The following is a 57,671-nucleotide window of genomic DNA, read 5'->3' as shown; positions in this document are numbered from 1 at the left end:
GGCCTTCGCCGACCGTGAGAAGAAGGCGAACGCGCAGGGCACGCCCGTGGACCTGATGGAATGGGACATGCCCTACCTGCCCGTGGACCCGAAGGATCTCGGCCGGTCCTACGAGGCGATCATCCGCGTCAACTCCCAGTCCGGCAAGGGCGGAGTGACCTACCTGCTCAAGAGCGAGTACGGCCTCGATCTGCCGCGCCGCATGCAGGTCGAATTCTCCCGCGCCGTGCAACAGCATACTGAGGGCGGCGGTGAGGTCACCTCCGAGGAGATCCGCCGCATCTTCAACTACGAATACCTGCCCAGCGAGGACGCGGACAAGGCCTGGGGCCGGTTCCAGATCGTCGGTCTGCGCACGGAGTCCGGTTCCGTCGACGGCTCCGCTCCGTCCGAACGCGTCGAGGTCGACCTCATCGTCGACGGTCAGGAGCGCAGCTACGAAGGCCACGGCAAGGGCCCGATCGATGCGCTCGTGAAGATTCTCATCGACAACTTCGACGTCGATGTCCGCCTCCAGGACTACACCGAGCACGCCATCGGCTCGGGTGCCGACACCATGGCCGCCGCCTATGTCGAACTCGCGGTCGAGGACCGTGTCGTCTGGGGAGCGGGGCTGCACCCGAACATCACGAAGGCCTCGCTCAAAGCCGTGGTCTCGGCCGTCAACCGGGCGGCCCGGGATCGCGAGCAGCAGCGCCAGGCCTGAGCCGGCAGGGCTGATCTCACAGCAGTAGGAGAGCGCGGCGGGGATGATTCCCCGCCGCGCTTGAGCGATAATGGACGGGTGCACAACTATCGTGATGAAGGCATCGTGCTCTCGGGGCACAAGCTCGGCGAAGCCGACCGCATCGTCACCGTGCTCACGCGCAGCCACGGGCTCATCCGTGCGGTCGCCAAGGGGGTGCGCCGGACGAAATCGCGCTTCGGCTCCCGTCTCGAACCGTTCATGCTCGTCGACCTGCAGTGCCATGTCGGCCGCAGCCTCGACATCGTCACCCAGGTCGAACTCGTCGAGCCCTTCGCCCGCGGGATCGCCACGGACTACGATGTCTATTCGGCCGCCTCGGTGATGGCCGAGACCGCGGCCCGCATCACCGAGGTCGAACCGACCTCGCGCACCCAATTCCTCCTCCTCGTCTCCGCCATCCGGTCCCTGTGCAGACGAGAACACCCGCCGAGGCTGGCCCTCGACGCCTACCTGCTGCGGGCGATGTCCGTGGCCGGATGGGCCCCGAGTCTGCTCGACTGCGCGCAGTGCGGACGGCCCGGCCCGCACCGCGCCTTCTCAGCCGCGCTCGGCGGAGCAGTGTGCACCCAATGCCGGCCCTCCGGCGCGGCGCTGCCGGACACTGATGCACTCGAGCACATGGCCGCGCTTCTGTCAGGGGACTGGGAGAGTGCCGAAGCCTCGGACCTGCACGATCAGATGGACGGTTCGAAGCTCGTCTCGGACTGGGTGTCCTGGCACCTCGAACGCAATATCCGATCACTGAGAGTTCTGGAGAGCACATGAGCTATCCCGCACCACCGGCCCATCCGAGCGGAGCGAGGCCTCCGCGCATCGATGCGAAGTTCGTGCCTCGGCACGTCGCGATCGTCATGGACGGCAACGGTCGGTGGGCGAACCAGCGGGGGCTGCCGCGCACCGAGGGACACCGGGCCGGGGAGTCCTCTCTGCTCGACGTCATCCATGGCGCGATCGAAGTCGGCGTGGACTACCTGTCCGCCTATGCGTTCTCGACGGAGAACTGGAAGCGCTCACCCGAAGAGGTGCGCTTCCTCATGGGCTTCAACCGCGACGTCATCCGCCGTCGCCGCGACGAGCTCAACGCACTCGGTGTGCGCATCGTGTGGTCCGGTCGGCGCGGGCGTCTGTGGCGTTCCGTCATCGACGAACTCGAGACCGCGGCCGAGATGACGAAGCACAACACCGGCCTCGTCCTCCAATTCTGCGTCAACTACGGAGGCCGCTCCGAGATCATCGACGCGGTCAACGAGATCACCGCCGAGGTGGCCGCGGGCAGGCTCAGGGCCGGGAAGGTGAGCGAGAAGACACTGCGGTCGCGGCTCTACGCGCCCGGGGTGCCCGACGTCGACCTGTTCATGCGCTCGTCGGGGGAGCAGCGCACCTCGAACTTCCTGCTCTGGCAGTCCGCCTACGCCGAGATGGTGTTCCAGGACGTGCTGTGGCCCGATGTCGACCGGCGCACATTGTGGGCGGCAGTCGAGGAGTACGCTCGCCGCGACCGTCGCTTCGGCGGAGCCGTCGACACCCCTTCCGCCTGACGCGGCGGCAGGGATCACAGCCAGTGCCCACTATGCTGCGTTCCTTCCGAACCACATTTCGTACGTCACATCTGTCTGCGGACTGATGCCGGGGACGCGAAGTGATCGGCGGGTGCACCTTTTGTGGCTGACCGTGTACGAAATGTGAGTGCGCGGAGCGTTGGCGTTCTCCAGCGTGGGTGTCGGAGAGCAGCAGCCGCAAGACAGACTTACGACAAGGGCCCCGCAGCATCTCGCTGCGGGGCCCTCATCTGATTGTTCGCCTGATCGGTGTCACACCGTCCGCAAGGGGCCGGGGAAATCACGGCCGTGGCGCGGTCGGTTCAGTAGCGGTCGCGGGAGCGGTTTCCGCCGACCTTCTTCCCGCCTCGGCGGTCCGAGCGGAAGTTGCGGCCGTCACCGGGCTGCTTGTCGAAGTTGCGCTTCTTGAACGGGCGTCCGGGACGACCGGAATCCGGGCGGATGTCGATGGGGCGTCCCTGGATCTCGGTGTGGGAGAGCTTGCGCAGCACCGCCGGGTCGAGGTCCTTCGGCAGATCGACCAGCGTGTGGTTCGAGCGGATGTCGATGTGCCCGATCTGCTTCGATGTGATGCCGCCCTCGTTCGCGATCGCCCCGACCACTGCGCCCGGCTGCAGACGCTCATTGCGTCCCACGGCCAGACGGTAGGTCGTCATGTTCTCATCACGAGCACGTCCGCCGCGGCCCGGACGGCCGCCGTCACGGCCGCCGTCACGGCCGCCGTCGCGGTCACGGTCTCGTCCCTGACGACGTGCCGGTTCGGGCATCGGTTCGGCCTTGAGCGTGTTCGACTCGAGCACGAGGGAGGCCAGTGCCGCGGCGATGTTCGAGGCCGGCACATCACGGGAGAGCGAGTACTGCTCGATGACGTCGGTGAGTTCGGACAGTTCGGTCTGCGCGAGCACATCGTCGATGCGCTTCGTGAACTTGTCGACGCGAGTGTTCGTCAGCTCTTCGACGCTGGGCAGAGTCAGCGGTTCGACCTTCTGCTTCGTGGCGCGCTCGATCGAGCCGAGCATGCGCTGCTCGCGCGGAGTGACGAAGAGGATCGCCTCACCGGAGCGACCGGCACGACCGGTGCGGCCGATGCGGTGGACGTAGGACTCGGTGTCGTGTGGGATGTCGTAGTTGACGACGAGCGTGATGCGCTCGACGTCGAGACCGCGGGCGGCCACATCGGTGGCGACGAGGATGTCGATCTTCGCCTCACGCAGCATGTCGATCGTGCGCTCACGTGCCTGCTGCGGGATGTCGCCGTTGATCGCAGCGGTCTTGAACCCGCGGGCACGCAGCTTCTCGGCCAGCTCCTCGGTGGCCTGCTTGGTGCGCACGAACATGATGATGCCTTCGTACTCCTCGACCTCGAGGATGCGGGTCAGCGCATCGAGCTTGTGCGAGTGCTGAACCATGAAGTAGCGCTGGCGGATGTTCGCACCGGTCTGCGACTTCGCAGCGATCCGGACTTCCTTCGGGTCGTCCAGGTACTTGCCGGTGATCCGGTGGATCGAGGACGGCATGGTGGCCGAGAACAGTGCCACCTGACGGTCGGGACCGACCTGGCTGAAGATCTCCTCGATGTCTTCGGCGAAGCCCATCTTGAGCATCTCGTCGGCCTCATCGAGGATGAGGTGCTTGAGGCTGCCGAGCTTGAGCGATCCCTTCTTGAGGTGATCGATGACGCGACCGGGGGTGCCGACGACGACCTGCGCACCACGGCGCAGACCGGCCAGCTGCGGGCCGTAGGCCTGACCGCCGTAGATCGGGAGCACGGAGAAGTCGGACAGCTCCGTGGCGTAGGAGGTGAACGCCTCGGCGACCTGGATCGCGAGTTCGCGAGTCGGGGTGAGTACGAGAGCGAACGGGCCGTCGTCGGCGCGCCCCGCCTCGGCGAGGTCGGACAGAGCCGGCAGGGCGAAAGCCGCGGTCTTGCCGGTTCCGGTCTGGGCGAGACCGATGACGTCTCGGCCCGACAGAAGGGTCGGGATCGTCTCGGCCTGGATGGGGGTGGGGATCTCGTAGCCCTGCGCCTCTACGGCCTTGAGCACGAGCGGGTGGAGTCCCAGTTCGGAGAATCTCGGAGTGGTTTCGTCGGTTGCGGACACATCGGTCATGAGTGATCTCTCTCACGTCGGCACACACTTGATCGCAGATGACTGTAGTGGCGATCTACCCTGCGGCCGCTTGTGCAATCATCGTGAGCAATCCGGGCCGAAACCGCAGCTGTCCAAGAACTCGCTTGGAAGGACGCGAACACGTCCGTACGGAGAAAGGTTTGGGTGTAGTCCAAGTCTACACGCCGCACCCGCACCGAGGCGGCCTCGGAGGGGGAGTGCGGGTGTGAGATCAGTCGCCTCCGCGCCGAAGCTGCCGCGGCGTGCCCGGCCGGTGCTGAACGGTCCCGCGTAACCGATAGGCTGGTACCCGCGAGCCACGGCAGCCGGCCGTCGGCGAACTACCCCAAGGAGAGAACATCGTGGCACAGTCCAAGTTGGATGCCGTCATCGCCCTGGCCAAGCGCAGAGGATTCGTCTTCCAAGCCGGAGAGATCTACGGCGGTTCCCGCTCGGCATGGGACTATGGGCCGTTGGGCGTCGAGCTCAAGGACAACATCAAGGCCCAGTGGTGGCAGACCTTCGTGCGCGGACGCGAAGACGTCGTCGGACTCGACTCCTCGATCATCCTGCCCAAGCGCGTCTGGGAGGCCTCGGGCCACGTCGAGACCTTCGTCGATCCCCTCGTCGAATGCCTCAACTGCCACAAGCGCCACCGTGAGGACCACCTCCTCGAGGCCTATGAGGCCAAGCATTCGAAGGCCCCTGCCAATGGCATGGCCGACATCGTCTGCCCCGACTGCGGAACGCGTGGGCAGTGGACCGAGCCGCAGGAGTTCTCCGGTCTCGTCAAGACGTTCCTCGGCCCCGTCGACTCCGAGACGGGACTGCATTACCTGCGTCCGGAGACCGCGCAGGGCATCTTCGTGAACTTCAACAATGTGCTCACCGCTTCCCGCAAGAAGCCGCCGTTCGGCATCGGACAGATCGGCAAGGCCTTCCGCAACGAGATCACCCCCGGCAACTTCATCTTCCGCACCCGCGAGTTCGAGCAGATGGAGATCGAGTACTTCGTCAGCCCCGACGAGGCAGACGGACACTACCGGCAGTGGGTCGAGGACTGCTGGAACTGGTTCCTCGACCTCGGCATCTCCGAGGACAACGTCCGCCGCCTTGACGTGCCCGCCGAGGACCGCGCCCACTACTCCTCGGGAACCATCGACATCGAGTACCGATTCGGCTTCCAGGGCTCGGAATGGGGCGAGCTCATGGGCGTGGCCAACCGCACCGACTACGATCTCGGAACCCACACGGAGGTCTCGGGGGCGAAGCTGCAGTACTTCGACCAGGCCAGCGGAGAGCGCTACACACCGTACGTCATCGAGCCCTCCTTCGGCCTGACCCGTTCGATGATGGCGTTCCTCGTCGAGGCCTACACCGAGGACGAGGCTCCGAACACGAAGGGCGGCACCGACAAGCGCGTCCTGCTCAAGCTCGATCCGCGGCTGGCCCCGGTCAAGGCCGCCGTGCTGCCGCTGAGCCGCAACGAGAAGCTGTCCCCGCAGGCCAAGGAGCTCGCGGCGACGCTGCGCAAGCGCTGGAACATCGACTTCGACGACGCCGGCGCCATCGGCCGCCGCTACCGCCGTCAGGACGAGATCGGCACCCCGCTGTGCATCACCGTCGACTTCGACACGCTCGATGATCGGGCGGTCACGATCCGCAAGCGCGATGACATGAGCCAGGAGCGCGTGAGCATCGACCAGGTCGAGAACTACCTGGCCGAGCATCTCGCCGGAGCCTGAGTCACCGGGCCCGGGCAGCGGGGGCCACTCCACCGTCCGGGCCCTTCTCATCGGCCGGTTCAGCCGCGCGAAGGTCCGCTCGGGCCGAAACGCGAATGCCCGCCTGCCGAACCGTGCGTGTCCGGCTCGCAAACCGAAGGCGACCCTGACTCCTCGTGAGGAATCAGGGCCGCCTTCAGTCGGTTCGAGGAAGGATCAGAGCTTCGTCCAGGCCTCGGTGAGGACGCCGCGGATGATCTGCTCCATCTCGTCGAACTCGCTCTGCCCCACGGTCAGGGGAGGCGAGAGCTGGATGACCGGGTCTCCACGATCATCGGCACGACAGTACAGACCGTTCTCGTACATCTTCGCGGACACGAAGTTCTTGAGGATCCGCTCGGACTCCTCTTCGGTGAACGACTCCTTGGTGTCCTTGTCCTTGACGAGTTCGATCCCGTAGAAGAATCCCTCGCCACGGACGTCGCCGACGATCGGCAGGTCCTTGAGCTTCTCGAGGGTGAACTTGAACGCGGCGGCGTTCTCGTGCACGTGATCGTTGAGCTTCTCGGACTCGAAGACGTCGAAGTTCGCCATCGCCGCGGCACAGGAGACGGGATGCCCGCCGAAGGTGTAGCCGTGGTAGAACGTCTCGTCCCCGCCGGAGCCGAAGGGCTCGAAGAGGCGATCCGAGGCGATCATCGCACCCAGCGGAGCATACCCGGAGGTGATGCCCTTGGCCGAGGTGATGATGTCGGGCACATAGCCGAAATCGTTGCAGGCGAACATATCCCCGACGCGGCCGTAGGCGCAGATGGTCTCGTCCGAGACCAGCAGCACATCGTACTCGTCGCAGATCTCGCGGACCCGGTCGAAGTACCCGGGAGGCGGCGGGAAGCAGCCGCCGGAGTTCTGCACGGGCTCGAGGAAGACGGCGGCAACGGAGTCGGCGCCTTCGAACTCGATGGCCTCGCCGATGCGGTCGGCGGCCCAGCGGCCGAAGGCCTTCTCGTCGTGGGCGTAGGGCTCCGGTGCCCGGTAGAAGTTCGTGTTCGGCACCTTGTGGGCGCCGGGAACCAGCGGGGCGAACTGTTCGCGCAGACCCGGCAGGGAGGTCACCGACAGGGCACCGTGAGGCGTGCCGTGGTAGGCGGTGGCACGCGATATGATCTTGTGCTTGCCCGGCTTGCCGACGAGCTTGAAGTAGTTCTTCGCCAGCTTCATCGCCGACTCGACGGAGTCACCGCCGCCGGAAGTGAGGAAGACCCGGTTGAGATCGCCCGGCGCATAGTTGGCCAGACGCTCTGAGAGCTCGATCGCCTGCGGATGGGTGTACGACCACAGCGGCATGAACGGAAGCTGCAGGGTCTGGTCGTACATCGCCTTCGCGATCTCCTCGCGACCGTGTCCCACCTGAACGGTGAACAGACCGGCGAGGCCGTCGATGTACTTCTTGCCCTTGTCGTCGAAGATGTGGTGACCCTCACCGCGGACGATGACCGGCGCCTCACCACCGTTGAACAGTGACTGGTGTGGTGACATGTGCATCCACACGTTGTTGCGGATGGCATCCTGATAAGGAGTGCCAGCCCTGGTGACATTTTCTGTCATCGCGTCCCCCAATTGTATTTCTGCTTTTCCAGTGAGAGGTACATGAAGAGCTCCGTATCCACGACGGCATCGATCGACCGGAGCTCCTCATTGACGAACTCGATCAGATGCCGGTCCGATTCGCAGACGATCTCGACCAGCAGGTCGAACGAACCAGCAGTGACGACGAGGTAATCGATCTCGTCGTAGTCGTGGAGCCGTTCGGCCACCTCGGAGATGTCCCCGCGAACCTTCAGCCCCACCATCGCCTGTCGGGCGAAGCCCAAGCTCAAGGGGTCGGTTACGGCGACGATCTCCATCACGCCGGAATCGATGAGCCTCGAGACTCGCTGACGCACAGCGGCCTCGGACAGACCTACGGACTTGCCGATGGCCGAATACGATTTCCGCCCGTCGTGCTGCAGCTCGACGATGATCGCTTTGGACTTCTCGTCGAGGTTGCCCAGGCGGGAGCCGTTGCCGTCCGGCAGGAACCGGTCCATTCTTCACCTCCGTGATGTGCGTCTCAGGCCAATCTACCATCGATTCTATCGATTTGCGCAGTCCCTCTTGCGGAATCAGTCGAAAGTCGAAAAAGTTCATTCTGGATTCGTCAGAAACGGTCGAGATGGCAGGCGGGGTGAAGTGCGCGCCCCTGTGCGAGCCGACGGCGAGCGGAGATGGGTGCCCGCAACGTGGGGGACCGCAGCCACGGACATCCGCTTCGCCGCCATGCGCTGAGCCGCTCCCGCAGTCATATGCAGAGCCCCTTCAGAGGCGATGCGGAGAGCCCCTCCGACAGCCGCTCGGATCGGCGAGCTGATGGGCGACAACACGCGTGTCGTCAGTGATTGACAGCATGTGAGGAGGCTCACGACACTGTAGTCATGAATGAGGGCGAGCTTTTCTATTCCGGCGAAGACAACAGGCCGGATGTGCATGGGATGCGACCCGGCGCAGAGCAGGGTCGTGCGAGCCAGGAGGTCAGAGCTCGTCCGCAGCCGATTCCCGGTGAGGTCGACACGATCGGCGCCAGGGACCTGTCGTTCGGCCCCGAGGAGTACCTGGGTCGGATCGCCTCGGTGCGCAACCGCATGGTCGACCAGGGCCTCGCCGCTCTCATCGTCACCGACCCGGCCAACATCTACTATCTCACCGGCTACAATGCCTGGTCCTTCTACACCCCGCAGCTGCTCTTCGTCCCGTCTTCGGGTCCGATGACGCTGTTCATGCGCGATATGGACGCTCGCGGGGCCTCCCACACTTCCTGGCTGCCCCCGGAGGACATCGTCGGCTATCCCGAGCGCTATGTGCAGCGTCCGCACATCCATCCCTTCGACTGGGTCGCCTTCGCGCTGCGCCAGCGCTGGGAGGTCGCCCGGGCCTCGTCCTCGCCGGTCGGGGTCGAGATGGACTCGCACTTCTTCTCTCCGCGCGCCTTCCGCGCCCTGGTCAACGGCGTGCCCGAGTGGCGACTGGTCGACTCCTTCGAGCTGGTCAACTGGATTCGTGCGGTCAAGTCCCCGGCCGAGATCGCACTCATGCGTCAGGCTGCCGAGGTGACGACCGCGGCCATGGACGCGGCCCTGGGCACCATCGGGGTGGGCGTGGGCCAGCCCGAGGTGGCCGCTGCGATCTCAGAAGCCCAGATCCGCGGTGGCAACGGAGTCTGGGGCGACTACCCGGCGATCGTGCCGATGATGCCGACGGGGGAGAGTGCGGACACTCCGCATCTGACCTGGACCGATCGGAAGTTCGTCACCGATGAGTCGGTGAGCATCGAGCTCGCCGGCGTCCACCGCCGCTATCACGTTCCCCTGGCCCGGACCGCGGTCACGGGCAAGCCGAGACAGGAGCTCGTCCGCCTCGAAGGCGTCGTCGCCGAGGCTCTGTCCGCGGTCCTCGACGTCGCCGAGCCCGAGGTGCCCACGGCCGAACTCGCGCGAACCTGGAACCGGGTGCTGGCGCTGTCCGGGCTGGAGAAGCCGAGCCGGCTGGGCTATTCGATCGGAATCGGCTACCCGCCGGACTGGGGTGAGCGCACGATCTCGATCCGCACCGAGGACGACCAGATCCTCGAATCCGGGATGACGTTTCACCTCATCGGCGGCATGTGGATGAACGGCTACGGAATCGAGCTCTCCGAATCGATCCTCATCACCGACACCGGCTGTGACACCTTCACGGACTTCCCCCGCGAGATCATCCGAGTCTGAGCGGCATCCCATACGTCCCCGAGGGGTCGAGACCCAGGAGACGGTGGGTCCGTCGAGAAGACGAATCTCGGGGCAGGTCGGCCGGTCGGTGCGCCTCGGGGTCACACGAAGAATTGGATCCACAGTCCCATGACGAGGGCGTTGATCCCGGACACCGTCAGCGCCCGGCCCTGCACCCAGGCGATGTCCCGCGCCGAGGCGGGAGCTCGGGCATCGGCCATCTGCACGGCCATGGCCACTCGCGGCGGTGCGGCCAGGGCGGCCAGCGATCCGGCCGCGTTGCCGGCCGCGACGACTGGGAGCGCGGCCACGTGCGAAGAGGACGCGACTGCGGTCAGGGTGCCTGTGAACATCGAGTTCGCGCCGGTGTTCGAGCCGGTCAGGACGGCTCCGACGGCATTGAGCCAGGGGGTGAGGAGGACGAGGCCGGCCGGCAGCATTGCGCCGATCGCCTCGCTCATTCCGGTCGTCGTCATGATCCAGCCCATGAGCATGAACGCGGCTGTGCCCACACCGATGGGGACCCAGGACCTCGCCGCCGCGAAGGACACCCTGCGTCGGTCATCGACGGTGACCGCGGCGATGAGGCAGGCGGCCGCGAGCCAGAACGGGGGAGAGGCGATGATCTCAGTCAGCAGCGAGGGCAGCGCCGAATGCAGGGCCCTGGCCAGCAGCAGTCCGATGGTCAGCGCGCCATAGGGCAGAATCGCGGTTCCCAGTCGCGCGGTGAACCCGGTGCTGCGTTTGCGGACGATGAACAGTCCGCCGACGACGAGGATGACGATGAGCGAGCCGATGATCCCCGCCGGAGCCATCCCGATGACGCAGCTGGCAGCGAGGATCCCCGACCACATCAGTCCGGCGGAGCCGATCGTGCCCAGCGCCGAGGTGAACCCCGGGCGCATGATCGCAATGACGGCGATGGTGACGATGACGACCGGGATCGCGTTGAGCCAGGCGGTGGACAGGCCGAGTTCGTCGACGTCGAACCCGGCCAGAGCCGCCGCCACCGTGGTGCCCGGGCCCAGAGCTCCCCACGGCACAGCGATGAGGCCGAGGAGGCCGAGGATCGCCGACTGCCGAAGGGTGCATCCGAGGTGGCGCAGGATCGGCACCCCGATGGTCACGCCGATGCCGAAGCCCGTGACGGATTCCGCGAACGGCACGATGCCGAACACGACGAGAGCGACTCCGAGCGGCCGGCTCGGGGACAGGGACTCGACCCAGGCGGAGATCTCGGACATGGAGCCGGCGGATTCGAGCAGTCTGGCGAGCACCATGCCGAAGAGCAGGATGAGTGCGACCTCGAGGATGAGGGGGAAGTAGTCGACGCCGGATTCCACCAGCACCGAGGTGGGGGTGGGGAAGGCGAGGGCAACGACGGCGGCAGCGACGACGGCGCCGACCAGGGCCGCGATCCATGAGCTCTGTTTGAGCAGGAGCAAGACAATGGCGATGAGGATCGGGGTGAGAGCCAGCACGGCCGCCATATCCAATGAATTCCTTTGAGAGATCTGATTCTACTATTCAAGAATAGACTATGATGCGAGAATGGCGAAGGAAGAAGACCTCGGGGCCCGCGTCTTCGGAGCCCGCATCCGGGCGCGGCGGAAGTTCAACGACCTCACCCTCAACGAGCTCGCCGTCCGGGCGGGCCTGTCGCGTGCCGCGCTGTCGAAGATCGAACGCGGCGAGCAGGACACCTCGGTCTCGAACGCCATGGGACTCTCACGTGCCCTCGGCGTCGACGTCGGCGAGCTGCTCGCCGCCCCCGAGGTGACGATCACCCGCACCGAGGCGATCCCGACGTCGACGAACTTCGGCGAGGGGGTGTCCCGTCGCGACCTGCCCTCGGCGATCGAGAACATGGACGTCGTCCACTACCGACTCGATCCGCACAGCGAGACCTCCGCCTTCGCCGCACATCGCAGCGGATCCCGAGAGAGCTTCTTCGTCCTGTCCGGAAGCATCGAGATCGTCACGATCGACCGGCGCACGACGCTGCATGCCGGCGACTGCGCACAAGCGCCCGGAGACGTGCCGCATCAGCTGTCCAATCCCCATGACGAACCGGCCGAACTCATGCTCATCATCGTCTGAGGTCCGGTTCGGGAGTCCGGCTGTTGACTCTCGGGGCCGGCTCGGCCATTCTTGGTATGTTCCATTCCCGACGAAGGACGACTCAGCAGTGAAGTGAATCCTCATGCCGTGATTTGCGGGTGCCACGGGCCCGCAGCGCTTCTGCGTACACGAAATGAGGACTCTCATGCCTACAGCAATCACTGTGTCCGGATTGAACTGCCGCCTCGGCGACGATACCGAGATCTTCTCCGGGCTGAACGCCACGATCCCCGCCGAGCTCGTCGGCCTCGTCGGCGACAACGGGATCGGCAAATCGACTTTTGCGAAACTCCTCGCCGGCCGCGTGCCCGCCGCTGCCGGCGCGATCACCGGCGCGGACGGTGCCGTCTACATCGATCAGCTGCCGCCGCATTCGGTCCAGAGCGTTGAGGAGGCCCTCGGGATCGCCGATGTCCGGTCGGCGCTGCATCGGGCGCTGAACGGCGAAGCCGCAGAATCCGACTTCGCGTGCATCGGCGACGATTGGGACATCGAAGAGCAGGCTCTGGCGGCCACCGCCGAGCTCGGTCTCAGCCTCACAGCAGGCGACCTCGATCGCAGCCTCAGCAGCTTCTCCGGCGGGCAGGCCACCCGCATCGGCTTGGCGCGGGCGGCCCTGGCCGCGGACAATTGGCTCATCCTCGACGAGCCGAGCAACAACCTCGATGCTCACGGTCGGCAGCTCCTGAGCTCTCTGCTCACCGCTCGTCGCGGTCCCACGCTCGTCATCTCCCACGATCGCACCCTGCTCGAGCACGTGGACTCGATCCTCGAGATGACCGACCGGCTGCGGCTCTACGGCGGCGGCTTCGACGACTATGAGCAGATGGTCGAGGCAGAGGAGGAGGCGAAGCAGCAGAGAGTCATCGATGCGAAGAAAGCCCACTCGAGAGAAAAGCGTCAGCGCATCGAACTCGAGACGAAACTCGCACGGGCCGACCGGAAGGCGACGAAGGACAAGGAGAACAAGCGCCGACCGAAGATCGTGATGAACGGACTGACGAACTTCGCCGAGAACTCCGCGGCGAAGAGGCGCGGTGACAAGGCCGCCGACGAAGCCACGGCGCTGCAGTCTCTGGAAGCGGCAAAGGATGCGCTGCGACGGTCCTCGAGCGTGCGCCTCGACCTGCCGGACACGACCGTCCACGCTTCGAAGCGGGTGCTCGAGATCAGCTCGGTGGACCTGGACCGACCGGTCGGGCTCGTCGGACCGGAGCGGGTCCGCCTGACCGGCCCGAACGGAGCGGGAAAGTCCACGCTGCTGGCGGCGATGATGGAGGCCGCGAGCAGGTCACCGGAGGCCGCGGGCCGGTCCGCGGAAGCTGCGGGCGCGCGCAGGTACGACGCTCACGCGTCCGATGCCGAGTCCGGTTCGCCGATCGTGGAGCCCGGCTCACAGATCGCTGCGCCGGCTCCGCCGATCGCCGAGCTCTTCGGCGAGCTGTCGGTCACGGTCTCGGTTCCCGTCGCCCACCTCGACCAGCAGTACCGGCTCCCGCCCGATCTCACCGTCATGGAAGCGGTGCGCTCAGGCAACCCGCGCCTGACCCCGCACCGTGCGTACGAAGTGCTCGCAGCTATGGGTCTGCGCGCCGGTCGCACCGGCCAGATCTGTTCGACCCTGTCCGGCGGCGAGCGCTTCCGGGTCGCACTGGCCTCCGGGCTGCTCCAGGACCCCGCTCCGCAGCTGCTCATCCTCGACGAACCCGGCAACAATCTCGATCTGTCCTCACTCGAGGCCCTCGTCACCGCGCTCGACGGATTCGGTGGGGCGATGGTCGTCGTCACCCATGACGACCGGCTCGCCGCTGACCTGAACGTGGACGCCGAATGGGACGTGCGGGAATTTCTCCGCGCCGAAGCGGTTGGACACAGTACGTGAGCGGGCAGGAGCGAGTGCGTGAAGGCGGCGGAGTAGGGGTGCGAATGTGCGATTTTGACTGCTTTGGGATAATGAACTCGTGAGTGTCATCAGCCCCAGCCCAGAAACCGTGTCCCCGGCCGTCGGTGCGCCCCTGCGCATCGGCCCCATCGAGCTGTCCTCCCCGGTCGTGCTCGCCCCCATGGCCGGGATCACGAACACCGCATTCCGCCGACTGTGCCGCGAATACGGTGCTGGCCTCTACGTCACCGAGATGGTCACCACGCGGGCCCTCGTCGAGCGCAGTCCCAAGACCATGCGCATCATCCACCATGAGCCCTACGAGACCCCGCGCTCCGTCCAGCTCTATGGTGTCGACCCGGTCACCATGGGCCAGGCAGTGCGGATGCTCGTCGAGGAGGACCGGGCCGACCACATCGACCTCAACTTCGGCTGCCCCGTGCCCAAGATCACGCGCAAGGGCGGAGGCTCGGCCCTGCCGTGGAAGCAGGACCTGTTCGAAGCCATCGTCACCACCGCCGTGACCGAGGCATCCCGCGGCGGGATCCCCGTGACGGTGAAGATGCGCAAGGGCATCGACGCCGACCACACGACCTTCCTCGACGCCGCCGAGACCGCACGTGACGCCGGCGTCTCCGCCGTCGCCCTGCACGGGCGCACGGCCGCCGACCTCTACTCGGGAAAGGCCGACTGGGACGCGATCGCCCGACTCAAGGACCACCTCGGCGACACTGTGCCCGTGTTGGGCAACGGCGACATCTTCGCCGCCGAGGACGCCCTGGAGATGATGCGCACAACAGGCTGCGACGGAGTCGTCATCGGTCGCGGCTGTCAGGGCAGGCCCTGGCTGTTCGGCGATCTCGCGAATGCTCTGGGCGGCAGCGAGGAACGCCACCGACCAGGACTCGCCGAAGTGGGGCGGGCCGTGTACAAACACGGTGAGTACCTCGTCGACCACTTCGAAGACGAGTTCTATGGCGTTCGTGACCTGCGCAAACACATCGCCTGGTATTTCAAGGGCTATCCGGTCGGGGGAGAGCTGCGCAGCCAGCTGGCCATGGTCTCCTCACTCGAGGAGCTCGCCGGGCTGCTCTCCCAGCTCGACCAGGACGCCCCCTATCCCGGTGAGGCCGCCGAAGGCTCCCGCGGACGCACGACCAGGCCGAAGCGGCCGCACCTGCCCGAGGGCTGGTTGGATTCTCGCGTCTTCGACCCCAGCGGGAAATCGCTGCTGTCGGAGGCCGAGCTGGACATCTCTGGAGGATGAGAATGCCCTTCGACACTCACCCGCGCATCTCGGTGCGGACGGGGACCGTGGCGACCTACTCGGCATGGGACGAAGAGCGGTGGGTGAGCGAACCGGCGAAGAATCCGCGGCGCTCGGCCTTCCAGCGCGACCGTGCCCGCGTCCTCCACTCCTCGGGGCTGCGCCGCCTCGGTGCGAAGACCCAGGTGGTGTCTCCGGGAACGGATGACTTCGTCCGCACCCGCCTGACCCATTCCCTCGAGGTCGCTCAGGTCGGTCGCGAACTGGCCCGCTACCTCGGGTGCGATCCCGACATCGTCGACACCGCCTGCCTCAGCCACGACCTCGGCCACCCGCCGTTCGGCCACCACGGCGAGACGATCCTCGATGCCCTGTGCAAGGACATCGGCGGGTTCGAAGGCAATGCGCAGACCCTGCGCCTGGTCACCCGGATCGAACCGAAGGTCATCGCCGCCGACGGTCGTCCGGCCGGGCTCAACCTGTCGCGAGCCAGCCTCGACGCGCTGACGAAGTACCCGTGGCCGCGCAGCGAGGCCACGGCCGGCCGGCGTGACTCGGGGGTGCGGAAATTCGGCGTCTACGACGACGACACCGCGGTCTTCGACTTCTACCGCGACGGCATCGACAACGGCAAGAAATGCATCGAAGCCCAGGTGATGGACCTGGCCGACGACATCTCCTACTCCGTTCACGATGTCGAGGACGCCATCGTCGCCGGGCACCTCGACCTCGCCGACTTCACCTCCGATGCCCGGCGGGCCGAGCTCTTCGAGATCACCCGTCAGTGGTACCTTCCGAACACAGCAGACGCGGAGATGGACAAGGCCCTGAGCCGACTCCAAGCGGCCGCCTACTGGCCCAGCGAGACCTTCGACGGCTCCCGCCGAGCCCAAGCGAGCCTCAAGCACATGACCAGCCAGCTCATCGGGCGGTTCGTCGGTGCTGCGGAATCGGCCACTCGTGAGGAATTCGGCTGGGAACCGCTGGCTCGCTACACGGCCTCCCTCGTCGTCCCCGAGACGAGCACCGTCGAGATCGCCGTGCTCAAGGGCATGGCGACGCTGACGGTGATGGTCGCCGAGGACCGGCTGCGACTGCACGACATCCAGGCCGCGGTCATCAGCGAACTCGTCGCCTGGTACTCCGAGGCGCCCGAGAAGCTCGACCCGATGTTTCGCGCCGACCATGCCGAGGCGGCCGATGACGCCGCTCGACTGCGCGTCATCGTCGACCAGATCGCCTCCCTGACCGACCACTCCGCCTGGGCTCTCTACCACCGTCTCAGCGCAGGGGCGGAGGATCGGCTCTAGACCATGGCCGGACTCATCAAGCGCGAGGACATCGACGAACTGCGCAGCCGCACCCGCATCGACGAGGTGATCGGAGAGTTCGTCACTCTCAAGACCGCAGGCATCGGCTCGCTCAAGGGACTGTGCCCCTTCCACGACGAGAAGACCCCGTCGTTCACCGTGCGCCCACAGGTCGGGATGTACCACTGCTTCGGCTGCGGAGAGTCCGGGGATGTGTTCACCTTCCTGCAGAAGGTCGAACAGCTCAGCTTCGTCGAAGCGGTCGAGACCTTGGCCGGCAAGGCCGGCATGCACCTGCGCTACGAGGACGGCAAGGGGCCGGATCGGGAGCAGGCGAGCAGACGTCAGCGCCTCCTCGAGATGCACGAGGTGGCTCAGCGCTTCTTCACCCAGGCGCTCGAGTCCGAGGCCGGCCGGATCGGCCGCGACTTCCTCGTCGGACGGGGCTTTCCCGCAGAGTCCGGCCGTGAGTTCGGCATCGGCTTCGCTCCGAAGTCCTGGGACGCGCTGACCTCTCACCTCAAACGTGCGGGCTTTGCTGAGGAGGAGATCCTCGCCGGAGGCCTGGCCAGCGAGGGCGGGCGGGGGATCTACGACCGCTTCCGGGGCCGGGTGATCTGGCCGATCAAGGACATGACGGCGCGGACCATCGGCTTCGGCGCGCGGAGGCTGTTCGACGACGACAAGGGCCCGAAGTACCTCAACACCCCTGAGACAGCTCTCTACCACAAGAACCAGGTCCTCTACGGTCTCGATCTGGCGAAGAAGTCGATCGCGAAGAGCAAGCGCGTCGTGGTCGTCGAAGGCTATACCGATGTCATGGCAGCTCACCTGGCCGGAGTCGACCAGGCCGTGGCCACCTGCGGCACGGCATTCGGTGCCGAACATGTCAAGATCATCCGCCGGCTCCTCGGCGACGATCCCACCGGCCAGGTGATCTTCACCTTCGACGGCGACGCCGCCGGACAGAAAGCGGCGCTCAAGGCCTTCGAATTCGAGAACCTCTTCACCGCTCAGACCTACGTCGCCGTCGAACCCGACGGCCTCGACCCCTGCGATCTGCGGATGCAGAAGGGCGATGCGGCCCTGCGCGAGCTCATCGACGAGTGCAGACCGCTGTTCGAGTTCGTCATCACCACGGCCATCGCCCGGTTCGATCTGGATACGGTCGAAGGCCGCATCTCCGCGGTCAAGGCCGCCGCCGAGGTGCTCACCGACATCCGCGACCAGGGCAGCCTCTCGCACTACTATCGTTTCGTCGCCGGTCGCATCGGCGTCGATATCGACGAGGTGGAATCCGCGGCCCGCACGGCCAAACGTCGGCCCAAGCCGAATCGGCAGACGGCCGACGCACCGGCCAGGCAGCCGTCGTTCCGGGGCGGCCCTCCGGCGGGACCGCCGCAGGCGGCCCCGAGCGCACCGCAGGGGGGAGGCCGCTCCGGCCGAGGACGGGGCGCAGCCATCTCCGGTGATGCTGTGCAGGACTCCGGTCCGGCCTCGGCGGGCGAGATCGGAGACGAACGCGGCATCGAATACGTCTATGACGAACGCCCCGACGTCTCCGATCTCTCGGCCCCGATCAGCCCGGCACGGCTGAAGACGGAGAAGGGGGCGCTCATGGTCGCCCTGCAGCACCCCGAGATGGTCAACGCCAAGCTCTTCGACTCGCTCTCGGCCAAAGCCTTCGAACATCCCGGCTACCGCCGGATCCAGGGAGCGGTCAGACAGGCCGGGGGACTGAGCTCTGCCGGCGCCGACCAGTCGAAATGGGCGGATCGGGTCCTCGACGCCAGCGATGAGGACCTCAAGCCCTATGTCGCGCAGCTGCTCGTGACGCCGTTGCCGGTGGTCGAAGGCACAGGCATCGACCGCTTCGCCCGCGGCATCGTCGCTCGGCTCTTCGACTACGACCTCGCGCGCATCGCCAAGGAGCTGCACTCGCGTCTGCAGCGACAGGACACGAGCGACGGCGCCGGGCAGGCAGCCCTGCTCGGCCAGCTGCAGACCCTCGAACAGCACCGGGCCAGGCTGAAGATGCTCATGTGAGGCCGCGGTCCGGAAAACGCGGCCGAAGAATCGTGCACGGAGTGAAATAGTGCACAATTGCAGATTTGCAGTTGGTGAAAACTTGCATGAAGTGCAAAAATGGACTCATGCCAGTTGAAGAATCCCTGCGCTCGAAGAAGGCCCGGCTGACCCGCAGCGCCCTCCACGAGGCCGCGATCACCCGAGTCCTCGAGGACGGACTCGCCTGTGCCACCGTGGCGACCATCGCCGCCGACGCAGGCGTGTCCACGCGCACCTTCTTCAACTACTTCGAGACGAAAGAGGATGCGATCGTCGGCCTGGGCACCGAGGCCAGCGTCGATGAAGGACTCGCCGAGGACTACGTCAATTCGACGGCCGGTCTCGACACCCTGGCCGAGGACACCGCTCGCTTCGTTCGCGAGGCGCTGCTCATCGGCTCCGTCGATCCGGAGCTGCCGGCCCGACGCCGACGACTCTTCGCCCTCTATCCCGAACTCGTGAGCAAGAGCTTCGACCGCGCTGAGGCGCTCGAGGAGATCGTCGCCGGACACGTGCTCGCCAGACTGCGCCACCTCGGACAGGAATTCTCCTCGGAGGAGTCCGCGCAGCGCAGCGCGCGCATGCTCACCCAACTCTGCCGCGTCCCCCTCAGCCATGCGGGACAGACGATCAAGAAGGCCCCTGAGACGGTTGCGTCCAAAGGGGGCACGAAGGAAGTCTTCGAAGACTCCTTGGGGCTCTTCCTCAAGGTATTGGACCGACTGCGATGACGAAAGCCGTGATGAGAAGCAACAGAGCACTGAACGATGAGGATATGACCTTGAGCACCCGGACCACACCACCGCCGACGGCGAAGCCCGATGACGAGGCGGCGGCGATGACCACCTCGGCGATCATCCTGCTCTTCGTGGGCCTGATGATCGCGATGTTCATGTTCTCGCTCAACCAGACGGTGCTCGCCACCGCGCTGCCGACGATCGTCGGCGAACTCGATGGCGTCGACCAGATGCTGTGGGTCTCGACCGCGTTCATGCTCGCTTCGACGATCATGATGCCCGTCTACGGCAAGGTCGGGGATCTGTTCGGACGCAAACCGCTGTTCATGTTCGCGATCTGCTGCTTCCTCGCCGGTTCGGTCTTCGCCCTCGTCGCCAACGAGATGTCGACGCTCATCCTCGGCCGCGTCCTCCAGGGCATCGGCGGCGGTGGGATGATGATCCTCTCCCAGTCGATCATCGCCTCCGTCGTGCCTGCCCGCGAGCGCGGCAAGTACATGGGCATCATGGGCTCGGCCTTCGCCGTGTCATCGGTGGCCGGACCGCTCATCGGCGGCTGGCTGACCGAAGGGCCCGGGTGGCGCTGGGCGTTTGCCATCAACTTCCCGCTGGGCATCATCGCCCTCATCGCCGCCGCGATCTTCCTCAAAGTTCCCAAGCATGCCAGGGGGACGGGACCGCGGCCGAAGATCGACGTATTCGGCATGGCGCTGATCTCGATCGTCACTTCCTGCATCGTGCTCGTCTCCGCCTGGGGAGGCCATGACTTCGAATGGGGATCCTGGCAGATCAACGGCCTGATCATCACCGGCGTCCTCGCCGCAGCAGCCTTCGTCTTCGTCGAACTCAAGGTCAGCGAACCGGTCATCCCGATGAGCCTGTTCGCCAACCGCGACTTCCTGCTGTGCACGATCGCGGGCCTCTTCGTCGGCATCGGCATGTTCGGAGTGCTGTCGTACATGCCGACCTACCTGCAGATGGTCCACGGCATCGATGCGACTGTGGCCGGTCTGATGATGGTTCCGATGATGGGAACCATGCTCGTGTCCTCGACCCTCGTCGGGTTCATCGTCTCCCGCACCGGCAGGTACAAGAAGTACCCGCTGGTCGGCATCCTGCTCATGGCCGCCTCGCTGGTGCTGCTCTCGATGCTCAAGGCCGACAGCTCGGCGTGGGAGACCATCGGCTGCCTGGCACTGCTCGGACTCGGCCTCGGACTGAGCATGCAGACCCTTGTCCTCGTCGTCCAGAACGCCTTCCCGGTGTCCATGGTCGGCACCGCGACAGCGTCGAACAACTACTTCCGGCAGGTCGGCGCCACGCTCGGCATGGCGTTCATCGGATCGGTGTTCACACAGCGGCTCATGGACAACATCAAGGCCGGGATCACCGAGATCGCGAAGTCCGCACCGAACACCCCGCTGCCGAAGGTCTCCTCGACGGGACTGACCCCGGAGATCGTCGCCCAGCTGCCGGAGCCCCTGCACTCGCTCATCATCAACTCCTACAACGACGCGCTCGTGCCGCTGTTCCTCTGGGTGGCACCGCTGGCCGTGCTCGGCTTCGTCTTCCTCTGCTTCCTGCCCAACACGCCGCTGGCGCAGACGCTGAAGGGCGAACCCGCACAGCGGGAGAGCCTCGATGTCGGCCAAGCGCCAGCGGACGCCGCAGGTGCGATGTCTTCGGCCACCGGTGCTGCTCCATCGGATAGTCTGGCAGAAAGCCCACTGCCGGAGGAGACCTGGAATGACGGTACTGACCATACTCAACTCACCCGGGACCGAGATTCCCGACCTGCTCACTGACCTCGGCGACAGGGACGGGATCGAGCTGCGGGTCGCCGAAGCCGATACCCTGGGCCAGGCACTGCCCGGCACCGATGTGCTCCTGATGTGGGACTTCTTCTCCACTGCGCTCAAAGACGCCTTCGGCAGCGCTGACCGACTCGCCTGGGTGCACGCCGCGGCAGCCGGAGTCGACTCCCTCCTCTTCGACGAACTCGTCGATTCGCCGGTGACGGTGACGAATGCTCGCGGGACCTTCGACCGACCGATCGCGGAGTTCGTTCTGAACTTCATCCTCATGCAGGCCAAGAATTCGATCGGCTCGCTGGCCGACCAGCGCCAGGAGAAGTGGAACCGGCGCTCCACGCGCGATGTGGCGGGGTCGAAGGCGATGATCGTGGGCACCGGATCCATCGGCCGTGAGATCGCACGGGTACTCAAGGCCGTCGACATCGAAGTCACCGGTGCCGGTTCCCATGCCCGCAGCGGAGACAACGACTTCGGTGACGTCATCGATTCGGCCACTCTGAGCGAGCACGTCGGCGGATTCGACTGGGTCATCGACATCGCCCCCCTGACCGAGCAGACCGAGAAGCTCATCGGCACCGAGGTCTTCGCCGCCATGGATGACACCGCCGTGTTCATCAATGTCGGACGCGGCGACACCGTCGACACCGATGCCCTCGTCGCCGCCCTGCGCTCCGGAGAGATCGCCGGGGCCGGGCTCGATGTGTTCGAGCAGGAGCCGCTTCCCGCCGGCCATCCGCTGTGGGGGCTCGACGATGTCATCATCACCCCGCATATGAGCGGTGACACGGACGGATGGCGGATGCGCCTGGCCGAACAGTTCCACAGCCTGTTCGAGCAGCACCTGGCCGGTGAGGAGTTCACTCACACCGTCGACAAGAAGCTCGGGTACGTGCGTTGAGCGAGGCCGAGGATGCGGCGGCCCGACGAGCCTTCCTGGCCCGGGTGGTCGCCGAACTCATCGCCGTGCGCCGCGCCCGCCTGCTCAGCATGCTGGTGCTGGCCATGGCGATGCTCGTCACCGGGCTCGGGGCGGCGGTGCAGGCCCAGGGCGATCACATCGACGCCGTGCTCCTGTTCTCCGCCTTCGGCCTCATCATGATCGGCATCGTCTGCGCCCTCGGCGCGATCGTGGCATGGACGCGGCTCAACCGCGACCCCCTCGATTCGGTCGCGGAGGCCCGACCGGCACGAGCCAGGGCGCCACGGACCCGCAATGCCGGGATGGCCGTGGCCCTCGGCTTCGTCGTCCTCGGGATCGTGTTCGCGGCGCTGCTGTGGTCGCAGACGCCGATCCTCGCCGGAGCGGTGGTCATAGCCTGCGCGCTGCTGGCCTGCCTGGGTCCGATCTGGGCGGGGGAGCTCTCGGCTGCCGATGACCGTCTGGCGGTCATCCTCGACAGCGAGGACGAGCTCGCCGCACGCTTCTCGACCTTCACTCCGCTGTGGCTGTACGAGGCGATGAACCCCGCAGCCGACGGAAACGGCCCATCTGAGGCTGAGTAGCCCAGTTCCGAAACCGGGCTGCTCAGCCTCAGATGGGCCGAATCGCTTATACCTCGACTGCTGCGTCAGGGGAAGGCGGGGACGTCCACCTCGGCCATCTTCGCCACACAGCGGATGACCTGGCAGCTGTAGCCGAACTCGTTGTCGTACCAGACGTAGACGACGACACGGTCCTCGTCGACGATCGTGGCCAGTCCGTCGACGACACCGGCGCGCTTGGAGCCGACGAGGTCGGAGGAGACGAGCTCGGGGGAGGTGACGTAGTCGACCTGGTTGCGCAGCGGGGAATGCATCGACACCTCCCGCAGGAAGGTGTTGAGCTCCTCAACGCTCGTGGACTTCTCGAGGTTGAGGTTGAGGATCGCCATCGACACGTTCGGGGTCGGGACGCGGATCGCATTGCCCGAGAGCTTCTCGGCCAGTTCCGGCAGAGCCTTGGCCACAGCCTTGGCGGCACCGGTCTCGGTGAGAACCATGTTCAGTCCGGCCGCGCGACCGCGACGGGACCCCTTGTGGAAGTTGTCGATGAGGTTCTGATCGTTGGTGAACGAGTGCACCGTCTCGACATGGCCGTTGCGGACGCCGAACCGGTCGTTGATCGCCTTGAGCACAGGAGTGATCGCATTCGTTGTGCACGAGGCGGCCGAGACGACCTTGTCCGAGTCGAGGATCGCGTCGTCGTTGACCCCGAAGACGATGTTCTTGACGTCTCCCTTGCCGGGGGCCGTGAGCAGGACCTTCGAGGCGCCGGGGCAGGCGAGGTGCTTGGACAGGCCTTCCTCGTCGCGCCACTTGCCGGTGTTGTCGACGATGATCGCATCGTCGATGCCGTAGGCGGTGTAGTCGACTTCGGACGGGTCATCGGAGTAGATGACCTGGATGAGGGTGCCGTTGGCCTGGATGGTGTCGGCCTCTTCATCGACGACGATGCTGCCGTCGAAGGCTCCGTGGACCGAGTCGCGGCGCAGCAGGGACGCGCGCTTGACGATGTCGTTCTCCCCATTGCGGCGGACGACGACTGCGCGCAGACGCATCCCGGTCCCGCCTGCACGATCGATGAGGATGCGTGCGAGCAGGCGTCCGATGCGGCCGAATCCGTAGAGGACGACGTCGCGGACCTCACCCTTGCCGGCCTGGGAATCGATGACCTCGGCCAGCTCCGCCGCGAGGAATTCCTCGACGTCGCCGTTCGGCTCCTCGAGCTTCTCGACGAGGCGGCCCAGATCGATCCGAGCCGGGGCCAGGTCGAGTCCGGCCAGGGCGCTGACGATCCGGTGGGTGATCTCGATGTCGAGCTCTTCGCCGAGGAAGTGGCGGGCATAGCGGTGCGCTTTGATCATGCCGGTCACGGACTTGTTCAGCAGCGAGCGTCCGAACAGTGTCAGCAGCACGTCGTTCTCGCGGTACAGGCGTCCGACAAGCGGAATGAGTTCTTCGGCGGCGGTCTGCTTCTTCGCCCAGTCGTCCAGACGAGCCGTCGTTGCGTCAGTCAAAGGTCGTATCCCCTCGGTCAGTTGTAACGGATGCGCACCCAGTCTAGCGCTTCGACAACTCGCGATCGGACTGGCGCTCCTCGAAGCGTCGGAAGCCGAGCAGGGTGAGTGCGACGATGCCGGCTCCGGCGAGCAGAGCACCGAGGCTCTGGGCCTGCACCTTGGGTTCGACGAACCTGTACTCCGGCGTCTCCTCCTGTGGTTTGGGCGGATTCGCGGTGCCGATCCAGGCGGCGATGAAGAGGACGATTCTGACGAAGACGTTGAGCGTGAGCATGATCGCGATGATCGAACCGAACACGCCGGCGGCCTTGTTGCCGGAGAACAGGTTGACGAGCACGGTGGCGAAGTTGATGAGGATGAGGAATGCGACCGCACCGATGAGTGAGCCGCGGATCTTCGCCCGCTTGTCCACCGGCTTCTCGGGGAGCATGGTGAACAGGAACATGAAGATCAGCCATGCAGCGGCCAAAGTGATGATGAAGGGGACGACGAAGAGCATGCTCCGCGCGAACCCGGAGAGGCCGAGCGTGTCGGCGATCACCGAACGCAGTCCGGTGCCGACCACCGTGAGCGCGACGGTGAGGAGGAGCCCGATGATGAGTCCGACGAGGGTGACGACGTTGCTCAAGACCTTCTTCACGAAGGACTTCTCGATGACGTCGTCGAAGTCCTCGTGCAGTTGGGCGCGGACGGCGGCGCCGAGGTTGCCGATGAAGCCCTGTCCCGTGTAGAGACCGGTGAGGATACCGATGATCCCCACGGCCTGCCAGTCGAGGAGGTAGCTCTCGAGCTGCGACGTCAGTGTGGAGTTGCCGGCGGTGAATGTCCCGATCTGCTCGGTGACCATGGGCAGGAGGTCCGGACGCGCGACGTCGAGGACGAAGCCCAGGCATGCGAGGCTGACCATCGCGATGGGCATGACCGCGAGCACGAGGAAATAGGTGATGGCCGCACCGAACTGATTGCCGAGCCGCTGGCCGAATCGCTGCACCGCGCGCATGAGGTGCGCGGGCCCCGGCTGACTGATGGCGTTGTGGCCGGCTTCGGCGACCGTGTTCCGCGAGGCCAGTACTTTGGCTGGTGCCACGTGTTTGCTCCTTCGATGTCGACCCGGAGGTGCTGTCGTTTCCCACCCTGAGGTGTCCGTTTCCACATTAGCCGCTGTGAGCCCACTGGGAGCGGCAGGCCGCGCCCTTATCTACACTTTTGACCATGCCGACTACCCTTCCGACCGGTTCCGCTGCCGAGTTCTCGCTGGCTGCGGGCGGCGGTGCCGCAGAGAACCTCAGCGGTTTCTCCGCCTGGACCGTGACCGTCATGGAGACCCTGGGGCCGATCGGCGTCGGGTTCATGGTGTTCCTCGACAACATCTTCCCGCCGATTCCCAGCGAATTGGTCCTGCCCCTGGCCGGGTTCACCTCGAGCCAGGGGCAGATGAACATCGTATGGGCGATCGTCTTCGCGACAGTCGGCTCGCTCGTCGGCGCCGTCCTGCTGTGGGCGCTGGGCAGATGGATAGGCATCGAACGCATCGCTCGCATCGCGGTGAAGATGCCGCTGGTCGACGTCGACGACGTGCACAGGACCGTGGACTGGTTCGACAAGCACGGCGACAAGGCAGTGTTCTTCGGCCGGATGATCCCAATCTTCCGATCGCTCATCTCCATTCCGGCGGGAATGCGGAGCATGCGACTTCCCAAGTTCGTGCTCCTGACGACCGCAGGCAGCGCGATCTGGAACACGGTCCTCGTCGTCGCCGGCTTCTTCCTCGGCGAGAACTGGTCGATCGTCGAGACCTATGCGGGGTATTTCCAGAAGCTCGTCATCGTCGCCGTCGCCGCCTGCGTCGTCGTGTGGATCGTGCTCAAGGTCCGCAAGCATCGGCGGAGGCGGGCCGCAGGTCTCGACGATTCGAGTCCGGAAGTCATCGAGCCGGGGGAGTTCGACACCTGAGCCCGGAAAGAGCCCGGCCCTGACAGCAGAGTCAGGGCCGGGCTGTCTCGGAGGGCATCATAGGCAGATCAATTCGCCCATGCGGCCGCCGTATGAGCGGTCGGGACCTCCTCGCCCGGCTTGACCGGACCGGGGGCGGTGCCGTCGCCGAAGGGGGAGCCGCCGAATGTCCTGTCTCGGCCGTGATCGCTGAGCCATCCGGACAGATCCGGTCCCTTGGGCACGATCTGGGTCGGGTTCACATCGCGGTGGACGATGTAGTAATGCTGTTTGATCTGCACGAAGTCGACCGTGTCGCCGAATCCGGGCGTCTGATAGAGGTCCCGAGCGTAGCCCCAGAGATTCTCGAAAGCCGTGAGCGGCTGCCGGTTGCATTTGAAATGCCCGAAGTACACGGGGTCGAAACGCACCAGGGTCGTGAAGAGGCGCACGTCCGCCTCGGTGATGGACTCGCCCATGAGGAAGCGTGAGCGGCTCAGCCGGTCCTCGATGGTGTCGAGAGCGGTGAACAGACGGTCGAAGGCCGCCTCGTAGGCGTCCTGGGAACCGGCGAAGCCGCAGCGGTAGACGCCGTTGTTGATCTCCGTGTAGATCAGCCGCATCACCTTCTCCATCTCCTCCCGCGACTCCTCGGGCCAGAGATTCGGGGCTCCCTCACGATGGAACTCCGTCCATTGGGTGGAGAAGTCCTCGGTGATCTGCGGGAAGTCGTTGGTCACGACGGCACCGGTGGGGACGTCGACGACGGCGGGAACGGTGATTCCGCGAGGATAGTCGGGGTAACGCGCGAAGAACGCCTCCTGCAGGCGCTCGATCCCGAGCACCGGATCGACGCCGCCGGGGTCGAGATCGAAGGTCCACGACCGCGCATCGTGTGTGGGGCCCGGCATGCCGATGGAGATGACGTCCTCCAGGCCGAGCAGGCGGCGGACGATGATCGTGCGGTTCGCCCACGGGCAGGCACGCGCGGCGATGAGGCGGTACCGGCCGGGCTCGACCGGCCACTCGGCGTCGGGAGTGTTGAGGATGCGATCGTCGATGTAGTTCGTGTCCCGGGTGAATTCCTTCCCCGTGTTCACGTAGCTGGGCGTGTGATCGGTGTCGTCGGCCATGGTGCATGCCTCCAGTGGGCTCGGTGGGAAACGGCTTGCTCCCTCAGCTTACGACGAGGCCCGGGCGCCCGGCGACAGACTTCGTCGAAGCAGGCCGCTCGGCGGCACGGCGCCCTGCGACAGACTTCGGCCCGGGCACGGACTCGTGATGAATCCGCGCCCGGGCCGGGTCGTGGGAGGAGGCCGAATCTCGTGCGGCGGACGTCTCAGCTCGCGTAGAGTGCGTCGATCTCGGCGGCGAAGTCCTTGTTGACGATGTGGCGCTTGACCGACTGCTTGGCCGAGAGGTAGCCGTTGGCCTCGGTGAGTTCGACGGGCAGGATCGTGAATTTCTTGATCCCTTCGGCGCGCGAAACGGTCTTGTTCACGCGTGCGACTGCTTTGTCGATCTCGGCCCGGATGGCTTCGTCGGCGGCTGCCTCGGCGAGATCCATCGCCGGCAGATCGTGATTCTTCAGCCAGGTCGGGAGCATCTCCGAGTCGAGGAAGATGAGTGCGGAGACGAACTTCCGGTTCTCCCCGACGACGACGGGCTGGCCGATGATCGGGTGGCGGCGGAGCGCGTCCTCGAGCGGGGCCGGGGCGATGTTCTTGCCGCTGGAGGTCACGATGATCTCCTTCTTGCGGCCATTGATCGTCAGGTACCCGTCCTCGTCGAGGGACCCGAGGTCGCCGGTGCCGAACCAGCCGTCGTGGAACTCCTTGGCCGTGGCCTCGGCATTGTTCCAGTACTCCCGGAAGATCGGTACGCCCTTGGCGAGGATCTCACCATCGGGCGCGATGGCCACCGACACTCCCGGCAACGGCACTCCGACCGTGCCGATCTTCGACTTCGCGGGCACATTGACCGTGATCGGCGCCGTGGTCTCGGTGAGACCGTAGCCTTCGATCACGATGATCCCGAGGCCGCGGAAGAAATGGCCGAGATGCTCGCCGAGCGGTCCGCCGCCGGAGACGGCGTGCGAGACATTGTTGCCCATGACTGCCCTCAGCTTCGAGTAGACGAGGCGGTCGAACACTGCGTGCTGCAGCTTGAGGCCCATCGGCACTTTGCCGGTGTCGAGGGCTCGCGAATAGGCGACGGCGACCTGTTCGGCGCGGCGGAAGATCTTCTCCTTGCCTCCGGACTGGGCGTTGGCCAGGGCCGAGTTGAAGACCTTCTCGAAGACGCGGGGGACGCCGAGGATGAATGAGGGTCGGAAGCTGCCCATCGCATCGGTGAGCTTGCTCAGGTCCGACTGGTGGGCCAGAACTGCTCCGGAGCTGATCGCCAGGACCTCGATGAAGCGTGCGAACACATGGGCCTGGGGAAGGAACAGCAGGCACCGCATGCCCTCGGTGAAGACCTCGGGGATCTGCATCTGTGCGGACTGCACCGTCTGCACGAAGTTGCCGTGGGTGAGCACGCACCCCTTGGACTTGCCCGTGGTGCCCGAGGTGTAGATGATCGTGGCCACCGAATCGCCGGTCGCCTGGGACCGGGCGTTCTCGAGCTGCTCATCGCTGATGTCGCGTCCGGCCTCGGCGAGCGCGGCGAACGCCTCTTCCTCCCAGACCCGCAGCCTCGGCTCGGGCAGACCGGCGGCGGCCGCCGCGGCGGTGAAGCTGTCGGCGTGCTCACGGGTGGAGACGAGGCCGCGGGCGACCTTCGCGTCCTTGATCATCCAGGCCAGCTGTTCCTCGGACGAGGTGTCGTAGAACGGCACGGAGATGCCGCCGGCGTACCACACGGCGTAGTCGCTGAGCGTCCACTCATACGACGTGGGGCCGAAGATCGCGATCCTGTCGCCGACTTCGACCCCGAGAGCGATGAGACCCTTGGCCGCGGCACGAACCTCCTCGAGGAACTGCCCGGCCGTGATCTCCGACCAGCCGTCGCCCTCGGGCTTGGCCACCAGGGGGCGATTCGGATCCGCGGCTACCGTGGCGCGGAAGACATCGGTCGTCGACGAGACGGTATCGACGTCGAATCCGACGACGGGGGTCGTCGACTGCGGCATTGTCGTTGGGCTCATGGGTCTCCTTCGCGGACGTAAGTTACTGCCCGGTTATCCTACCGTTCGGTCGGGGCGCAGTGAAATCGATCACGTTTGCCGAGATATCCCGGCTGTCGCCGTCCTGTGAGCAGTCTAACCAAGTCGAATCAGGGGATGTTCAGAGTACGATGGTCAGAACCCGCTCACGTCTGTCCAGCGAAGGAAGGTAATGACGACGAATCCTGAGGAGACCGGTTTCCGCTATGACGCGGCGCTGGCCGAGAAGATCGAGAAGTCGTGGCAGCGCACATGGGAGAAGTCGGGAACGTTCCACACCCCGAACCCCACCGGAGACCTCGGCGAGCTCGCCTCCCAGGAGACACCGTCGCCCTACAGTCCTCCCGCCGACCTCAGTGAGCGCGAGTCCCTCTACATCATGGACATGTTTCCGTACCCCTCAGGCGCGGGCCTGCACGTCGGCCACCCGCTCGGCTACCTCGGCACCGATGTCTACGGCCGCTACCAGCGGATGCGCGGGCACAATGTCATGCATGCCCTGTCCTACGATGCCTTCGGTCTGCCCGCGGATCTCTACGCAGTCCAGACCGGCCAGCATCCGCGCATCACCACGGATGCGAACATCGCGAACATGACCGAGCAGCTGCGCCGTCTGGGCCTGGCCCACGACGTGAGGCGGCGGTTCGCCACGACCGACGACGAGTTCGTCAAGTGGACGCAGTGGATCTTCCTGCAGATCTTCAATTCCTGGTACGACCCCGAGGCGACCACCCCTGACGGTGAGGCCAAGGGAGCGGCGCGGCCGATCGAGACGCTCATCGAGCAGTTCGCCAGCGGTGACCGCCCCACCCCGGACGGCCGGGCCTGGTCCGAGCTGAGTCCGGCCGAGCGCGAAGACGTTCTGCAGGGCTTCCGTCTGGCCTACGTCTCCGAGTCACCGGTCAACTGGTGTCCGGGGCTGGGCACTGTGCTGGCGAATGAGGAAGTCACCGCTGACGGTCTGTCCGAGCGCGGCAACTTCCCGGTCTTCACCCGCCGCCTGCGCCAGTGGAACATGCGCATCACCGCCTATGCCGACCGTCTCATCGACGACCTCGACGTCCTCGACTGGCCGCACGCGATCCACGCGATGCAGGTCAACTGGATCGGTCGGTCGAAGGGTGCGCTGCTGCGCCTGCCCGTGGCCGGGGATGAGAAGACCGAGATCGAGGTCTACACGACCCGCCCGGACACTCTGTTCGGAGCCACCTACCTCGTGCTCAGTCCCGAGCACCCGCAGGTCGCCGCGCTGACCGCCGAAGCCTGGGACGAGGCCACACCCGAGTCCTGGCGTGGGGGAGAGGCCACCCCCGCCGAGGCGATCGCCGCCTACCAGCGCACCGCCGCGGCCAAGACCGATGCCGACCGGCAGCAGAGCCGGGAGAAGACCGGCATCTTCACCGGCTCCTATGCCCTCAACCCGGCCACCGGCGACCAGGTGCCGATCTTCATCGCCGACTACGTCCTCATGGGCTACGGCACCGGCGCGATCATGGCCGTGCCCGCCGAAGACGCCCGCGACTGGGAGTTCGCGAAGGCCTTCGATCTGCCCTATATCCGCACGGTCCAGCCGCCGTCGGACCACGATGAGGACAGCCCTTACACCGGCACCGGTGTGATGATCAATTCGGCGAACGCCGAGATCGACATCAACGGCCTCGAGATCGACGCTGCGAAGGCCCGAGTCACCGAATGGCTGTCGGGCAAGGGCTTGGCCACCGAGTCCACCCAGTACCGTCTGCGTGACTGGCTGTTTTCCCGTCAGCGGTACTGGGGCGAACCCTTCCCGATCGTCTACGACGAGAACGGCACTCCGATCGCCCTGCCCGATGAGATGCTGCCCGTGCAGCTGCCCGAAGTCGACGACTTCGCTCCGCGCACCTATGCCCCCGACGATGCCGACAGCCGGCCCGAACCGGCTCTGAGCCGCAACCAGGAATGGGCCGAAGTCGTTCTCGACCTCGGCGACGGACCGAAGACCTACCATCGTGAGACGAACACGATGCCCAACTGGGCCGGCTCCTCCTGGTACCAGCTGCGCTACGCCGATCCGCACAACGACGAACGCCTCGTCGACCCGGAGAATGAGAAGTACTGGCTGGGCCCGCGGAAGTCGAAGCCGCGCGGCGGCGCTGACCTCTACGTCGGCGGACAGGAGCACGCCGTGCTCCACCTGCTCTACGCACGGTTCTGGCACAAGGTGCTCTTCGACCTCGGTCACATCTCCTCCTCGGAGCCGTTCCACCGGCTGGTCAACCAGGGCTACATCCAGGCCTATGCCTATACCGACGCCCGCGGCGTGTACGTCCCCGCCGCCGAGGTGGAGGAGAAGACAGGCAGCAACGGTGAGCTGACGTTCTGGCACGACGGCGAGCAGGTCAACCGGGAGTACGGAAAGATCGGCAAGTCGCTGAAGAACTCCGTGATGCCCGACGAGATGTACGACGCCTATGGTGCCGACACCTTCCGCGTCTACGAGATGTCGATGGGGCCGTTGGAGCAGGACCGTCCGTGGGAGACCCGCGCCGTGGTCGGCGCCCACCGGTTCCTGCAGCGCGTCTGGCGACTGTTCGTCGATGAGACCGACGGTCGCTCCGCGGTCCGTGAGGGCGAGACGGACGCCGAATCGCTCAAGGTCCTCCACCAGGTCATCGACGGCGTGCGCGAGGACATGGACCATCTGAGGTTCAACACCGCGATCTCCAAGCTCATCGTGCTCACCAACCATGCGACCAAGCAGGGCGGGGCGACCAAGGAGCTGCTCGAGCCGCTGACCATCATGCTCGCTCCCTTCGCTCCGCATCTGGCCGAGGAGCTGTGGCAGCGCCTCGGGCATGATGCGACGGTCACTTACGCCTCCTTCCCCGAGGCGGATCCGCGCCATCTCGTGGCCGACACCGTCACGTGCGTGGTCCAGGTCAAGGGCAAGGTGCGCGCCCGCCTCGAGGTCGCTCCCGACATCTCCGAAGAGGATCTGGAGACGCTCGCCCGCGAGTCGCCGAATGCCGTCAAGGCCCTCGGCGGCGCCGGTATCCGCAAGGTGATCGTGCGCGCGCCCAAACTGGTCAATATCGTCCCCGATGCCTGAGCAGGGCACGGGCAATCGCAGGATCGAGAGTCAATGAGAGCAGAAGCCGTCCAGGACGAGATCCGTTCGCAGCTCGGGGTGCGGCCGACGATCGACCCGGCCACCGAGATCGCACGCCGGGTCGAATTCCTCGTCGACTACGTGCTGACCACCGGTGCCAAGGGACTGGTGCTGGGCATCAGCGGGGGCCAGGACTCCACTCTGGCCGGCCGGCTGAGCCAGCTGGCCGTGGAGGGTCTGCGCCGCCGCGGTGCCGAGGCCGAGTTCTGGGCCGTCCGTCTGCCGCACCATGTGCAGACCGATGAGCAGGACGCGCAGGACGCGCTGTCCTTCATCGGCGCCGATCACGAGATCACCATCAACATCGGTGCGGCCACCGATGCCGCCGCCGACGAGTACGAGAAGGCGACGGGCGAGCCGATCAGCGATTTCGGCAAGGGAAACGTCAAGGCACGGATGCGGATGACCGCGCAGTTCGAACTGGCAGGTGAGAAGCGTCTCCTCGTCGTCGGCACGGATCACGCCGCCGAGGCGGTCACCGGATTCTTCACCAAGTTCGGTGACGGCGCCGCCGACGTCGTCCCGCTCGCAGGGCTGAACAAGCGGCAGGGGCGAGCCCTGCTGGGCCACCTCGGCGCTCCCGAGCATCTCGTCGTCAAAGCGCCGACAGCCGATCTGCTCGACGACGAGCCCGGTCAGACGGACGAATCCTCCTTGGGCCTCAGCTATGACCAGATCGACGACTTCCTCGAGGGCAAGGAGATCGCAGCGGACGCCGCTTCGGCGCTCATCGAGAAGTACCGCAGGTCCGAGCACAAGCGGCGCACCCCGGTGGCCCCGACGGACACGTGGTGGATCCGGCACTGAGTTCGTGACGGGGCCTCAACCACGGAGTTCGTGACGGGGCCTCAGCGACTCACTCCGTGAAGGGCGGGGTGCCGGAGACGAGGCCGAGCTCGAGGGCCGTCTGATTGAACTCCCAGCGGGAGGAGACGAACTCGTCGCTGAGCCGCTCGCCTCGACCGCGTGCTTCCGTGTACTCCCGCCACCCGTCCTCGCGGGTGTCACCGGGACGGATCTCACGCGTCGTCGAGTCCGCCGGCGCCACCTGGGTCTCCTCATTCACCCAGAGCGACAGCGCCTCGGCGGACCGGTAGAGGTTCATGAACGCGGTGTGCGAGCGCGGATTGTCGAAGCTGGTCTTCTTGAACTCGTCACAGAACGTATGGAGCGGCTCGAGCTCGCTGATCGCGAGAGTGCCGAAGGTCGCATCCAGACGCAGCGACTGGACGAGGCCGCCGGAGTCGGGCAGCAGTTCGAGGATGCGACGAGCGCGACGCTCATCCGGCAGCAGCTCGACGCTCTCCTCGACCGGGGTGAGTCCGGGCGTGTCCATGCGACCGAGTTCGACGCTGAGCTGCTGACGCAGCGCATCGATCTGACGCTGCGCACGCCGCCATTCGCCGTGGAACATCAGCAGTGCCACGATCACGCCCAGGCACAGCACGAGACCGATGATCCAGGCGGCAGCATGCAGTCCGGGGACGGCGAAGGCCACGATGCCGAGTGCGGTGAGCACCGCAGTCGTCACCGCCGCCGGTGAATTGGTGAGGAAATCCAGGAAACGCTTCACAACTCCAAGCCTACTGTTTCAACCTCCGGATATCGTGCAACCGTGTGGCATATAGTGTGGTGCGAGAACGCATGACTATACGCAGGAGAGCTCAGCTTGAAGATTTCAGTCATCGGTTGCGGATACCTGGGCGCGGTGCATGCGGCGGCCATGGCTTCTCTGGGCCACGAAGTCACAGGAGTCGACGTCGATGAAGCCAAAGTGGAGGCTCTGACCTCCGGGCGTCCGCCGTTCTTCGAACCGGGGCTGAGCGAACTGCTCGTGAAGGCTCAGGACAGGGGCCGTCTCGAATTCACCACCGACGTCTCCCGCGCCGCCGAGGCGCAGGTGCACTTCGTGTGCGTGGGCACCCCGCAGAAGCCCGGCGAGTTCGCCGCTGATGTCACTTATGTCGATGCGGCCGTGGATTCGCTGCGACCGCATCTGACTCCGACGTCGGTGGTTGTGGGCAAATCGACCGTTCCCGTCGGCACTGCGGAGCGTCTGGCCGGTGTCATCGCCGCAACCGGGGCGACGATGATGTGGAACCCCGAATTCCTCCGCGAAGGCCACGCCGTCGAGGACACCCTCCATCCGAACCGTCTGGTCTACGGTGTGGCCTCCGGCGAGGCCGGGAAGCGCGCGGTCGAGGTGCTCGACGAGGTCTATGCGACGATTCTGGCCGAGGACACTCCACGCATGATCACCGACTTCGCCACGGCGGAACTGGTCAAGACCGCGGCGAATTCGTTCCTGGCCACGAAGATCTCGTTCATCAACGCCATGGCCGAACTCTGCGAGGCCTCGGGGGCCGATGTCACCCAATTGGCCGATGCGATCGGCATGGACGATCGGATCGGACGCAAGTTCCTCAATGCCGGCCTCGGCTTCGGCGGCGGCTGCCTGCCCAAGGACATCCGCGCCTTCATGGCGCGCGCCGGGGAACTCGGTGCCGATCAGGCCGTCGCGTTCCTCAAGGAGATCGACTCGATCAACATGCGCCGACGCGTGCGCATCGTCGACATCGCACGTGATGCCCTGGCCGGGTCGTTCATCGGCAAGCGGATCACCGTCCTCGGTGCGGCCTTCAAACCCGACAGCGATGACGTCAGGGACTCACCCGCCCTGGCAGTCGCCCGACTCATCTCCACCCAGGGCGGGGTCGTCACCGTCACCGACCCGCAGGCCATCGGCAATGCGAAGAAGTCCTTCCCCGAGCTGCAGTACGCGGCCGACACCACCGAGGCGCTGACCGGTGCCGATGCCGTGCTGCTGCTGACGGAATGGCGCGAATACCGAGATCTCGATCCAGCGGCGACCGCCGACCTCGTGGCCGGGAAGGTCCTCGTCGACGGCCGCAACGTGCTCACCCCCGAACTGTGGCGCAGCGCCGGATGGACCTATCGCGCTCTGGGCCGTCCATGAGGATCGGCCTGGTCACCGATTCCACGGCACAGCTGTCCGCCGCTGAGCAGGAGGAGCTGAACCGGGCCACCGACGGGCTCTTCGCCGTGGTGCCGCTGACCGTCCTGATCGGCGGGGTCGCCTTCACCGACGGTGAGATCGCAGCGGCGGATCTGTGCACGAAGATGGCCGGAGGCGCCGAGGTCTCGACGTCCATGGCCACCCCGGACCAGTTCTCCGCCGCGTTCGCCGAGCTGAGACGACGCGGAGCCGAGGCCATCATCGTCGTGACCATGTCCGCGGAACTGTCCGGCACCCGCGATTCGGCCGTCACCGCCGCCGAAGCCGAGGACATCCTCATCAACGTCGTCGACTCCCGGACCACCTCGGCGGGGCTCGCCGGGGCGCTGTCCGTGGCGGTGGCCGGGATCCGTCAGGGCTTCGACGTCGAATCGATCGGCGGAACCATCGCCGACTGGTGCGCGGGGGAGACGCGGACCGTGTTCGCTCCCGCGAGCCTGGAGCACCTGCGTCGAGGCGGTCGCATCGGCGCAGCTGCGTCCCTGCTGGGCAGGGCATTGCAGATCGTGCCCGTGCTCGGACTCAATGCCGGCGTCGTCGTCCCCCTGGCCCGGGTGCGCACGAGGACGAAGGCACTGGAGAAGATCATCGCGCTCGGTGCGCACGCGGCCGGCGAGATATCCGGACCCGGAGATTCCGTGCACGTCGAGATCCAACAGGCCGAAGGCGAGATCGACGACGCCGATGTCACCATGCTCCTCACACGACTGTCCGAACTCGGCTTCGCGACCTCGTTCCGGACCCTGTCGACGATCATCTCCGCGCACGTCGGGCCCGGCACGATCGGGGTGACCGTCCAGACGGTTCCCTGAAGCCGAGCGGACCGCCGAGGGCAGGAGTCGGCGCAGAGAGAAGAGCCGGCTCGAGCACCGCGAACTGTGGACGGCGCGCCGACTCGAGCGTGCGGAGCCTGTGGACCCAGAGACGCTGTCCACAGTCTCGTCGCAGCTCCTGGCCGTCCGGATGATGACATCCCTAACCTCGGACAATGGCTGTCTCTCCGGATGACCGCTTCGCGGGTCTCCTCAATTCCAGTGCCGAACGCGGCGGTTGGGTGCCGGGAGACGTCTTCACCGCCGATACCGCCGGTGAAGAGGAGACCGTGGCACCCCGCCGGGTGCGTCTGCCCGTCCTCGTGGCAGTCGCGATCGCCACGGTCGGTGTCCTCGCCCTCGCCTTCTTCCTCTTCCGACCCGTGCCTCAGCACTCCCCGACCGCTTCACCCGGACAGGCGGACCCCTCTCAGCAGGGTGCAGGCGACAGCGATGGAAGCGTTGGTGCCGCGTCGCCGGACGCGGCGGGCGAAGGACAGAGCGGTCCTGCCTCGGCGAGTCCTTCGGGTGAGGTGATCGTCCATGTCACCGGCGCGGTGAGCTCACCCTCGGTGGTCACGCTTCCGGCCGGGGCGCGGGTGCAGGACGCCGTCGAGGCGGCAGGAGGACTGCGTGGGGACGCGGCCGCGGAGTCGGTCAATCTGGCCCGCGTGCTCGCCGACGGCGAACAGATCCATATCCCGGAAGAGGGCGAGGAGCCCGAGGACCGGGCTGCAGGGGCCGGGGGACAGCCGGCCGGTGGGCCGGAGGGCGACGCGGCGACGAACGCCGGAGCGGACTCTGGCGGCGGTTCAGCGGGACACGCGGCTGCGGCCGACGGTGCTGCCCAAGGGGCACCCGGCCAGACCGGGCGGGTCGATCTCAACACGGCCGATGCCACCGCCCTGCAGACCCTGCCCGGAGTCGGGCCCGTCACCGCTGAGGCAATCATCAGCCACCGGCAGACACAGCCCTTCGCCGCCGTCGAGGACCTGCTGCTCGTCAAGGGCATCGGACCGAAGACCTACGAAAGCCTCAAAGACCTTGTCACCGTCGGCTGATGCGCAGATGCCGAAGACGCACGCCGCCCGGTTCCGCACGTCCTGCGCAGCAGCCGCTGATCGGCTGCGGACGAAGACACGTTTGTGGCCGGGCTCCGTCCGCCTGCTCTGCTGCGCCGCCGGGCTGTGGGCCACGGCCCTGCTCACGCCCGGGCCCTGGGCACTGGTCGGCGTCCCCGTGCTCGGCCTCCTCGGATTCCTGTCCCTGCGTCGTCACCATCATCTCGGCGTGGGTCTGATCGTCTTCGCCTGCCTGGTGACGATCCAGATCACGGCACTGGCAGCCTCGCGGGGCCCGGGGACCGCGGCAGAGACCGTCGGCACCGTCGTCGGCCACAGCGAACCCGGGGCCACAGGCTGGACGCGCCTGACGCTGCTGACGACCACGGGGTTCACCGAAGTGCTCAGTCCCGCGGCCGTGGACGCGGGCACGTCGGTCCGGATGCGCACGGAGCGTGCCGACGACATCCGCTCGACCAGCAGCGCACCCGAGTCGGAGCGGGAGCCGAACGCACTCTGGCGGTGGCGCGAGCGACTGCGGACACAGCTGCGGGCCGATTCCCTGGCCGCGGGACACGACGGCGGGCACCTCCTGCCCGGGCTCGTCGTCGGCGACACCGAACCCCAGGACGCACGCATGATCGACGATATGCGTGTGGTCTCTCTGACCCATGTCTCCGCCGTCTCGGGCAGCAATGTCACGATCGTCAGCCTCGGCGCAGGACTGCTGGCGGGTGCATGTCGGGCCGGCCCCCGACTGCGGGTGAGCATCGGGGTGCTCGCCTGCATCGGCTATGTCTTCATCGTCGGCTTCGAACCCAGCGCGATCCGAGCGGCCGGCATGGCGATCGCGACGGCATTGGTGTTCCTGCGCGGAGGAGGGATCTCACCGGTGGCGGTGATGTGTTCGACGGCGAGCCTGCTCCTGGCGTTCGTTCCGGTCCTGGCCACCTCGGTGGGGTTCGTCCTGTCCGTGGTCTCCACTGCCGCGATCATGTTCATCGTCCCGATCCTGTTGCGTCGGCTCGCCGTGCACCTGCCGCTGCTGCCGTCCGTGCTGGTGACCGCCCTCGTCGTTCCGTTCGTCGCGCAGCTGGCCTGCACCCCGGTGCTCGTAGCCATCGACCCGCGCGTCGGGCTGTGGTCCGTGGCCGCCAATGCGCTGGCCGCGCCTGCCGTGCTGCCGGCCACCGCTGCCGGTTTCCTCAGCCTCGTCTGCGCGGCGATCGCGACCACGGGACTGCCGGGATTCGACCTCCTCTCCGAACTGCTCGCTCGGCTCGGGTCCCTTCCCGCGTGGTGGATCGTCCGCGTCGCTCGGATCTGCGCCGCACTGCCCGGTGCCGCGCTCGACTGGCCCGCACCGCCGGCGGGCACGCTGCTGGCCGCGGCACTGCTCGGCATCGCGGCGGTCGGGGGCTGGCTGCTGGTGCGGCGCCGACTGTGGGGTCTGCCCGTCCTCGTCCTCTGCTGCGTCCTGACCGCATCGGTCATCATCGCGGTGCGCGCGAAGCCGCCGGGTGCGGACTGGCTGGTGCTCGTCTGCGATGTGGGACAGGGGTCGGGCGCGGTGATCAACCTCGGCGAGGGGCGGGGACTGGTCGTCGACACAGGACGGGAGGCCGAACCCATCGACACCTGCCTGGACGACTCCGGGATCGCCGAATTCGATCTGCTCATCTCCCATTTCGACGCCGACCACTTCGCCGGCTATCCAGGGACGAGCTGGGGCAGGCGCATCGACCGGATGTTCGTCTCCGCGAACGTCGCGACATCACCCGAAGCCCGACGCCTGGCCGCCGACACCGGCGCCGAGGTGGTCGCCGCTCAGCGTGGGCAGAGCCTCGCCTTCGACCAGGCAGACGTCGAGGTGCTGTGGCCGCCGCCGCGTCTGCACCCGGCAGGACAGGACGAGGAGCTGCGCAACGAAGACTCCCTGGTCGTCCGCGTCGTTCATGAGGGGCTGAGCACGCTGCTGCCCGGTGATGTGGGAGCAGACGAGCAGTTCGTCCTCGCTCAGAGACTGCAGCCGGTCGATGTGCTCATCGCCCCGCACCACGGATCATCCGATCTCGCCCCCGAGTTCTTCGCCGCTGCCGCACCACGCCTCGGGGTGGTGTCCGTGGGAGAGAACAGCTACGGGCATCCGTCTCCGAAGTCGCTGCGAGCCTTCGGCCCCGTGCCGGTGCTGCGCACCGACCGCTGCGGTTCCGTGGCGCTCTATGCTCAGGGACGGTTCAGCACCGGAACGGACTGCCCGGAGGACAGGGGCTGAGCCGGAAGACGGACGGGTTCGGGGATGCGGCACCGCTTCGGGACATGCCTTCCATGTCGGTCGGCCGCGATAGGCTGGGGAGCATGGCAGCGAAGAAGACACTGATCCCGTGGAGTTCGGCGAAACCGGCACCCGTCGTCATGATCTCCGGCGGCGAGTCGGTGCTCGTGCGCATGGCCAAGGACCGGATCGTCTCCGCAGTGCGGAAGCAGGACCCCGAAGAGATCGAGATCGACGCCGCCGCATACCAGGCCGGTGAACTGGCGATGGCGGCATCACCGTCCCTGTTCTCCTCCCAGAAGCTCATCGTCGTCGATGCGGTGGAGAAGTGCTCGGAGGACTTCCTCAACGATGCGCTGGCCTACCTCGACGAACCCAATGACGATGCCGTGGTGCTGCTCATGCATGCCGGCGGCAATCGCGGTGCGAAGCTCATCAAGAAGTTCGACGCCGCAGGATTCCCCCGCATCGATGCGGGAGTGCTGAAGAACGAGAGCGACCGCGCGAAGTTCGCCCAGAGCCGTTTCAAAGCGGCGAAGCGCCGGATCGACGAATCCGGAATGGCCGCGCTGATGTCGGCGTTGGGATCGGATCTGGCCGAACTCAACGCGGGAGTCGACCAGCTCATCGAGGACACCGAGGGCCCTATCACCGCTGAGGTCGTCGACCAGTACTACGGCGGGCGCGTCGAGGCGACGGGTTTCAAGGTCGCCGATGCGGCTGTGGCCGGTGATGTGAAGAATGCGCTCAGTCTGCTGCGTCATGCCCTGTCGACCGGCTCCGATCCGGTCCCGCTCGTCGCCGCAGTGGCGATGAAGCTGCGGGGAATGGCCAAGGTGCAGGGATTCTCCGGCACCAGCGGCGAACTCGCCTCGGAGCTGAAGATGGCGCCTTGGCAGGTCGATCGCGCCCGGCGGGAGGTCAGGCGCTGGAACGAGGTCGCTCTCGGCCAGTCGCTCATCGCCGCCGCGGAAGCCGACGAAGCGGTCAAAGGCGGAGGTCGCGACCCGGTCTACGCCATCGAACGCTTCGTCTCCGAAGTCAGTCGCCTCGCCCGCGTGCGCTGACTGCGCCGCTCACAACCCGCTGCAGGTGAATGCACACAGGGCCCGATCCTTGCGGATCGGGCCCTGTGAAGCTGCAGCCTCAGTCGTCTGCTCAGAGAGCGTTGATCTGCGTGGCCATGCGCGACTTGCGGTTCGCAGCGTTGTTCTTGTGCAGAACACCCTTCGAAACGGCCTTGTCGAGCTTGCGGGCGGCGGCAGCATATGCCTGCTGCGCTTCGTCCTTCTTGCCGGCAGCAATGTTCTCGCGAACGACGCGGACGTAGGACCGAACCTCGGACCGGACAGCCTTGTTGCGCTGACGAGCCTTCTCGTTGGTCTTGTTCCGCTTGATCTGGGACTTGATATTAGCCAATTTCAACACTCTTTCGTGTTAGTGGTACACGGTCGTGAGGGCGCATCGGACCGACCTGGTCATCTTCGCGGGGAAACACATCGATGACATCGGAGCCGACGGCGTCTTCACCCGACCTCGGCGAGACACACGCCTTGATGAAGACACAGAAGCCAATCATACAGCTTCGTCGCTCGCGCCGGAAATCTCCCGGATGCCCGGTCTGCCCGGCCCGGCGTCGGCAGCCGACCGGGAGCTTCGCACCCCCGTCAGGAGCTTCGGATCTCAGCCGATGTTCTTCGCCACGTGCTCGAACACCTCGCGGGGCATGACCGCACCCTCGCGGCGGATCGAATGCGGGTCCAGACGAATGACACGGTCGAGGCGGATCTCCGAGGGGCGGCCCCGCGAGTCCCAGTCCCCGGAGCCGACGTTCATCCAGCGGGCATACCGGTCCTCACGCACCTCACCGACATCACCGGGGATATGGTCCTGGCTGGTGAGCATGAGAACGAGCACCCAGTCGCCGTCGCGTCCGACCACGAGGGAGGGGCGGTCCTTGCCCTGCGTGTGATCCTCTTCGAAGGGGATCCAGCCCCAGACGACCTCTCCCGGGTCAGCATCGCCGTCGCGGTTCGGGCAGTAGCTGGCCGTGACAGTGCCCTCATAGTCGCCGGGATAGGTTCCCTGCGAACTCGAACCGTCCGGGCCGGCCACGTCGGTCTGCCGGCGAGCGTCCGCACGCGGTCGCGTGCCGCCGGAGCTCTTCTTCGCCTGCGACTGACGCAGGTAGCGCAGGCCTTCGCGGACACCGATTCTGGCCGCCCGGTTGACGAGTGATTTCCAGTTCATGATCTCAGCCTAATCGAGAAGCGACCGGCCGCTGCCTTCCCTGGGGCCGGAGCAGCGATCAGGTGGAGTCGAGCAGTGCCGCTCAGACGAAGTCGAGCACCGCCTCGACGGGGAAGTGATCGGACGGGTACTTGCCGTGCGCGCTGAATGTGTTGATCGTCGTCGCCACCGTGGTCAGACCAGCGGTGGTGAGGATCCAGTCGATGCGGGGCTCTCCCTGCTTCGGCCCCTTATAGCGGTGGAAGGTGCCGATGTCCTCGCCCGGGACTACGGCGGCGGTGTCGGTGAGGCCGAGTTCGGTGCAGAAGAAGTCGTAGACGGGTGAGCCCGTAGCGACATTGAAGTCTCCGGTGACGACGGAGGGGTGGGCCGCCTCGGCGATGGTGTCGCCCATGATCCTGCCCGATTCCATGCGAGCACGTTCGGATCTGTGGTCGAGGTGCGTGTTGAGCACACGCAGACGTCGATCACTGATGCGGTCGCGGACGTCGACGGTCGTGAGTGTGCGCGCATGTGACACGCCCCAGGATTCCGAGGCCACCGTCTCGGGCCGTTCGGACAGCCAGCTGATGTCGACGGCATCGACATCGAAGCGCGCGGAATCCAGGATCACGGCCGTGAATTCGCCGGAGTTGCCTCCGGAGTGACCTTCGCCGAGCCAGATGTACTCCTCGGGCAGCATTTCGATGAGCGTCTCGAGCTGATCGAGCTCTCCCTCCTGCGTGCCGATGATGTGCGGATGGGATGAGCGGATGAGTTCGGCCGCGATCGGCAGCCGTTCGGCCACCGGGTGTCCGTCTCTGGCCGGATAGCGGAGATTGAAGCTCATGATCGCGAATTCGCTCATGTTCCCATCTTCGCCGATCGCGTGCTGGGTGCGAAGCGATCGACGCGGATTCCAGGTCCGCATGCAAGTCATGGAAGAATGGGAGTTCTGGTCTGTCAGGAGATCTGATCTGTCAAAGGAAGGGCGTTCATGTCACCTCAGGTGAATAAGGAAGCTTTCAAGCGGATTTCACCGTCCGCCACCTCACCCGAGCTGATCCGCAATTTCTGCATCATCGCTCATATCGACCATGGCAAGTCGACCCTGGCCGACCGGATGCTCCAGATGACCGGTGTCGTCGAGAAGCGCGATATGCGCGCCCAGTACCTCGACCGGATGGACATCGAGCGCGAGCGCGGCATCACGATCAAATCCCAGGCGGTGCGCATGCCCTGGGAATACGAGGACACGCCGTATGCGCTCAACATGATCGACACCCCCGGGCACGTCGACTTCAGCTACGAGGTCTCGCGCTCCCTGGCCGCCTGTGAGGGCGCGCTGCTGCTCGTCGACTCGGCGCAGGGCATCGAGGCGCAGACTCTGGCGAATCTGTACCTGGCCATGGAGAACGATCTCGCGATCATCCCCGTGCTCAACAAGATCGACCTGCCGGCCGCGCAGCCGGAGAAGTACGCCGAAGAGCTGGCGAACCTCATCGGCTGCGAACCCGAGGACTGCCTGCTCGTATCGGGCAAGACCGGGGAAGGCGTCGAGGAGGTCCTCGACCGCATCATCTCCGACATCCCCGCCCCCGTCGGCGACGCCGAGGCATCGGCCCGGGCGATGATCTTCGACTCCGTCTACGACACCTACCGCGGCGTGGTCACCTACGTCCGCCTCGTCGACGGTTCGCTCAGACCGCGCGAGAAGATCGAGATGATGTCGACCGGCAGCACCCACGAACTGCTCGAGATCGGCGTCTCCGCCCCGGAGCCGCAGGCGACGAAGGGCCTGGGCGTCGGTGAGGTCGGCTACCTCATCACCGGTGTCAAGGATGTGCGGCTGTCGAAGGTCGGCGACACCGTCACCCTCGCGTCCTCTCCTGCGGCAGAACCGCTCGAGGGATACAAGGAGCCCCAGCCGATGGTGTATTCGGGGCTGTTCCCGATCGACGGCTCGGACTACCCGGTCCTGCGGGATGCGCTTGACAAGATCAAACTCAACGACGCCTCCTTGGCCTATGAGCCGGAGACGTCGACGGCGCTGGGCTTCGGCTTCCGGTGCGGCTTCCTCGGCCTGCTCCACCTCGAGGTGCTCCGCGACCGGCTCGAACGCGAATACGACCTCGACCTCATCTCCACCGCGCCGAGCGTCATCTACGACGTGACCATGGAGGACGGGACCGAGACGACGGTGACGAACCCGAGCGAGTACCCCACCGGAAAGATCAAGGAGGTCAGAGAGCCCATGGTCCGGGCGACGATCCTGACCCCCAGCGACTACATCGGTGCGGTGATGGAGCTGTGTCAGACCCGCCGGGGCAGCCTGCAGGGCATGGACTACCTGTCCTCGGACCGCGTCGAGATCCGGTACCGACTGCCTCTGGCCGAGATCGTCTTCGACTTCTTCGACCAGCTCAAGTCACGGACCAAGGGCTATGCGACCCTCGACTACTCCGATGACGGGGAGGACCCGGCCGATCTCGTCAAGGTCGACATCCTGCTGCACGGCGACCAGGTCGATGCGTTCTCCGCGATCGTCCACCGCGACAACGCCTACTCCTACGGCGTCGCGATGGCCGGCAAACTGCGCAAGCTCATCCCGCGCCAGCAGTTCGAGGTGCCCGTCCAGGCGGCAATCGGCTCGCGGATCATCGCCCGCGAGACCATCCGTGCCATCCGCAAGGACGTGCTGTCCAAGTGCTACGGCGGTGACATCAGCCGCAAGCGCAAACTGCTCGAGAAGCAGAAGGAGGGCAAGAAGCGGATGAAGATGGTCGGCACCGTCGAAGTCCCGCAGGACGCCTTCATCGCAGCGCTGTCCTCCGATGAGCCGGAGACCAAGGACAGCAAGAAGTAAGTGCCCACACAACCGACCGGAGAGGTGCCACCGCGCGACGGCTCACTCCCTGCCTCGGCGGGGGTCGGGGCCGCGGATCGCGGGCTGAGCCTCTACGTCCACGTTCCCTACTGCCGGGTCCGCTGCGGCTACTGCGATTTCAACACCTACACCGCCGAGGACCTCGGGCCGGGTGCTTCCCGCGACGACTACCGGGCCAATCTCGCTCGTGAGCTCGACCTGTCCGTGTCCACCCTCGCCGAGGCGGGCGCGGGGGACCGCGAGGTGTCGACGATCTTCTTCGGGGGAGGCACACCGACGCTGCTCGCCGCCGGGGTGCTCGCCGGGGTGATGGACGACATCCGCGCCCGCTTCCGCTTGGCCGCCGACGTCGAGGTCACGACCGAGGCGAATCCCGACACCTTGGATCCCGCGTACATCGCCGCCTTGGCCGGTGCCGGGTTCACCCGCATCTCGATGGGCATGCAATCGGCTGTTCCGCATGTGCTCGCGACCCTCGACCGAACCCACGATCCGGAGAAGATCCCCGAGGTGGCCCGGTGGGTGAAGGAGGCAGGACTCGATCTCAGCCTCGATCTCATCTACGGCACACCGGGGGAGTCGATCGAGGACTGGCGCCGTTCGCTCGACGTCGCGCTGTCCAACGAAGTCGATCACATCTCGGCCTATTCGCTCATCATCGAACCCGGGACGAAGATGGGGGCGATGGTTCGCCGCGGCCGGCTGCCGATGCCCGATGAGGACGACCTGGCCGACAAGTATGAGATCGCCGATGCCGCGATGACCGCCGCCGGTCTGCACTGGTACGAGGTGAGCAACTGGTCGACCGGTCCGGGGACCAGGTGCCTGCACAATATGGCCTATTGGCAGGGCGCCGACTGGTGGGGCTACGGCCCCGGTGCGCACTCCCACGTCGGGGGAGTGCGGTTCTGGAACGCGAAGCACCCGCGGGCATGGAGCGACCGGCTTCTCGCCGGGCAGTCCCCGTCGATCGGCCGTGAGGTCCTCGATGAGCAGACGCGGGAGATCGAAAGGATCATGCTGGCCGCGCGCATCGATTCCGAGCTGCGCCTGGACTCCCTCGGCGCAGGCAGTGAGAAGGCGATCAGAACCTTCGTCAGGCAGGGGCTGCTCGACCCCGACGGTGCGGCAGAGGGCTGGTTCAGACCGACCCTGCACGGACGCCTGCTCGCCGACCACATGGTGCGCATCCTCACCGAATACGTCTGAGTCCATCGCGTCCGGTGAAAAGCGACCGCCCCGACCCTCGCCGGAGGATCGGGGCGGTCGCGCATCGGTGTGGACGGTCGGAACGTCCGGTCTACCTGATCCAGTTCGGAGTCAGCGGGATTCGGTAGCCCTCACCGCGATTCGCCGCCATGCAGGCGATGACCTCGATGACGATCATGTAGATCGAGAGGACGGGAAGCAGCAGCAGGATGAGGAATCCGATGCCGACGATCGTGAGAATTCCCCCGACGAGGCCGATGGCGAATCCGGCGATGACGCCGATTATCAGCAGATTGAGCGACTGCGCTGTGTGATGGCGCAGGAACGGCGACCTGTCCTTGTTGATGATGAAGAGGATGAGAGTGACGATCCATCCGAGCCCGACGACATAGGTGGCGGCATGTGCCAGATGGGACCACATCGCCGTCGAGCGCTCCGTCTGGTCGGCGTTCCAGAATCCGACCGAGTGCGGGCCGTAGGCGGCATCGGGCAGTGCAGCGCCGATGGGGACACCGGCCGCGGGGGAGTGGGCGGAAGCGGCGCCCGGGTGACCGTAGCCGCCATACGGCTGCTGCTGAGACCCGTACGGCTGCTGAGGATTGTCCGACATGAGAGACCCTTTCTGAGTTTCGATCACACCACAGTAACCCAGCTGGCTGGTCGAATCGCGTCCTGCGAATGCACCGTCCCGGGCGACGGGTATGTGTGACGAGCAAAACTACTTCACGAAGTCGAAGACGAGCGGAAACCTGTATCCCTCGCCTCGGTTCGCCGCGACGGCGGCGATGACGTAGAGAACGGCATAGACGATCGGAACGATCACGGCGCCGTAGACGATGAAGATGCCCAGCCCGAACGTCACCAAGGCCAGGATGAAACCGAGGATCCCGAGCACGAACGCCGCAGCAGAGCTGATGATCGCGTTCGAGATCATGGCGTTGAGGCCCTGACGCGAATGCTCGCGGACGAACGGCGACTCGTCCTTCTTGACGAGAAACATGACGAGCGGCATGAACCCGAAGACCAATGTGCCGAGGTGAGCCCACATCGCCGCCGACCGCTCCTGCTCCCCGACCATCCAGAACCGGTCGGAACCAGGACCATAGGCGGCCTCGGGCAGCATCTGAGAATCGAACAGTGCGGGATTGCCGACCGGCGGAGGACCGACGCAGCCGGGCTGTCCGTAACCGGGCTGGGGGTGCCCGTGGCCCGGACGTCCATAACCGGGCTGCGCAGAGCCATAGCTGCGCGGCCCGGACCGGCCGGTGCCCGGCTGCGAAGTGTACGGCTGCTGAGGTCCCGACGCCTGGGAGTAGTTCGGCGGCATGGGGCGGCCGTTGTTCGGCTGCTGGGGGTCGAACGACATGATGATCCTTTCACTGCCTCTGTCGTTTCACCCTAGCCCAGCCCTCGGTCGCGGGGCAGGGCGAGCTGAGCGAATGCTGTGCCGATTCTGCAACATGCGGCTTCCGAGACGGCTTCGCCGCCGCCGAGCGAACAGCGGAGTCAGCCGACCGTGACGAAGTCGATGAGCTCCTCGACACGACCGGACAGGGTCGGTTCGACATCGGCGATGGTCGACACCTTCCCGAGGATGCGCACCCAGCCGCGGGCGACATCGCGGTGATCGGCATGCGGCCACCCGATCCGACGCAGGATCCCGGTCTTCCAATCCTCACCGCGGGGAACGACCGGCCACTGATCGATGCCGACGACATGCGGTTTGACCGCCTGCCAGATGTCGACATAGGGATGTCCGATGATGTGGACGACGTCGCGGTAGCGGGGATCGGCCCGGACCGCCTCGGCGATCTTCGACTCCTTCGTCCCCTTCACGAGATGATCGGCGAGCACGCCCACACGATGGTCCTTGTCGGGTCCGAACGCTGCGAGCTTGTCGGCGACGTCGTCGAGTCCGCCGAGGGGTTCGACGACGACTCCTTCGATGCGCAGATCGTCGCCCCAGATCTTCTCGACCAGCTCGGCGTCGTGCTTGCCTTCGACCCAGATGCGAGACCCGCGCGCCACACGTGCTCGGGCTCCTTCGACGACTCGCGAACCCGAGGCCGTGCGCGCAGGGGAGGTCGGCTTCTTCTTCGCCGGCAGGCGGAGATCGACCGGCTGCCCCTCGAGCAGGAACCCCGGTCCCAGCGGGAATGCCCGGACCTTGCCCTGCCGATCCTCGAGCTCGACGATGATGCCGGCCGTGGTCTTCTTGGCCCCGATGACGGCTCCGACATACCCGCTCATCGCGTCTTCGAGCACCATCCCGAGCCCGAGCTCGACCGGGCGTGACTTCTTCGGACGGTGTGAGGACGGGGAGCTGCCGGAGAGGACGTCGGATCCATAGCGATCGAAAGCATTCACGGGCACCCACCATAATGGCCCGCCGTGGTGGAAGCGCGGTGACCCTCCGGCGGGGATGAGAAAGCGCGCAACCTCACCCCGTGAAATGAAATCACCTGCGAAGAGGCGTAGAATTGGCACTCAGTGCTAATGAGTGCCAAGCGTGTGGGGAGGTCAGCGATGAACGACGGCAGACGGGCGCAGGTCCTGCGCGCCATCGTCGAGGACTTCGTCGCGACGAACGAACCCGTCGGCTCGAAGGCCATCGTCCAACGACACACGCTCGGGGTCTCACCCGCGACGATCCGCAACGATATGGCCCACCTCGAACAGGAGGGGTACATCGCCCAGCCGCACACCTCGGCCGGCCGGATTCCGACTGATCTCGGCTACCGGATGTTCGTCGATCGCATCGATGAGTTCAAACCGCTCACCCAGGCCGAGCGCAGGGCGATCTTCCAGCTCATCGACGGCGACGTCGAACTCGACGAGATGCTCGACCGCACGGTGCGGGTGCTCTCCGGACTGACGCACCAAGTGGCGCTGATCCAGTATCCGACGGTGTCATTGGCACGGATCAAGCACATCGAGATCGTCGGCCTCGGACCGAGCCGGGTCCTCGTGGTCCTCATCACCGATGCGGGGCAGGTCGAACAGAAGACCGTCACACTGGGTCAGCTGCTCGACGACGAGGGAGTGCGCGGCATCCGCGATCGGATCAATGCCGAGTTCGCCGGGAAGAAGCTCTCCCATGTCATGGGCAAGGCCGCCGGAGCCGGGCACACCCCGGTCGCCGCCGAGTCGGTTTCCGCCGAGGCCGAAGATCGGGACGAGCTCGGACTGGAGAAGATCAGAGCCGCGGTCATCGATCTCGTCGCCGCGACCCGCGAGGAGCGCATCATCATGGCCGGCACCGCCAATCTCGCCCGCTCCGGGCATGAGTTCGGCGAGCAGATGGCGCCGATCCTCGAAGCCTTCGAAGAGCAGGTGGTGCTGCTCAAGCTGCTGACGTCGATGGCTGAGGACCAAGAGGAGATCAGCGTGCGCATCGGTCGTGAGAATACTCACGAATCGTTCAGTTCGACATCCGTCGTGGCCGCCGAATATGGTCATGACGCAGGTTCCTCGGCCCGCCTGGCGGTACTGGGACCGACGAGAATGGACTATCCGACGACGATCTCGGCCGTCAGAGCCGTCGCGAAGTACGTGTCCTCACTGCTCGACAGGGGATGAGGAGCCGCCGCACCGATCAGGGCAGCCGGCGGCCGACCACCACGAATATGAAGAACACACACCATCAGGGAGAGAGAAGTTTCTGTGGCCGATCACTATGAAACACTCGGAGTGTCCAAGGACGCTTCTGCGGCTGAGATCAAGTCGTCGTACCGGAAACTGGCACGCAAGTACCACCCGGACGTCAACCCCGGCCACGAAGACGAGTTCAAGGCCATCTCATTGGCCTACGATGTGCTCTCCGACCCGGAGAAGCGCCGCAACTACGACATGGGCGGGGGAGAGAACGGACAGGGCTTCCCGGCCGGAGGCGGCTTCGGCGGTTTCGGAGACATCTTCGAAACCTTCTTCGGCGGCGGAGGCGGTCAGGCCGGCGGCCCGATCCCACGCACCCAGCGCGGCAAGGACGCCCTCGTCGGCGTCAGCATCGATCTCAAGACCGCGGCCTTCGGCGGGAACGTCGATCTCGATGTGACCACCGCGGTCGTCTGCGACACCTGCTCGGGAGCCGGTACGCAGGAGGGGACCTCTGTCGAGACCTGCAGCCTGTGCCACGGTGCCGGCAGCGTCCAGCGCATGACCCGCACTCTGCTGGGACAGATGGTCACGAACCAGACCTGCAATGCCTGCCACGGCTTCGGAACCGTCATCCCCAACCCGTGCCTCAACTGCCAGGGCGACGGCCGCGTGCGCAAGCAGCGGACGATGAAGATCCGCATCCCCGCCGGCGTCTCCGACGGCACCCGCATCCAGCTGAGCAGCCAGGGCGAGGTCGGACCGGGCGGCGGACCGGCCGGAGACCTCTTCGTCGAAGTCATGGTCACCCGCCACGAGGTGTTCCAGCGCGACGGAGACAATCTGCGCGCCTCGGTCTCCGTGCCGATGACCGCCGCCACTCTGGGCGCGACCATCCCGTTCGACACCTTCGACGGCACCCAGGACCTCAGCATCGCCGCCGGCACCCAGTCGGGCACGGTCGTCAAGCTCGCCGGGCTCGGCGCCACCCGCCTGCGTTCGGAGACTCGCGGCGACCTGCTCATCACCGTCGACGTGCTCACACCCGACAAGCTCGACGACGAACAGCGGGAACTGATCGAGAAGCTCGCGCAGCTGCGCGGAGAAGAGGCCCCGCGAGCCCAGATCACCACCGAGAGCCGCGGCGTGTTCTCCCGCATGCGCGAGAGGTTCGCCGGTCGGTGACTCTTCCCGTCTTCCGCTGCACCCGTGCCGCCGAGGCGGTCGCCGGTCAGGTGCTCGCCGTCGGTGAGGACGTGGCCGGGCATGCGGTGCGGGTGCGTCGGATCGGCCCCGGGGAGCAGATCGAGATCGTCGACGGAGCGGGCACGCGCGCCCGCGGCACCGTCACGGCCGCCTCGGCGACGGGGATGGAGATCGACGTCGCCGAGGTGATCACGGAAGCGGCGAACCGACCCCGGCTCGTCCTCGTCCAGGCCCTGGCCAAGGGCGACCGTGATCTGCAGGCCATCGAGGCGGCCACCGAGATCGGCGTCGACGAGGTCATTCCCTGGGCCGCCGAACGCTCAATCGCCGATTGGCCGGCGAAGAAGCGCGAGAAGATGGCCGCGAAATGGGAGCATCTGCTCCGCTCCGCCTCACTGCAGGCCCGGCGCTCCCGGTTCCCCGCACTGCACGAACTGGTCCGCGGCACCTCCCTGATCCAGCGCCTGGGCGAGACCGATGCGGTCTTCGTCCTCCACGAGACGGCGCAGCGCAGGCTCTCCCAGGCGCTGCGAGACCTCGGGGGCTCCGGCGGCGCTGCCGCTGCCGAGACCGAGCATTCGCCCGCTGCCGGGACCGAATCGACTGAGTCCGACTCCGGCGCTGCGGTCCACCCCGAACGCATCGTCATCGTCGTCGGTCCCGAAGGCGGCATCAGCGACGGCGAACTCGAGGCGCTGAGCGGCATCGGCGCAGCCCCGGTGCTGCTGGGCCCGACCGTCCTGCGCTCCTCGTCCGCCGGCTCCGCGGGCCTCGTCATGGTGCAGAATTCATTGGGCCGTTGGTGAGACATCGGACTAGGATGGAAGCACAACCAGGCGCCGCCGGCGACGGTGCGCCCCCACGCAAAGGAACATTCTGGACATCACCTACCCACCCGAGAACCCTGTGAACACGACCGACCCGGAAGCGGTCGATGCGGACGGCAGCCCCGGCGAGTCCGACACCGTCCGCCTCGTCCTGCCGGATTCCATCGACCTCGTCGAATTCTTCGGCCCCGGGGAGACGAACCTGCGCGCTCTGGAGCGGATCTTCGACGACCTCGACATCCATGTGCGGGCCAATCAGGTCCAGGCCGCCGGCGAGCCCCGACGCGTCGAGGCGTTCGTCAGCGTGATCGGCGAGCTCAAGAAGCTCCATGCCGCCGGTCACCGGATCAACGAGGAGACGATCGAGCGGGTCACGAAGTTCTCCTCCGAAGGGGCGGCGGCCTCGACGGTGCTGGGCACGAACATCCTGTCCACCCGGGGAAAGTCGATCCGCCCGAAGACGATGGGCCAGCACGACTACGTCAAGGCCATCCGCAACCACACGATCACCTTCGGCATCGGCCCCGCCGGAACCGGCAAGACCTACCTGGCCATGGCGATGGCCATCAACGCCCTCCAGCACAAAGAGGTCTCGCGGATCATCCTCACCCGTCCCGCGGTCGAAGCCGGCGAATCGCTGGGCTACCTGCCGGGCACCCTCAACGAGAAGATCGACCCCTATGTGCGGCCCCTCTACGATGCGCTGCACGATATGGTCGACCCGGAATCGATCCCGCTGCTCATCGAGACCGGCACGATCGAGGTCGCGCCCTTGGCCTATATGCGCGGACGCACGCTCAACGACGCCTTCATCATCCTCGACGAGGCGCAGAACACGACGGCCGAGCAGATGAAGATGTTCCTCACCCGGCTCGGCTTCGGATCCCGCATGGTCGTGACCGGCGACGTCTCCCAGATCGATCTGCCGGGCAAGACCCGCAGCGGGCTCAAGGTCGTCCGTGACATCCTCGCCGGAATCGACGACCTGCAGTTCTGCGAGCTCGGCAGCAAGGACGTCGTCCGGCATTCGCTGGTGACGAAGATCGTCGACGCCTACGACCTGTGGGGGAACGCCGAATGAACACCGAGATCCTCAATGAGACCGACGCCGAGGTGGACCTCGACGAGGTCGTCGCCCTGACCGAATACCTCGGCCAGGCGCTCCACATGCATCCGGGGGCTGAGCTGGCCGTGACGATGGTCGACTCCGCCGCCATGTCCGAACTCCACGTCACATGGATGGACCTCGAGGGCCCGACCGACGTCATGTCCTTCCCCATGGACCAACTCCACCGCGGAGAGCCGGACAGCCCGACCGAAGGCCAGATGGGAGACATCATCATCTGTCCCGAAGTGGCCGCCGCCCAGGCCGAGGCGGCCGGTCATTCGACGATGGACGAGATCCTGCTGCTGACGGTGCACGGCTTCCTCCACCTGCTCGGATACGACCACAGCGAGCCGGCTGAGAGGGAGGAGATGTTCGCTCTCCAGCGGCATCTTCTGCTCACCTTCTTCGCCGCTCGCTACGACGGCCGCACCGACATCCCCACTCCCACCGAGGTCTGAGCGTGTTCGCCTTCTTCCTCGGCGCGGCCCTCTGCCTGGTCGTCGCCGCCACACTCTCTGCCGTGGACGCGGCGCTGATGAACGTGTCCCATCACGCGGTGGAGGAAGCGAAGGACGAAGGCAGCCGCGCGGCCGTGCGAGTGGAGAGGATCCTCGCGGACCTGCCGACGAACATCAACGTCATCATCTTCGTCCGCAACTTCCTCGAGGCGCTGGCCACGGTCTTCATCGCCCTGGCCTATGACTCGTACTATTCGGTGGGACCGCTCATGGTCTTCCTCACGGTGCTGACCGCCTCGGTGGCGGTCTTCATCATCGCCGGCGTCTCACCGCGCACGATCGGCAAACGCCGCTCACTGGCCGTGTGCCTCAACCTCAGCTGGATCGTGCGCATCGTCCTCGTCGTGCTCAAACCGCTGACCCGCATCCTCGTCGTGCTCGGCAACCTGCTGACCCCGGACAAGGTGTACAAGGACGGCCCCTTCGTGACCTCCGAGCAGCTGCGCGACCTCGTGGAGAGAGCGAGCGAATCGGACGTCATCGAAGACGGCGAACGCGAGATGATCCAGTCGGTCTTCAACCTCTCGGACACAGCTGCCAACGAGGTCATGGTCCCGCGCACCGACCTCATCACGGTCGACGCCGAGGTGCCGCTGCAGAAGGCGATCACCCTGTTCTTCCGCTCCGGCTTCTCCCGCATCCCCGTCTGCGGCGAGGACCTCGACGATGTGCGCGGAGTCGCCTACCTCAAGGACGTGGCCAGACGTCTCCATCTCCACCCCGAGGACGCCGACCGGCCCATCGGCTCCCTGGCCCGCAGCGTGCTGTTCGTTCCCGAGACGAAGCCGGCCGATGACCTGCTGCGGCAGATGCAGCTGGACTCCACGCACCTGGCGATCCTCATCGACGAATACGGCGGCACGGCCGGACTCGTGACCATCGAGGACATCGTCGAGGAGATCGTCGGCGAGATCGAAGACGAATACGACAGCGGCGGGGACGAGCTCGTGGCCGCCGAGGACGGCTCGTTCATCATCAGCACACGCATGTCGATCTCGGACTTCGCCGAATACTTCGACGTCAGGATCGACGAGGACGACGTCAACAGCGTCGGCGGTCTGCTCTCGAAGCTCATCGACCGAGTGCCCATCGACGGTTCGCACGCGAACATCGAGGGGCTGCACATCGAGGCGATGGAAGGTCAGGGCCGACGCCACCGCATCACCCACGTCAGGGTCACACGCACAGGACAGGACGCCGCCGAGGCGGCGCAGACCGGAACCGGACGGACGGGGACCAAGGACCGTCCGGGGACGAAGGAAGAGGACTGAGATGGAATTTCGCACGGACTATCCCGACGACTACCGAGCCGGGTTCGCCTGCTTCGTGGGACGGCCGAACACCGGCAAGTCGACGCTGACGAATGCGCTGGTGGGGGAGAAGGTCGCGATCACCTCGGCGAAGCCGCAGACGACCCGCCACACGATCCGCGGCATCGTCCACCGTGAGGACCATCAGCTCATCCTCATCGATACGCCGGGGCTGCACAAGCCGCGGACTCTGCTGGGATCGCGGCTCAACGACCTCGTGGCCTCGACGCTCAACGAGGTCGACGTGATCGGCTTCTGCCTGCCTGCCGATGAGCCCATCGGTCCGGGCGACCGGTACATCGCCTCACAGCTCGCACTCCTCGACGGTCGGACCCCGATCGTGGCGCTGGTGACGAAGGTCGACCTCATGCCCAAGGACAAGGTCGCCGAGGCGCTGCTGGCCGTCGGTGAGCTCGCGGACTTCGCCGACGTGGTCCCCGTCTCCGCGGCCGAAGGATTCCAGGTCGACACCGTCGACTCCGTGCTGGCCGGTCATCTGCCCGTCTCGCCCCCGCTCTATCCCGACGGTGACCTCACCGACGAGCCGGAGGAGACGATGATCGCCGAGCTCGTCCGCGAGGCCGCGCTCGAAGGGGTGCGCGATGAGCTGCCGCACTCCTTGGCTGTGCAGGTCGAGGAGATGTATCCGCGGGAGGGGCGCAGCGAGGACAACCCGCTGTGGAACGTCCACGTCAACCTCTTCGTCGAACGCCCCAGCCAGAAGGCCATCATCATCGGCAAAGGCGGCGGCCGACTGAAGGCGATCGGCTCGGAGTCCCGACGCGGGATCGAGAATCTGCTCGGCACCAAGGTCTACCTCGACCTCCATGTCAAGGTCGCCAAGGACTGGCAGAGGGATCCCAAAGCGCTCGGACGCCTCGGCTTCGATTTCAGCTGAGGGCGTCTCTGCGCCCCGGAGGCTCGGTCGACCCGATCCGGAATCCGACGGACCGGGAGCCGCGGGAAAGCAGTGCTGTGACGGTGGGCACCCTCGACTGCCCGGGTTGAACCGGGTCCTCGGGCCTGCTTTAGACTAGGCCGAGTGAATGCCGAGCAGACTCTGGTCGCACTGAGCGACCGAACCCCACAGGTTGCCCCCGAAGAGCTCATCGCGGGACTCGTGCCCCCGCCGCAGTTTCAGGACGTGTCCTTCGACAGCTACCGCACCGACCCGGCCGAGCCGTCCCAGGAGGAGGCGCGCACCAAGCTGCGCCAGTTCACCGAGCAGTCGAACTCGCCGGGGCTGCTGAGTCGTCTGTTCTCGAAGCGCGGCTCCGGTGCCAAGGGAGTCTACCTCGACGGAGGATACGGCGTGGGCAAGACCCATCTGCTCGCCTCCGCCTGGCACGCCAATGCCAAACCCGCCACGTTCGGCACCTTCGTCGAGTACACGAATCTCGTCGGAGCCCTCGGCTTCGCCCGGGCCAGAGACGATCTGTCGCAGATGAAGCTCGTCTGCGTCGACGAGTTCGAACTCGACGACCCGGGCGACACGGTGCTCATGTCCCGCCTCATGCGGGAGCTCACCGACGCCGGGGTGAAGATCATCGCCACGTCGAACACCCTTCCCGGTTCGCTGGGGGAGGGGCGGTTCGCCGCGCAGGACTTCCTGCGGGAGATCCAGGCCCTGGCCGATCAGTTCGAGGTCTACCGGATCGACGGGCAGGACTATCGTCACCGGGCCCTGAGCTCCCCGGCCAAGCCGCTGGACGAAGCTGAGCTGAACGCGGCCGCGGACGAACTCGACGGAGTCGTCGCCCGCGATGACTTCGCCACACTGCTCTCCCACCTGTCCACCGTCCACCCCTCCCGCTACGGGCGGATGGTCGACGGCATCGACGCAGCGGTGTGGGAGAACGTGACGACGATCGAGAACGAGAGTGTGGCGCTGCGATTCGTCGCGCTCGTCGACCGGCTCTACGATCGCAACGTCCACATCATCAACTCCGGCGCCGCACTGGACAAGATCTTCACCGAGGACTCGCTGTCCGGCGGCTACCGGAAGAAGTACATGCGCTGCCTGTCCCGGCTCACGGCGCTCTCGTCCTGAGGGCCGGCCTCCTGCCGGCAGCGCTCACCGCAGTGTGAGCAGCTCGAATATGGCCAGATCCGGCACCCAATCGGGCAGGCCGATGAGTTTGAGCGCACACCAGACGATGAGCGCCACGAATGCCGCGGTCACAGCTGCGATCGTCCACCGCACCCACAGGCGCTGAGCCATGACCCACTGAGTCCATCTCTCGACATTCACACGCACGAAGTGCAGCAGCCGCTGCGCCCACTGGAACTCGCTGGAGATGACGAACAGGCCGATGATGACGATGAGCCATCCCGGCCCGGGCAGGGGGACCAGCGAGAGTCCGATGAGCACGATGAGCGTGCCGAGACCCCCGACGACGCTGCGATAGATGCGAGCGGTATGAGCGTTCGCCAGCACCGTCCGACGCCAGCGGAGGAATCCCAGTCGCAGTTTGCGCCACGGTCTGGGAGCTTGTCGATGATGGCGTGGCAGCCAGCCCTTGGGCCGGTCGCGCGGGTGATCGGCATTCACCCAACCACTATAGAATGCGGACCCTGAAAGCTTGATCCAAGGGTGTGAGCACGATCACCCGATTCCGATTTTGCGTATGCCGCCACCTGCGTATAGAGTTATATCTCGTTGCGAGGGAAACCGAGCAGACGAAATGCGGATGTGGCTCAGTTGGTAGAGCATCACCTTGCCAAGGTGAGGGTCGCGGGTTCGAGTCCCGTCATCCGCTCGGAGGCGTCATGGCACTGCCTTGGCGGTGGCGTGGCCGAGAGGCGAGGCAGCGGCCTGCAAAGCCGTATACACGGGTTCGAATCCCGTCGCCACCTCGGATGGCCAGCAGGAATGCTGGTCAACCAGCGCGATTGGCGCAGCGGTAGCGCGCTTCCTTCACACGGAAGAGGTCACTGGTTCGATCCCAGTATCGCGCACAGGGACCAAGCGGTTCCGGTGCAACAACAGAATAGAGCGCGATTGGCGCAGCGGTAGCGCGCTTCCCTGACACGGAAGAGGTCACTGGTTCGATCCCAGTATCGCGCACAGAAGAAGCCCCGGGCACATAGCCCGGGGCTTCGTGCATTCGCGAAGCGGCCACAGGCCGATGTGTGGGTTATAGGCCAAAATGTGTGTATGGGCAGGGCGTGTCGATGCTGGTCTTCACTGGGATCTGCCGCCCCAGCCCT

The 57,671-nt window shown here is 66.1% G+C and carries 48 protein-coding genes and 4 tRNA genes (1 of these 52 running past the window's edge); 36 read left to right on the top strand and 16 right to left on the bottom strand.

The window, feature by feature from the left end:
• From leuA to IHE57_RS08680, 3 genes are all read left to right on the top strand, one after another.
• Nucleotides 1–706: the final stretch of a 2-isopropylmalate synthase gene (gene leuA, locus IHE57_RS08690; protein ID WP_209324738.1), read on the top strand. Its footprint begins 1,067 nt before the window's first position; 706 of the gene's 1,773 nt are visible here — the last part of the coding sequence; its start codon lies beyond the left edge, outside the window; it ends in the stop codon at nucleotides 704–706.
• A 78-nt stretch (nucleotides 707–784) separates the two neighbouring features.
• Complete coding sequence (gene recO / locus IHE57_RS08685; protein WP_209324739.1) at nucleotides 785–1,513, top strand: DNA repair protein RecO; 729 nt, start codon at nucleotides 785–787, stop codon at nucleotides 1,511–1,513.
• Nucleotides 1,510–2,286 (top strand): isoprenyl transferase, encoded by a 777-nt coding sequence (locus tag IHE57_RS08680; protein ID WP_209372469.1) that lies wholly within the window; start codon nucleotides 1,510–1,512, stop codon nucleotides 2,284–2,286. Before recO ends, IHE57_RS08680 begins: the two co-directional genes overlap by 4 nt.
• Before the next feature lie 323 nt (nucleotides 2,287–2,609).
• On the opposite strand, the gene IHE57_RS08675 is transcribed toward IHE57_RS08680, so the two are convergent.
• Entirely contained in the window at nucleotides 2,610–4,418 is a 1,809-nt protein-coding gene (locus tag IHE57_RS08675) for a DEAD/DEAH box helicase (RefSeq protein WP_209372467.1), read from the bottom strand.
• A 359-nt stretch (nucleotides 4,419–4,777) separates the two neighbouring features.
• Between IHE57_RS08675 and IHE57_RS08670 the strand changes: the two genes are divergently transcribed.
• Entirely contained in the window at nucleotides 4,778–6,163 is a 1,386-nt protein-coding gene (locus tag IHE57_RS08670) for a glycine--tRNA ligase (protein WP_209324921.1), read from the top strand.
• A 195-nt stretch (nucleotides 6,164–6,358) separates the two neighbouring features.
• On the opposite strand, the gene IHE57_RS08665 is transcribed toward IHE57_RS08670, so the two are convergent.
• Nucleotides 6,359–7,750 carry an aspartate aminotransferase family protein gene (locus tag IHE57_RS08665; RefSeq protein WP_209324742.1) on the bottom strand — a complete coding sequence of 464 codons (1,392 nt, stop codon included), beginning with the start codon at nucleotides 7,748–7,750 and terminating at the stop codon, nucleotides 6,359–6,361.
• Complete coding sequence (locus IHE57_RS08660) at nucleotides 7,747–8,232, bottom strand: Lrp/AsnC family transcriptional regulator (RefSeq protein WP_209324743.1); 486 nt, start codon at nucleotides 8,230–8,232, stop codon at nucleotides 7,747–7,749. The genes IHE57_RS08665 and IHE57_RS08660 overlap by 4 nt, the downstream gene beginning before the upstream one ends.
• Nucleotides 8,233–8,616: 384 nt before the next feature.
• Between IHE57_RS08660 and IHE57_RS08655 the strand changes: the two genes are divergently transcribed.
• Nucleotides 8,617–9,945: a M24 family metallopeptidase gene (locus IHE57_RS08655; protein WP_209324744.1), complete on the top strand. Its 1,329-nt coding sequence runs from the start codon at nucleotides 8,617–8,619 to the stop codon at nucleotides 9,943–9,945.
• Between the two features lie 101 nt (nucleotides 9,946–10,046).
• Here the strand turns inward: IHE57_RS08655 and IHE57_RS08650 are convergent, their stop codons facing one another.
• Nucleotides 10,047–11,435, bottom strand: a complete 1,389-nt coding sequence (locus tag IHE57_RS08650) for an L-lactate permease (RefSeq protein WP_209372465.1) — start codon at nucleotides 11,433–11,435, stop codon at nucleotides 10,047–10,049.
• 61 nt (nucleotides 11,436–11,496) lie between these two features.
• On the opposite strand from IHE57_RS08650, the gene IHE57_RS08645 reads away from it, so the two are divergent.
• From IHE57_RS08645 to IHE57_RS08605, 9 genes are all read left to right on the top strand, one after another.
• Nucleotides 11,497–12,045, top strand: coding sequence for a helix-turn-helix domain-containing protein (locus IHE57_RS08645; protein ID WP_209324746.1), 549 nt, complete (start codon nucleotides 11,497–11,499; stop codon nucleotides 12,043–12,045).
• Between the two features lie 166 nt (nucleotides 12,046–12,211).
• Entirely contained in the window at nucleotides 12,212–13,948 is a 1,737-nt protein-coding gene (locus IHE57_RS08640; protein WP_209372457.1) for an ATP-binding cassette domain-containing protein, read from the top strand.
• 79 nt (nucleotides 13,949–14,027) lie between these two features.
• Nucleotides 14,028–15,215, top strand: coding sequence for a tRNA dihydrouridine synthase DusB (gene dusB, locus IHE57_RS08635; RefSeq protein WP_209372455.1), 1,188 nt, complete (start codon nucleotides 14,028–14,030; stop codon nucleotides 15,213–15,215).
• Between the two features lie 2 nt (nucleotides 15,216–15,217).
• On the top strand, nucleotides 15,218–16,525 hold the full coding sequence (locus IHE57_RS08630; protein ID WP_209372453.1) for a deoxyguanosinetriphosphate triphosphohydrolase: 1,308 nt from the start codon (nucleotides 15,218–15,220) through the stop codon (nucleotides 16,523–16,525).
• 3 nt (nucleotides 16,526–16,528) lie between these two features.
• Nucleotides 16,529–18,571, top strand: coding sequence for a DNA primase (dnaG, locus tag IHE57_RS08625; protein ID WP_209372451.1), 2,043 nt, complete (start codon nucleotides 16,529–16,531; stop codon nucleotides 18,569–18,571).
• A gap of 107 nt (nucleotides 18,572–18,678) precedes the next feature.
• Nucleotides 18,679–19,323, top strand: a complete 645-nt coding sequence (locus IHE57_RS08620) for a TetR/AcrR family transcriptional regulator (protein WP_209372449.1) — start codon at nucleotides 18,679–18,681, stop codon at nucleotides 19,321–19,323.
• Nucleotides 19,324–19,367: 44 nt separating this feature from the next.
• Nucleotides 19,368–21,134: an MDR family MFS transporter gene (locus IHE57_RS08615; protein ID WP_209324752.1), complete on the top strand. Its 1,767-nt coding sequence runs from the start codon at nucleotides 19,368–19,370 to the stop codon at nucleotides 21,132–21,134.
• A complete protein-coding gene (locus IHE57_RS08610; RefSeq protein WP_209372447.1) occupies nucleotides 21,076–22,041 on the top strand; it encodes a D-2-hydroxyacid dehydrogenase in 966 nt (321 codons plus the stop codon). Before IHE57_RS08615 ends, IHE57_RS08610 begins: the two co-directional genes overlap by 59 nt.
• Complete coding sequence (locus IHE57_RS08605; protein WP_209372445.1) at nucleotides 22,038–22,646, top strand: hypothetical protein; 609 nt, start codon at nucleotides 22,038–22,040, stop codon at nucleotides 22,644–22,646. The genes IHE57_RS08610 and IHE57_RS08605 overlap by 4 nt, the downstream gene beginning before the upstream one ends.
• Nucleotides 22,647–22,711: 65 nt before the next feature.
• Here the strand turns inward: IHE57_RS08605 and IHE57_RS08600 are convergent, their stop codons facing one another.
• The gene (locus IHE57_RS08600; RefSeq protein WP_209372443.1) at nucleotides 22,712–24,139 is read right to left on the bottom strand and encodes a glyceraldehyde-3-phosphate dehydrogenase; all 1,428 of its coding nucleotides are present in this window, start codon (nucleotides 24,137–24,139) and stop codon (nucleotides 22,712–22,714) included.
• Nucleotides 24,140–24,182: 43 nt separating this feature from the next.
• Nucleotides 24,183–25,229 (bottom strand): YhjD/YihY/BrkB family envelope integrity protein, encoded by a 1,047-nt coding sequence (locus IHE57_RS08595; protein WP_209372441.1) that lies wholly within the window; start codon nucleotides 25,227–25,229, stop codon nucleotides 24,183–24,185.
• Nucleotides 25,230–25,354: 125 nt separating this feature from the next.
• On the opposite strand from IHE57_RS08595, the gene IHE57_RS08590 reads away from it, so the two are divergent.
• The gene (locus tag IHE57_RS08590; protein WP_253720087.1) at nucleotides 25,355–26,095 is read left to right on the top strand and encodes a DedA family protein; all 741 of its coding nucleotides are present in this window, start codon (nucleotides 25,355–25,357) and stop codon (nucleotides 26,093–26,095) included.
• A gap of 68 nt (nucleotides 26,096–26,163) precedes the next feature.
• On the opposite strand, the gene IHE57_RS08585 is transcribed toward IHE57_RS08590, so the two are convergent.
• Both IHE57_RS08585 and IHE57_RS08580 read right to left on the bottom strand, forming a co-directional pair.
• Nucleotides 26,164–27,207, bottom strand: coding sequence for a glutathione S-transferase family protein (locus IHE57_RS08585; RefSeq protein WP_209372438.1), 1,044 nt, complete (start codon nucleotides 27,205–27,207; stop codon nucleotides 26,164–26,166).
• A gap of 206 nt (nucleotides 27,208–27,413) precedes the next feature.
• A complete protein-coding gene (locus IHE57_RS08580) occupies nucleotides 27,414–29,222 on the bottom strand; it encodes an AMP-dependent synthetase/ligase (protein ID WP_209372436.1) in 1,809 nt (602 codons plus the stop codon).
• A gap of 190 nt (nucleotides 29,223–29,412) precedes the next feature.
• On the opposite strand from IHE57_RS08580, the gene leuS reads away from it, so the two are divergent.
• Nucleotides 29,413–32,328, top strand: a complete 2,916-nt coding sequence (leuS, locus tag IHE57_RS08575) for a leucine--tRNA ligase (protein ID WP_209372434.1) — start codon at nucleotides 29,413–29,415, stop codon at nucleotides 32,326–32,328.
• Nucleotides 32,329–32,361: 33 nt separating this feature from the next.
• Nucleotides 32,362–33,195 carry an NAD(+) synthase gene (gene nadE / locus IHE57_RS08570; protein WP_209372432.1) on the top strand — a complete coding sequence of 278 codons (834 nt, stop codon included), beginning with the start codon at nucleotides 32,362–32,364 and terminating at the stop codon, nucleotides 33,193–33,195.
• A gap of 49 nt (nucleotides 33,196–33,244) precedes the next feature.
• On the opposite strand, the gene IHE57_RS08565 is transcribed toward nadE, so the two are convergent.
• Nucleotides 33,245–33,961 carry a hypothetical protein gene (locus IHE57_RS08565; protein WP_366933908.1) on the bottom strand — a complete coding sequence of 239 codons (717 nt, stop codon included), beginning with the start codon at nucleotides 33,959–33,961 and terminating at the stop codon, nucleotides 33,245–33,247.
• A gap of 96 nt (nucleotides 33,962–34,057) precedes the next feature.
• Here IHE57_RS08565 and IHE57_RS08560 point away from each other — a divergent pair, with 96 nt between their 5' ends.
• The 5 genes from IHE57_RS08560 to holA all read left to right on the top strand — a co-directional run bounded on the left by IHE57_RS08560 (nucleotide 34,058) and on the right by holA (nucleotide 40,640).
• Complete coding sequence (locus IHE57_RS08560) at nucleotides 34,058–35,365, top strand: UDP-glucose dehydrogenase family protein (protein ID WP_209372424.1); 1,308 nt, start codon at nucleotides 34,058–34,060, stop codon at nucleotides 35,363–35,365.
• A complete protein-coding gene (locus IHE57_RS08555) occupies nucleotides 35,362–36,237 on the top strand; it encodes a DegV family protein (protein WP_209372422.1) in 876 nt (291 codons plus the stop codon). Before IHE57_RS08560 ends, IHE57_RS08555 begins: the two co-directional genes overlap by 4 nt.
• A 176-nt stretch (nucleotides 36,238–36,413) precedes the next feature.
• Nucleotides 36,414–37,298 (top strand): ComEA family DNA-binding protein, encoded by an 885-nt coding sequence (locus IHE57_RS08550; RefSeq protein ID WP_209324763.1) that lies wholly within the window; start codon nucleotides 36,414–36,416, stop codon nucleotides 37,296–37,298.
• Between the two features lie 7 nt (nucleotides 37,299–37,305).
• Nucleotides 37,306–39,573: a ComEC/Rec2 family competence protein gene (locus tag IHE57_RS08545; protein WP_253720085.1), complete on the top strand. Its 2,268-nt coding sequence runs from the start codon at nucleotides 37,306–37,308 to the stop codon at nucleotides 39,571–39,573.
• Between the two features lie 83 nt (nucleotides 39,574–39,656).
• Nucleotides 39,657–40,640: a DNA polymerase III subunit delta gene (holA, locus tag IHE57_RS08540; RefSeq protein WP_209324764.1), complete on the top strand. Its 984-nt coding sequence runs from the start codon at nucleotides 39,657–39,659 to the stop codon at nucleotides 40,638–40,640.
• 91 nt (nucleotides 40,641–40,731) lie between these two features.
• Here holA and rpsT read toward each other — a convergent pair whose 3' ends face one another.
• From rpsT to IHE57_RS08525, 3 genes are all read right to left on the bottom strand, one after another.
• Entirely contained in the window at nucleotides 40,732–40,992 is a 261-nt protein-coding gene (gene rpsT, locus IHE57_RS08535; RefSeq protein ID WP_209324765.1) for a 30S ribosomal protein S20, read from the bottom strand.
• A 264-nt stretch (nucleotides 40,993–41,256) separates the two neighbouring features.
• Nucleotides 41,257–41,823, bottom strand: coding sequence for a type II toxin-antitoxin system PemK/MazF family toxin (locus IHE57_RS08530; RefSeq protein ID WP_209372420.1), 567 nt, complete (start codon nucleotides 41,821–41,823; stop codon nucleotides 41,257–41,259).
• An 82-nt stretch (nucleotides 41,824–41,905) separates the two neighbouring features.
• Nucleotides 41,906–42,670 carry an endonuclease/exonuclease/phosphatase family protein gene (locus tag IHE57_RS08525; RefSeq protein WP_209372418.1) on the bottom strand — a complete coding sequence of 255 codons (765 nt, stop codon included), beginning with the start codon at nucleotides 42,668–42,670 and terminating at the stop codon, nucleotides 41,906–41,908.
• Between the two features lie 129 nt (nucleotides 42,671–42,799).
• Here IHE57_RS08525 and lepA point away from each other — a divergent pair, with 129 nt between their 5' ends.
• A complete protein-coding gene (lepA, locus tag IHE57_RS08520; RefSeq protein WP_253720082.1) occupies nucleotides 42,800–44,668 on the top strand; it encodes a translation elongation factor 4 in 1,869 nt (622 codons plus the stop codon).
• Nucleotides 44,669–45,898, top strand: coding sequence for a radical SAM family heme chaperone HemW (gene hemW, locus IHE57_RS08515; RefSeq protein ID WP_209372416.1), 1,230 nt, complete (start codon nucleotides 44,669–44,671; stop codon nucleotides 45,896–45,898). It abuts the gene before it with no gap.
• A 91-nt stretch (nucleotides 45,899–45,989) separates the two neighbouring features.
• Here hemW and IHE57_RS08510 read toward each other — a convergent pair whose 3' ends face one another.
• The 3 genes from IHE57_RS08510 to IHE57_RS08500 all read right to left on the bottom strand — a co-directional run bounded on the left by IHE57_RS08510 (nucleotide 45,990) and on the right by IHE57_RS08500 (nucleotide 48,271).
• Nucleotides 45,990–46,508 carry a DUF4870 domain-containing protein gene (locus tag IHE57_RS08510; RefSeq protein ID WP_209324769.1) on the bottom strand — a complete coding sequence of 173 codons (519 nt, stop codon included), beginning with the start codon at nucleotides 46,506–46,508 and terminating at the stop codon, nucleotides 45,990–45,992.
• 108 nt (nucleotides 46,509–46,616) lie between these two features.
• A complete protein-coding gene (locus tag IHE57_RS08505; protein WP_209372414.1) occupies nucleotides 46,617–47,264 on the bottom strand; it encodes a DUF4870 domain-containing protein in 648 nt (215 codons plus the stop codon).
• A 140-nt stretch (nucleotides 47,265–47,404) separates the two neighbouring features.
• A complete protein-coding gene (locus IHE57_RS08500; protein WP_209372412.1) occupies nucleotides 47,405–48,271 on the bottom strand; it encodes a DUF3097 domain-containing protein in 867 nt (288 codons plus the stop codon).
• 153 nt (nucleotides 48,272–48,424) lie between these two features.
• Here IHE57_RS08500 and hrcA point away from each other — a divergent pair, with 153 nt between their 5' ends.
• The 8 genes from hrcA to zapE all read left to right on the top strand — a co-directional run bounded on the left by hrcA (nucleotide 48,425) and on the right by zapE (nucleotide 56,511).
• The gene (gene hrcA / locus IHE57_RS08495; RefSeq protein ID WP_209324772.1) at nucleotides 48,425–49,477 is read left to right on the top strand and encodes a heat-inducible transcriptional repressor HrcA; all 1,053 of its coding nucleotides are present in this window, start codon (nucleotides 48,425–48,427) and stop codon (nucleotides 49,475–49,477) included.
• Between the two features lie 84 nt (nucleotides 49,478–49,561).
• Nucleotides 49,562–50,677, top strand: a complete 1,116-nt coding sequence (dnaJ, locus tag IHE57_RS08490; RefSeq protein ID WP_209324773.1) for a molecular chaperone DnaJ — start codon at nucleotides 49,562–49,564, stop codon at nucleotides 50,675–50,677.
• Nucleotides 50,674–51,504, top strand: coding sequence for a 16S rRNA (uracil(1498)-N(3))-methyltransferase (locus IHE57_RS08485; protein WP_209372410.1), 831 nt, complete (start codon nucleotides 50,674–50,676; stop codon nucleotides 51,502–51,504). Before dnaJ ends, IHE57_RS08485 begins: the two co-directional genes overlap by 4 nt.
• A 100-nt stretch (nucleotides 51,505–51,604) precedes the next feature.
• Nucleotides 51,605–52,606, top strand: a complete 1,002-nt coding sequence (locus tag IHE57_RS08480) for a PhoH family protein (protein ID WP_209372408.1) — start codon at nucleotides 51,605–51,607, stop codon at nucleotides 52,604–52,606.
• Nucleotides 52,603–53,091 (top strand): rRNA maturation RNase YbeY, encoded by a 489-nt coding sequence (ybeY, locus tag IHE57_RS08475; RefSeq protein ID WP_209324775.1) that lies wholly within the window; start codon nucleotides 52,603–52,605, stop codon nucleotides 53,089–53,091. Before IHE57_RS08480 ends, ybeY begins: the two co-directional genes overlap by 4 nt.
• A 2-nt stretch (nucleotides 53,092–53,093) precedes the next feature.
• Nucleotides 53,094–54,422 (top strand): hemolysin family protein, encoded by a 1,329-nt coding sequence (locus IHE57_RS08470; RefSeq protein ID WP_209324776.1) that lies wholly within the window; start codon nucleotides 53,094–53,096, stop codon nucleotides 54,420–54,422.
• Between the two features lies 1 nt (nucleotide 54,423).
• The gene (gene era / locus IHE57_RS08465) at nucleotides 54,424–55,359 is read left to right on the top strand and encodes a GTPase Era (RefSeq protein ID WP_209372401.1); all 936 of its coding nucleotides are present in this window, start codon (nucleotides 54,424–54,426) and stop codon (nucleotides 55,357–55,359) included.
• Nucleotides 55,360–55,503: 144 nt separating this feature from the next.
• Nucleotides 55,504–56,511: a cell division protein ZapE gene (gene zapE, locus IHE57_RS08460; RefSeq protein ID WP_209372399.1), complete on the top strand. Its 1,008-nt coding sequence runs from the start codon at nucleotides 55,504–55,506 to the stop codon at nucleotides 56,509–56,511.
• A gap of 24 nt (nucleotides 56,512–56,535) precedes the next feature.
• Here zapE and IHE57_RS08455 read toward each other — a convergent pair whose 3' ends face one another.
• Complete coding sequence (locus IHE57_RS08455; RefSeq protein ID WP_343071847.1) at nucleotides 56,536–57,012, bottom strand: TIGR02611 family protein; 477 nt, start codon at nucleotides 57,010–57,012, stop codon at nucleotides 56,536–56,538.
• A 135-nt stretch (nucleotides 57,013–57,147) separates the two neighbouring features.
• Here IHE57_RS08455 and IHE57_RS08450 point away from each other — a divergent pair.
• From IHE57_RS08450 to IHE57_RS08435, 4 genes are all read left to right on the top strand, one after another.
• A tRNA-Gly gene (locus tag IHE57_RS08450) sits at nucleotides 57,148–57,220 on the top strand.
• Between the two features lie 26 nt (nucleotides 57,221–57,246).
• Nucleotides 57,247–57,317, top strand: a tRNA-Cys gene (locus IHE57_RS08445).
• Nucleotides 57,318–57,347: 30 nt separating this feature from the next.
• Nucleotides 57,348–57,419, top strand: a tRNA-Val gene (locus tag IHE57_RS08440).
• Nucleotides 57,420–57,456: 37 nt separating this feature from the next.
• A tRNA-Val gene (locus IHE57_RS08435) sits at nucleotides 57,457–57,528 on the top strand.
• Nucleotides 57,529–57,671 lie beyond the last annotated feature (143 nt).

This window comes from Brevibacterium renqingii, from assembly GCF_017808105.1.
Classification (GTDB): Bacteria; Actinomycetota; Actinomycetes; order Actinomycetales; family Brevibacteriaceae; genus Brevibacterium; species Brevibacterium renqingii.
The sequence above is the reverse complement of the archived record's forward strand: the minus strand, read 5'-3'. Positions and strand labels throughout refer to the sequence as shown.

Excerpts from the sequence above, each read along its gene's own strand:
- IHE57_RS08510 (WP_209324769.1), bottom strand. The coding sequence starts at position 46,508 with ATGTCGGACAATCCTCAGCAGCCGTACGGGTCTCAGCAGCAGCCGTAT.
- IHE57_RS08550 (WP_209324763.1), top strand. The coding sequence starts at position 36,414 with ATGGCTGTCTCTCCGGATGACCGCTTCGCGGGTCTCCTCAATTCCAGT.
- IHE57_RS08610 (WP_209372447.1), top strand. The coding sequence starts at position 21,076 with ATGACGGTACTGACCATACTCAACTCACCCGGGACCGAGATTCCCGAC.
- hrcA (WP_209324772.1), top strand. The coding sequence starts at position 48,425 with ATGAACGACGGCAGACGGGCGCAGGTCCTGCGCGCCATCGTCGAGGAC.
- IHE57_RS08640 (WP_209372457.1), top strand. The coding sequence starts at position 12,212 with ATGCCTACAGCAATCACTGTGTCCGGATTGAACTGCCGCCTCGGCGAC.
- IHE57_RS08555 (WP_209372422.1), top strand. The coding sequence starts at position 35,362 with ATGAGGATCGGCCTGGTCACCGATTCCACGGCACAGCTGTCCGCCGCT.
- IHE57_RS08545 (WP_253720085.1), top strand. The coding sequence starts at position 37,306 with ATGCCGAAGACGCACGCCGCCCGGTTCCGCACGTCCTGCGCAGCAGCC.
- IHE57_RS08615 (WP_209324752.1), top strand. The coding sequence starts at position 19,368 with ATGACCTTGAGCACCCGGACCACACCACCGCCGACGGCGAAGCCCGAT.
- holA (WP_209324764.1), top strand. The coding sequence starts at position 39,657 with ATGGCAGCGAAGAAGACACTGATCCCGTGGAGTTCGGCGAAACCGGCA.
- era (WP_209372401.1), top strand. The coding sequence starts at position 54,424 with ATGGAATTTCGCACGGACTATCCCGACGACTACCGAGCCGGGTTCGCC.
- dnaG (WP_209372451.1), top strand. The coding sequence starts at position 16,529 with ATGGCCGGACTCATCAAGCGCGAGGACATCGACGAACTGCGCAGCCGC.
- lepA (WP_253720082.1), top strand. The coding sequence starts at position 42,800 with ATGTCACCTCAGGTGAATAAGGAAGCTTTCAAGCGGATTTCACCGTCC.
- IHE57_RS08505 (WP_209372414.1), bottom strand. The coding sequence starts at position 47,264 with ATGTCGTTCGACCCCCAGCAGCCGAACAACGGCCGCCCCATGCCGCCG.
- nadE (WP_209372432.1), top strand. The coding sequence starts at position 32,362 with ATGAGAGCAGAAGCCGTCCAGGACGAGATCCGTTCGCAGCTCGGGGTG.
- IHE57_RS08620 (WP_209372449.1), top strand. The coding sequence starts at position 18,679 with ATGCCAGTTGAAGAATCCCTGCGCTCGAAGAAGGCCCGGCTGACCCGC.
- IHE57_RS08650 (WP_209372465.1), bottom strand. The coding sequence starts at position 11,435 with ATGGCGGCCGTGCTGGCTCTCACCCCGATCCTCATCGCCATTGTCTTG.
- IHE57_RS08660 (WP_209324743.1), bottom strand. The coding sequence starts at position 8,232 with ATGGACCGGTTCCTGCCGGACGGCAACGGCTCCCGCCTGGGCAACCTC.
- IHE57_RS08525 (WP_209372418.1), bottom strand. The coding sequence starts at position 42,670 with ATGAGCGAATTCGCGATCATGAGCTTCAATCTCCGCTATCCGGCCAGA.
- IHE57_RS08675 (WP_209372467.1), bottom strand. The coding sequence starts at position 4,418 with ATGACCGATGTGTCCGCAACCGACGAAACCACTCCGAGATTCTCCGAA.
- IHE57_RS08580 (WP_209372436.1), bottom strand. The coding sequence starts at position 29,222 with ATGAGCCCAACGACAATGCCGCAGTCGACGACCCCCGTCGTCGGATTC.
- IHE57_RS08655 (WP_209324744.1), top strand. The coding sequence starts at position 8,617 with ATGAATGAGGGCGAGCTTTTCTATTCCGGCGAAGACAACAGGCCGGAT.
- IHE57_RS08530 (WP_209372420.1), bottom strand. The coding sequence starts at position 41,823 with ATGAACTGGAAATCACTCGTCAACCGGGCGGCCAGAATCGGTGTCCGC.
- IHE57_RS08630 (WP_209372453.1), top strand. The coding sequence starts at position 15,218 with ATGCCCTTCGACACTCACCCGCGCATCTCGGTGCGGACGGGGACCGTG.
- IHE57_RS08665 (WP_209324742.1), bottom strand. The coding sequence starts at position 7,750 with ATGACAGAAAATGTCACCAGGGCTGGCACTCCTTATCAGGATGCCATC.
- IHE57_RS08585 (WP_209372438.1), bottom strand. The coding sequence starts at position 27,207 with ATGGCCGACGACACCGATCACACGCCCAGCTACGTGAACACGGGGAAG.
- IHE57_RS08645 (WP_209324746.1), top strand. The coding sequence starts at position 11,497 with ATGGCGAAGGAAGAAGACCTCGGGGCCCGCGTCTTCGGAGCCCGCATC.
- IHE57_RS08680 (WP_209372469.1), top strand. The coding sequence starts at position 1,510 with ATGAGCTATCCCGCACCACCGGCCCATCCGAGCGGAGCGAGGCCTCCG.
- IHE57_RS08590 (WP_253720087.1), top strand. The coding sequence starts at position 25,355 with ATGCCGACTACCCTTCCGACCGGTTCCGCTGCCGAGTTCTCGCTGGCT.
- leuS (WP_209372434.1), top strand. The coding sequence starts at position 29,413 with ATGACGACGAATCCTGAGGAGACCGGTTTCCGCTATGACGCGGCGCTG.
- ybeY (WP_209324775.1), top strand. The coding sequence starts at position 52,603 with ATGAACACCGAGATCCTCAATGAGACCGACGCCGAGGTGGACCTCGAC.